This window comes from Asaia spathodeae NBRC 105894 (genome assembly GCF_025994195.1).
In the GTDB taxonomy this organism is placed as follows: domain Bacteria; phylum Pseudomonadota; class Alphaproteobacteria; order Acetobacterales; family Acetobacteraceae; genus Asaia; species Asaia siamensis.
In genome coordinates, this window is record NZ_BAPY01000074.1 from 1 (window position 1) to 57,671 (window position 57,671).

The 57,671-nt window shown below is 60.6% G+C and carries 51 protein-coding genes, 1 tRNA gene and 1 pseudogene (1 of these 53 running past the window's edge); 32 read left to right on the top strand and 21 right to left on the bottom strand.

Annotation, left to right across the window (positions count from 1 at the left end; all coding sequences use genetic code 11):
* Positions 1-64 precede the first annotated feature (64 nt).
* Positions 65-604 carry a hypothetical protein gene (locus tag AA105894_RS15135; RefSeq protein ID WP_267312470.1) on the bottom strand — a complete coding sequence of 180 codons (540 nt, stop codon included), beginning with the start codon at positions 602-604 and terminating at the stop codon, positions 65-67.
* A 251-nt stretch (positions 605-855) separates the two neighbouring features.
* On the opposite strand from AA105894_RS15135, the gene AA105894_RS15140 reads away from it, so the two are divergent.
* The 10 genes from AA105894_RS15140 to AA105894_RS15180 all read left to right on the top strand — a co-directional run bounded on the left by AA105894_RS15140 (position 856) and on the right by AA105894_RS15180 (position 9,926).
* Entirely contained in the window at positions 856-2,346 is a 1,491-nt protein-coding gene (locus tag AA105894_RS15140; RefSeq protein ID WP_267312586.1) for a glycoside hydrolase family 32 protein, read from the top strand.
* 345 nt (positions 2,347-2,691) lie between these two features.
* On the top strand, positions 2,692-3,006 hold the full coding sequence (locus AA105894_RS15145; protein WP_267312471.1) for a DMT family transporter: 315 nt from the start codon (positions 2,692-2,694) through the stop codon (positions 3,004-3,006).
* Between the two features lie 367 nt (positions 3,007-3,373).
* Entirely contained in the window at positions 3,374-3,991 is a 618-nt protein-coding gene (locus AA105894_RS15150; RefSeq protein ID WP_267312472.1) for a Csu type fimbrial protein, read from the top strand.
* Positions 3,992-4,030: 39 nt separating this feature from the next.
* Positions 4,031-4,522: a Csu type fimbrial protein gene (locus AA105894_RS15155; RefSeq protein WP_267312473.1), complete on the top strand. Its 492-nt coding sequence runs from the start codon at positions 4,031-4,033 to the stop codon at positions 4,520-4,522.
* Positions 4,523-4,551: 29 nt separating this feature from the next.
* Complete coding sequence (locus tag AA105894_RS15160; protein ID WP_267312474.1) at positions 4,552-5,277, top strand: fimbrial biogenesis chaperone; 726 nt, start codon at positions 4,552-4,554, stop codon at positions 5,275-5,277.
* A 145-nt stretch (positions 5,278-5,422) separates the two neighbouring features.
* Complete coding sequence (locus tag AA105894_RS15165; RefSeq protein WP_267312475.1) at positions 5,423-7,585, top strand: fimbria/pilus outer membrane usher protein; 2,163 nt, start codon at positions 5,423-5,425, stop codon at positions 7,583-7,585.
* Positions 7,522-7,713 (top strand): hypothetical protein, encoded by a 192-nt coding sequence (locus AA105894_RS16055; protein ID WP_373316790.1) that lies wholly within the window; start codon positions 7,522-7,524, stop codon positions 7,711-7,713. Before AA105894_RS15165 ends, AA105894_RS16055 begins: the two co-directional genes overlap by 64 nt.
* A complete protein-coding gene (locus AA105894_RS15170; RefSeq protein WP_267312476.1) occupies positions 7,695-8,678 on the top strand; it encodes a Csu type fimbrial protein in 984 nt (327 codons plus the stop codon). The genes AA105894_RS16055 and AA105894_RS15170 overlap by 19 nt, the downstream gene beginning before the upstream one ends.
* Positions 8,679-9,240: 562 nt before the next feature.
* Positions 9,241-9,450 carry a hypothetical protein gene (locus tag AA105894_RS15175; RefSeq protein ID WP_267312477.1) on the top strand — a complete coding sequence of 70 codons (210 nt, stop codon included), beginning with the start codon at positions 9,241-9,243 and terminating at the stop codon, positions 9,448-9,450.
* 101 nt (positions 9,451-9,551) lie between these two features.
* A complete protein-coding gene (locus AA105894_RS15180; protein ID WP_188426003.1) occupies positions 9,552-9,926 on the top strand; it encodes a GlcG/HbpS family heme-binding protein in 375 nt (124 codons plus the stop codon).
* Between the two features lie 196 nt (positions 9,927-10,122).
* Here the strand turns inward: AA105894_RS15180 and AA105894_RS15185 are convergent.
* A tRNA-Arg gene (locus AA105894_RS15185) sits at positions 10,123-10,199 on the bottom strand.
* Between the two features lie 136 nt (positions 10,200-10,335).
* Positions 10,336-11,319, bottom strand: coding sequence for a lysophospholipase (locus AA105894_RS15190; protein ID WP_267312478.1), 984 nt, complete (start codon positions 11,317-11,319; stop codon positions 10,336-10,338).
* 190 nt (positions 11,320-11,509) lie between these two features.
* Between AA105894_RS15190 and polA the strand changes: the two genes are divergently transcribed.
* Genes polA through AA105894_RS15205 form a run of 3 tightly spaced genes read left to right on the top strand, consistent with a single transcriptional unit; the run spans position 11,510 to position 16,576 of the window.
* Positions 11,510-14,245, top strand: a complete 2,736-nt coding sequence (gene polA / locus AA105894_RS15195; protein ID WP_267312479.1) for a DNA polymerase I — start codon at positions 11,510-11,512, stop codon at positions 14,243-14,245.
* 3 nt (positions 14,246-14,248) lie between these two features.
* On the top strand, positions 14,249-14,875 hold the full coding sequence (locus AA105894_RS15200; RefSeq protein WP_188426000.1) for an SCO family protein: 627 nt from the start codon (positions 14,249-14,251) through the stop codon (positions 14,873-14,875).
* Positions 14,876-16,576: an ABC transporter substrate-binding protein gene (locus tag AA105894_RS15205; RefSeq protein WP_267312480.1), complete on the top strand. Its 1,701-nt coding sequence runs from the start codon at positions 14,876-14,878 to the stop codon at positions 16,574-16,576.
* A 10-nt stretch (positions 16,577-16,586) separates the two neighbouring features.
* Here AA105894_RS15205 and AA105894_RS15210 read toward each other — a convergent pair whose 3' ends face one another.
* Positions 16,587-17,768 (bottom strand): acyltransferase family protein, encoded by a 1,182-nt coding sequence (locus AA105894_RS15210; protein ID WP_267312481.1) that lies wholly within the window; start codon positions 17,766-17,768, stop codon positions 16,587-16,589.
* 235 nt (positions 17,769-18,003) lie between these two features.
* Here AA105894_RS15210 and AA105894_RS15215 point away from each other — a divergent pair, with 235 nt between their 5' ends.
* On the top strand, positions 18,004-18,369 hold the full coding sequence (locus tag AA105894_RS15215; RefSeq protein ID WP_267312482.1) for a hypothetical protein: 366 nt from the start codon (positions 18,004-18,006) through the stop codon (positions 18,367-18,369).
* A gap of 279 nt (positions 18,370-18,648) precedes the next feature.
* Here the strand turns inward: AA105894_RS15215 and purD are convergent, their stop codons facing one another.
* Positions 18,649-19,905: a phosphoribosylamine--glycine ligase gene (gene purD, locus AA105894_RS15220; RefSeq protein WP_267312483.1), complete on the bottom strand. Its 1,257-nt coding sequence runs from the start codon at positions 19,903-19,905 to the stop codon at positions 18,649-18,651.
* A 58-nt stretch (positions 19,906-19,963) separates the two neighbouring features.
* Here purD and xseA point away from each other — a divergent pair, with 58 nt between their 5' ends.
* Together xseA and AA105894_RS15230 are read left to right on the top strand one after the other, a co-directional pair.
* On the top strand, positions 19,964-21,403 hold the full coding sequence (xseA, locus tag AA105894_RS15225) for an exodeoxyribonuclease VII large subunit (RefSeq protein ID WP_267312484.1): 1,440 nt from the start codon (positions 19,964-19,966) through the stop codon (positions 21,401-21,403).
* Positions 21,400-21,765, top strand: a complete 366-nt coding sequence (locus tag AA105894_RS15230) for a hypothetical protein (protein ID WP_188425994.1) — start codon at positions 21,400-21,402, stop codon at positions 21,763-21,765. The genes xseA and AA105894_RS15230 overlap by 4 nt, the downstream gene beginning before the upstream one ends.
* 8 nt (positions 21,766-21,773) lie before the next feature.
* Here AA105894_RS15230 and AA105894_RS15235 read toward each other — a convergent pair whose 3' ends face one another.
* Entirely contained in the window at positions 21,774-22,760 is a 987-nt protein-coding gene (locus AA105894_RS15235) for an alpha/beta hydrolase family protein (RefSeq protein WP_267312485.1), read from the bottom strand.
* 203 nt (positions 22,761-22,963) lie between these two features.
* Here AA105894_RS15235 and AA105894_RS15240 point away from each other — a divergent pair, with 203 nt between their 5' ends.
* Positions 22,964-23,806 (top strand): LytTR family DNA-binding domain-containing protein, encoded by an 843-nt coding sequence (locus tag AA105894_RS15240; protein WP_267312486.1) that lies wholly within the window; start codon positions 22,964-22,966, stop codon positions 23,804-23,806.
* Between the two features lie 405 nt (positions 23,807-24,211).
* On the opposite strand, the gene AA105894_RS15245 is transcribed toward AA105894_RS15240, so the two are convergent.
* Positions 24,212-27,067 carry an Rne/Rng family ribonuclease gene (locus AA105894_RS15245; RefSeq protein WP_267312487.1) on the bottom strand — a complete coding sequence of 952 codons (2,856 nt, stop codon included), beginning with the start codon at positions 27,065-27,067 and terminating at the stop codon, positions 24,212-24,214.
* A 554-nt stretch (positions 27,068-27,621) separates the two neighbouring features.
* On the opposite strand from AA105894_RS15245, the gene AA105894_RS15250 reads away from it, so the two are divergent.
* Positions 27,622-28,461 (top strand): N-acetylmuramoyl-L-alanine amidase family protein, encoded by an 840-nt coding sequence (locus tag AA105894_RS15250; protein ID WP_373316792.1) that lies wholly within the window; start codon positions 27,622-27,624, stop codon positions 28,459-28,461.
* Between the two features lie 239 nt (positions 28,462-28,700).
* The gene (locus AA105894_RS15255; RefSeq protein ID WP_188425990.1) at positions 28,701-30,272 is read left to right on the top strand and encodes a 2-isopropylmalate synthase; all 1,572 of its coding nucleotides are present in this window, start codon (positions 28,701-28,703) and stop codon (positions 30,270-30,272) included.
* 438 nt (positions 30,273-30,710) lie between these two features.
* On the opposite strand, the pseudogene AA105894_RS16060 reads toward AA105894_RS15255, so the two are convergent.
* Positions 30,711-30,941 (bottom strand): annotated as a pseudogene (locus AA105894_RS16060) (hypothetical protein); the annotation flags it as partial.
* A 57-nt stretch (positions 30,942-30,998) separates the two neighbouring features.
* A complete protein-coding gene (locus tag AA105894_RS15265) occupies positions 30,999-31,268 on the bottom strand; it encodes a hypothetical protein (RefSeq protein ID WP_188425988.1) in 270 nt (89 codons plus the stop codon).
* A gap of 409 nt (positions 31,269-31,677) precedes the next feature.
* Between AA105894_RS15265 and AA105894_RS15270 the strand changes: the two genes are divergently transcribed.
* The 6 genes from AA105894_RS15270 (at position 31,678) to AA105894_RS15295 (ending at position 37,847) form a co-directional block, all read left to right on the top strand.
* Complete coding sequence (locus AA105894_RS15270; protein ID WP_188425987.1) at positions 31,678-32,724, top strand: rod shape-determining protein; 1,047 nt, start codon at positions 31,678-31,680, stop codon at positions 32,722-32,724.
* A 21-nt stretch (positions 32,725-32,745) separates the two neighbouring features.
* Positions 32,746-33,690: a rod shape-determining protein MreC gene (gene mreC, locus AA105894_RS15275; RefSeq protein ID WP_267312490.1), complete on the top strand. Its 945-nt coding sequence runs from the start codon at positions 32,746-32,748 to the stop codon at positions 33,688-33,690.
* A 3-nt stretch (positions 33,691-33,693) separates the two neighbouring features.
* Positions 33,694-34,260, top strand: coding sequence for a hypothetical protein (locus AA105894_RS15280; RefSeq protein ID WP_188425985.1), 567 nt, complete (start codon positions 33,694-33,696; stop codon positions 34,258-34,260).
* A gap of 111 nt (positions 34,261-34,371) precedes the next feature.
* The gene (mrdA, locus tag AA105894_RS15285) at positions 34,372-36,294 is read left to right on the top strand and encodes a penicillin-binding protein 2 (RefSeq protein WP_267312491.1); all 1,923 of its coding nucleotides are present in this window, start codon (positions 34,372-34,374) and stop codon (positions 36,292-36,294) included.
* Positions 36,294-37,448 (top strand): rod shape-determining protein RodA, encoded by a 1,155-nt coding sequence (gene rodA, locus AA105894_RS15290; RefSeq protein WP_267312492.1) that lies wholly within the window; start codon positions 36,294-36,296, stop codon positions 37,446-37,448. The genes mrdA and rodA overlap by 1 nt, the downstream gene beginning before the upstream one ends.
* Positions 37,449-37,460: 12 nt before the next feature.
* The gene (locus AA105894_RS15295; protein WP_267312493.1) at positions 37,461-37,847 is read left to right on the top strand and encodes a DUF3293 domain-containing protein; all 387 of its coding nucleotides are present in this window, start codon (positions 37,461-37,463) and stop codon (positions 37,845-37,847) included.
* Positions 37,848-37,852: 5 nt separating this feature from the next.
* Here AA105894_RS15295 and AA105894_RS15300 read toward each other — a convergent pair whose 3' ends face one another.
* The 5 genes from AA105894_RS15300 to AA105894_RS15320 all read right to left on the bottom strand — a co-directional run bounded on the left by AA105894_RS15300 (position 37,853) and on the right by AA105894_RS15320 (position 42,290).
* A complete protein-coding gene (locus AA105894_RS15300) occupies positions 37,853-38,743 on the bottom strand; it encodes a LysR family transcriptional regulator (RefSeq protein ID WP_267312494.1) in 891 nt (296 codons plus the stop codon).
* A complete protein-coding gene (locus tag AA105894_RS15305; RefSeq protein WP_267312495.1) occupies positions 38,740-39,114 on the bottom strand; it encodes a YidH family protein in 375 nt (124 codons plus the stop codon). The genes AA105894_RS15300 and AA105894_RS15305 overlap by 4 nt, the downstream gene beginning before the upstream one ends.
* Complete coding sequence (locus AA105894_RS15310) at positions 39,111-40,484, bottom strand: FAD/NAD(P)-binding protein (RefSeq protein ID WP_267312496.1); 1,374 nt, start codon at positions 40,482-40,484, stop codon at positions 39,111-39,113. The genes AA105894_RS15305 and AA105894_RS15310 overlap by 4 nt, the downstream gene beginning before the upstream one ends.
* Before the next feature lie 243 nt (positions 40,485-40,727).
* A complete protein-coding gene (locus tag AA105894_RS15315) occupies positions 40,728-41,186 on the bottom strand; it encodes a YdcF family protein (RefSeq protein ID WP_267312497.1) in 459 nt (152 codons plus the stop codon).
* Between the two features lie 312 nt (positions 41,187-41,498).
* On the bottom strand, positions 41,499-42,290 hold the full coding sequence (locus tag AA105894_RS15320) for a DODA-type extradiol aromatic ring-opening family dioxygenase (protein WP_267312498.1): 792 nt from the start codon (positions 42,288-42,290) through the stop codon (positions 41,499-41,501).
* Between the two features lie 76 nt (positions 42,291-42,366).
* On the opposite strand from AA105894_RS15320, the gene AA105894_RS15325 reads away from it, so the two are divergent.
* Positions 42,367-43,305 carry a LysR family transcriptional regulator gene (locus AA105894_RS15325; protein WP_267312499.1) on the top strand — a complete coding sequence of 313 codons (939 nt, stop codon included), beginning with the start codon at positions 42,367-42,369 and terminating at the stop codon, positions 43,303-43,305.
* Between the two features lie 91 nt (positions 43,306-43,396).
* The gene (locus AA105894_RS15330) at positions 43,397-43,798 is read left to right on the top strand and encodes a hypothetical protein (protein WP_267312500.1); all 402 of its coding nucleotides are present in this window, start codon (positions 43,397-43,399) and stop codon (positions 43,796-43,798) included.
* A gap of 3 nt (positions 43,799-43,801) precedes the next feature.
* Here the strand turns inward: AA105894_RS15330 and glyS are convergent, their stop codons facing one another.
* The 7 genes from glyS to AA105894_RS15365 all read right to left on the bottom strand — a co-directional run bounded on the left by glyS (position 43,802) and on the right by AA105894_RS15365 (position 51,567).
* The gene (glyS, locus tag AA105894_RS15335) at positions 43,802-45,871 is read right to left on the bottom strand and encodes a glycine--tRNA ligase subunit beta (protein ID WP_267312501.1); all 2,070 of its coding nucleotides are present in this window, start codon (positions 45,869-45,871) and stop codon (positions 43,802-43,804) included.
* Positions 45,871-46,758 (bottom strand): glycine--tRNA ligase subunit alpha, encoded by an 888-nt coding sequence (locus AA105894_RS15340; RefSeq protein ID WP_031240773.1) that lies wholly within the window; start codon positions 46,756-46,758, stop codon positions 45,871-45,873. Before AA105894_RS15340 ends, glyS begins: the two co-directional genes overlap by 1 nt.
* A gap of 141 nt (positions 46,759-46,899) precedes the next feature.
* Positions 46,900-47,751 carry a methylenetetrahydrofolate reductase gene (locus tag AA105894_RS15345; protein ID WP_267312502.1) on the bottom strand — a complete coding sequence of 284 codons (852 nt, stop codon included), beginning with the start codon at positions 47,749-47,751 and terminating at the stop codon, positions 46,900-46,902.
* Between the two features lie 114 nt (positions 47,752-47,865).
* A complete protein-coding gene (locus tag AA105894_RS15350; RefSeq protein ID WP_267312503.1) occupies positions 47,866-48,390 on the bottom strand; it encodes a flavin reductase family protein in 525 nt (174 codons plus the stop codon).
* A 37-nt stretch (positions 48,391-48,427) separates the two neighbouring features.
* A complete protein-coding gene (locus AA105894_RS15355) occupies positions 48,428-49,459 on the bottom strand; it encodes a methionine synthase (RefSeq protein WP_188425970.1) in 1,032 nt (343 codons plus the stop codon).
* Between the two features lie 51 nt (positions 49,460-49,510).
* On the bottom strand, positions 49,511-50,488 hold the full coding sequence (locus AA105894_RS15360) for a DUF1852 domain-containing protein (RefSeq protein WP_267312504.1): 978 nt from the start codon (positions 50,486-50,488) through the stop codon (positions 49,511-49,513).
* 206 nt (positions 50,489-50,694) lie between these two features.
* Positions 50,695-51,567 (bottom strand): LysR family transcriptional regulator, encoded by an 873-nt coding sequence (locus AA105894_RS15365; RefSeq protein ID WP_188425968.1) that lies wholly within the window; start codon positions 51,565-51,567, stop codon positions 50,695-50,697.
* Between the two features lie 215 nt (positions 51,568-51,782).
* Between AA105894_RS15365 and AA105894_RS15370 the strand changes: the two genes are divergently transcribed.
* From AA105894_RS15370 to AA105894_RS15390, 5 genes are all read left to right on the top strand, one after another.
* A complete protein-coding gene (locus AA105894_RS15370) occupies positions 51,783-52,523 on the top strand; it encodes a DUF2076 domain-containing protein (protein ID WP_188425967.1) in 741 nt (246 codons plus the stop codon).
* A 130-nt stretch (positions 52,524-52,653) separates the two neighbouring features.
* Positions 52,654-53,436, top strand: coding sequence for a 5'/3'-nucleotidase SurE (surE, locus tag AA105894_RS15375; protein ID WP_267312505.1), 783 nt, complete (start codon positions 52,654-52,656; stop codon positions 53,434-53,436).
* Positions 53,437-53,556: 120 nt separating this feature from the next.
* The gene (locus tag AA105894_RS15380) at positions 53,557-55,077 is read left to right on the top strand and encodes an FAD-dependent oxidoreductase (protein WP_267312506.1); all 1,521 of its coding nucleotides are present in this window, start codon (positions 53,557-53,559) and stop codon (positions 55,075-55,077) included.
* An 86-nt stretch (positions 55,078-55,163) separates the two neighbouring features.
* A complete protein-coding gene (gene aspS, locus AA105894_RS15385; RefSeq protein ID WP_267312507.1) occupies positions 55,164-56,978 on the top strand; it encodes an aspartate--tRNA ligase in 1,815 nt (604 codons plus the stop codon).
* Positions 56,979-56,997: 19 nt separating this feature from the next.
* Positions 56,998-57,671, top strand: the 5' portion of a protein-coding gene (locus tag AA105894_RS15390) for a cell envelope integrity EipB family protein (RefSeq protein ID WP_267312508.1). 127 nt of this gene lie beyond the right edge of the window; 674 of the gene's 801 nt are visible here — the first part of the coding sequence; it begins with the start codon at positions 56,998-57,000; its stop codon lies beyond the right edge, outside the window.

Below are 57,671 nucleotides of genomic sequence, written 5' to 3' on the forward strand. Positions count from 1 at the left end.
AATCGAGAAAGGAAACCTGCCTGCTGCCCGGACGGAAAAACACTAGGCCTAAAAAGAGGGGCGTTCAGCGATGGTGAGGGGAAAGCACGATAAACGCGCCCATCAAGGGGATGAACAAACACAGGGCTGACACGACGAGGCAGAGAAGGGGCAGGAATATAACCTGGCGTTTCGTCCCGTTCAGGCGCCAGCTCATGGCCATCCAGGCGATCGACCCGGTCAAAGGGAAAAAGAGAAGTTTCACCGTGGGGCTGGGATCAACTTCATGGCCTAACTGCAGGATCTGGAGCGCATCTTCAGGGTGAAGCGCTGTCAAGAGCCAGGCATTACCTCTGCTAATGAGCTGGCCGATGACGCGTGCAAGCAGAAGGGGAAGCGTGACGAAATAAGCCAGATTATCGAGCGAAACGACCCGCATTGAGAGAATATTGAATCGACGCAGGAGCAACAGCAACGTAAGGGCGAGAACTGGCGACAGGATGATGATCGGTGTGATGCGAAAATCAAAATGCTCGCTTGTTCCGCTTATGAAGGCTGCCACGATGGCTTCAAGCAGGATGAACTTGCCGATGAATGTTTTGATGGGGTTTTTCTTTTTCTTCATCATACCTTCGGAATTTAAGAGCTGATTTTAGTATTGTCCCAGGGATTTAATTATTATTTTCTATTTCCTGGTTCAATGAAATGCGATTTTCCCCGCCACAAAAGCAGGCTCTGAGAAATTCTTGACATTTTGGCATTTTGCCAATATACAATAATTGCTTTGACACAAATTGAAGCAATTTTGACGAGAAAATTTCTACAAAATTCTGGAAAAAAATGACTGAAAAGAAGAACGACTGCGTTTTCTCCAAGATGAGCCGTCAGTATCGGCCCTCAGTCCATTTCACCCCTCCAGCGGGCTTCATGAATGATCCCAACGGCCTCATCTTCGATGGCGCGCACTATCATCTCTATTATCAGCACAACCCCGATGCCGCCTTTTCGGCCAATATCTGCTGGGGCCATGCAATCAGCACCGATTTGCTGAACTGGAAAGACCAGCCGATTGCCGTGCCGGCTACGATCGATGGCCAGGCCTATACGGGCTGTGCCGTTCTGGATCGCGACAACAGCTCGGGGCTTTTCCCAAATGCCCATGGCACAAATATCGCGGCGCTTTACACGCGTTCTCTCCCGACGAGGCAGAGCCAGTATCTCGCGGTCAGTACGAATAACGGTCAGAGCTTCGAAGAGTATCAGGGTAACCCCGTTCTGGATATCGGCAGCCCGAATTTTCGCGATCCACAGGTTTTCTTTCATGAGCCTACGCGCAAATGGGTCATGGCGCTTGCTGAGGTCGAGAAACACCAGATCGGCTTTTACGGCTCGACCGATCTGATTCACTGGACGCATCTCAGTAATTTCGGCCCGGCGGGTCTGCCGGCTGTCAATTACGAATGCCCTAATCTCATCCAGATTTGTGATGAGCATGGGGCATTGCGCTGGGTACTGTTCGTCTCGATCAATCCAGGCAGCCCGATGGGTGGCAGCGTCACGCAGTATTTCATCGGTGAGTTTGATGGCGCTGTGTTTACCCCCTCGGATGCCATTCTGCGCATGACCGATTTTGCGAAGGACGCCTACGCCATGCAGGTCTATAGCGGCTTGCAGCCTGGTGAGGCCGTGACTCTCGCCTGGATGGGCAATTGGCAATACTGCCAGGAACTGCCGACGCAGGACTGGCGCGGTGCCATGTCGCTGCCGCGTCGTCTGTCGATCCGTCAGGACCCCAATGGTTACCCGCGTCTGGTCCAGACGCCCATGAATATCGAGAAACTGCGTCGCACGCTGCTGTGCGAAAAAGCGGCCTACCTGCCAAAGGGCGCGCATCGTGACATCTCGCTACCCACAGGCAGGGCCATCGAGCTGGTAATTCGCCTCAAGGTCGATGAGTCTTACCAGACCGATCCTGCGATCAGCGGTCCTGAGATCAACCGCTTCGAGATAGCTTTCGCCAATGATGCGGGTGAAAAACTCTCTGTGGGCTATGATGTACCCAGTGCGCAGATCTGGCTTGATCGCAGCAAGCTGCGCGGCTTCGATCATCCTTTCTATACCGGGCGTTTTGCCACGCCGATCAACACGGCGCTCTATCCAGATGCTCGTATGCTCGACCTGCATCTTTTTCTCGATGGCTGCGCTTTCGAGATCTATGCCAATGAGCATCTCGAAACCGGTACGGCGCTCGTCTATCCAGGCAAGCCACTGGACATGCTTCGACTGAAGGCTGATGGAATTGGTGTCACGATCGACCATTTCGAGCTCTATACGCTCGATAAGACAATGTGCCGGGAAACGCTGTAACTGTACTCTTGCGATATGGTTGACCGATAAGGCGGCGCTCGCTGTAAGCGTCTAACTGTTCCGGGAGCTGGCGCCGTTTAGGGGCGTCAGCTTTTCCTAAGGAGAGCGCCAAGCGACATACCAGCTTGCGCAGGTATCCATTTAACGCGGCTTATACCGCGCGCAGTGCCTGTTTCTGGGTAGTTAGAAAAACCGATCCTTGCTCGATCTGCGTTCAGCAAAAGGGCAGGCGATTGCAGTCTGAAGCTTCACGCGCTATCTCAGGCGTGCAGAGACGACGTTCCTGCCTCCAATGGAGTTTCAAGACCGGGACGGCCCGGCGGAACCCGATTTATGGAGGCCGTCATGGCGTGGGTCGTGCTTTTTCTTGCAGGTTTGAGTGAAATCGTCTGGGCGTCTGCCATGAAGCAGTCGGCTGGATTTACCCGTCTTGTCCCGAGCGTGGTGACTCTATCAGGCATGGCTGTTAGTGTGGCGCTTCTCGCCTGGGCTATGAAAACCCTGCCGCTAGGCACAGCCTATATGATCTGGACCGGCATTGGTGCCCTGGGTGCCTTTCTGATTGGTGTTGCCTTTCTGGGCGAGGCGCTCAGTCCTGCGCGAGGCCTGGCGGCCCTGCTGATTGTCATGGGGCTAGCGCTGATGAAATTTGCAAGCTGAGGCCAGTCAGCGCCGGAACTTGCCTTGCCGGTCCTAGGTTTCAACGGCTTGCGTCATGCCGCATCTTTCTGGCGATCCGGGGGAATTTGGCACTGTTATTTCCAAGGATGTGGGAATTAACGAATAATAACTACTATAACATTAACTATCAGTAAATAACGATACACATTAACGTGTGTAACGATACACAACGAATCATTGACGGGAATTCGGTGCGGTGGAAAAGAAATGCGTGCTCTGAATTGCGGGTGCTTGTCTTTCTGTTCCCGGGATAACCGGGAGCAGCGGATTCGTTATTGACGATAGGACGTTTGTTAATCGTCGCCTGTCATGATGGAGCCTGATCTTTCATGACGGTGGAGAAAAAATGTCCCAGCGTGCTCAGGCAGATTACGAACCAGCCGCCCGTCCCGCACTGCGTCGCCTGGCCACCTGGCCGGTCCTCTGGAAATCCCTGACCCTTTCAGTCCTGACGCCGAGCCTCTGCTATCCTCTGGCGAGCCACGCACAGACCAGCATGACAGGCACGATCAAGGTATCGATGAATCTGACGGCGGCCTGCAGTATTGGTGAGACCATACTCGCGAGCGGGGCAAATTTCGGAAATCTCGATTTCGGCAGTGACACGACGCTCTTTGACACAAAAGATGCGCAGGTTCTCTCCGGCAATGCGGGCGGCATCTCCATGACGTGCTCGCCTGGGATCAGCCCGCAATTGACCGTCACGGGAGGGAGCCATGATATGCCGCAAAACAGCGGAGGCTATCTCCATGCCCTCGCAAACGGCGTGAACACCATTCCCTATAATCTCTATCTGGATGCCGGTCGCTCAACGGTATTGCAGAACAATACACCTGTGCCTCTCGTAGCGGCCAGCACTACCTATACAGCCAACATCTACGGTCGCGTCTTTGGCGGCAAGCAGGCAAGCACTTTACCGGCAGGGGAGTATAGCGACACGATCAATGTGACGCTTTCTTTCTGAAGCGGGATGAGGCGTGGTGTCATCTGTCTCGGTCTGTTCATGGCATGTGTCTTGCCTGCCCGGGCCGCAACCACAGCGACAATGACGGTAGGCGCCCAGATTATTGCCGGATGTGCTGTCAATGGCTCGGCGGTTTTGTCTGGAGCGGCTCAGGGAGCACTCGGTACGCTCGATTTCGGGTCGGCGCCCTCTCTGGCGGTCTCGGAATCCTATGCGCAGTTTCGTCTTGCCGATGCGATGGCCCTGACCTGCACGCCAGGGGTCGCCGTGTCGATGAGCGTTGATGGTGGCCTTCATTACAGGGACGGCACACGCAACATGCTGCGATCAGGCGGCTCGGAGAATGTCGCGTATGCGCTTTATCGCGATGACAGCCATAGCGTCGCTATGCTGCCGGGCAACGCTGTGGCTCTGGACACCAGCAAATCGCCCTCACCACTGACGATTATCCTTTATGGGGCGGCCACACCCACCGGGAAGCTTCCTCCAGGTGACTATCTGGATACGGTAACGGTAACGATACAATGGTAAAAACAAGACTCATATCTGGAGCATGCCTGTTGTCTCTGGCGGTCATCATGACGCCGACCAATGGTAAGGCGGCCTCGTCAGTCACGATCTGGCCGGTCAACCCGGTCATGGCGCATGATGCGCCTGCAACCGCATTATGGCTGGAAAATAACGACCACCACGATGTCCTGTTGCAGATCCGTGTTTTTCGCTGGACGCAAGGCGCCGATGGCGACCAGTTCGACGATCAGACTGACATTATCGCCAGTCCGCCAATGGCAACGGTTTCCCCCGGTTCGCGTCAACTCATCCGATTGATGCGCGGAACGAAAACGCCCTCTGCCAGGGAAGAGGCGTATCGTGTCATCATCGATGAAATTCCGCCCCCCGACTCCCGCCCGCATTCAGCAACCGGGGCGCCCCAGATCGGTATCCAGCTCCGTTATTCCGTGCCGCTTTTCGTGGAGGCGTCAGCAGGTTCCCCGGATCAGGAGTCGTCTGCCGAAATGGCCTCGCAGACGATGCAGCACTTACTCAGTGCGCGCGTTGTCACGCGTGGTGGAAAGGCGTTTCTCACCGTCCGGAATTCCGGGTCAGTGCATGTGCGGCTTACGAAGGTCAGCCTTGGTGGAGCCGTCATTACGAACGGCCTTCTCGGTTATGTCTTGCCACATTCCGAAATGGCGTGGCCCCTCGCAACGGGTAGGCTGAACGGTCCGCTGCAGGCCGCTCTGAACGGGGCGGCCACGACCGAGACAATTCCTCTCAGCCAGTAAGATGGTCGATCATTCGGAATGCAGGCCGCCATTCCGATGGGCGGCTTTATGGGCAGTCACCTTTCAGGCAGCAGGCGCGACCAATGCGTGGTCTGCCCTTCCACCGCCGCCCCGATCCTCAACCGCGTCGATGTTGTCGAATGGCATGACAACCTATCTGGAAATCATCCTGAATGGTGCTGATACAGGGCATGTCGAGCCGGTCATCATGCGTGAAGGTCATTTTTTCATGCAGGCGACCACGCTGCGCAGGCTGGGTCTGGGCACGCATATTCCGCAAGATATGACGGAACTGGTTGAGCTTTCCAGACTGGAAATCGAGCGTGTCCGCTATGAAAGCGCAACGCAGCAGCTTCTGCTCGATGTGCCCCCTGCATGGCTGCCCAAGCAGGTTATTGCGTCATCCGGCAGGATCGCAAAAGAAACAGCGCGTGCCAGTCTTGGTGCTATCGTCAATTACGACGCCTATGCCTCGCAGACAGGAAACACGACAAACCTGTCGCTCTGGAACGAAGCGCGCCTGTTCGGCCGGTTTGGGACCCTGTCGACGACCGGTGTTGCCCAGACAGGTGAGCTAGGGGGCGCGCGCGTTACGGTCAGGTCAAAGCCTTATCAGCGCTACGATACCAGCTGGAGCTACTCAGACCAGAAGCATGTTCTGACCGCGCAGGCTGGCGACCTGGTGACGAAGGCATTGTCATGGTCAAACACGGTCAGGCTGGGCGGCCTGCAGATATCGCGCGATTTTGCGGTGCGCCCCGACATCATCACCTATCCTCTGCCGCAATTTGCAGGGCAGGCCTCCGTGCCGACCAGCGTCGATCTGCTCATCAACGGCGTTCAGACGATGCATGAAAGCCTGCAGCCCGGCCCCTACAGCCTGACCAATTTTCCCTCGATCAACGGGGCAGGTGAGGCTACGGTTGTCACGACCGACGTGCTGGGGCGCAGAACAGAGGCCAGTGTGCCATTCTACGTCGCAAGCACCCTGCTTCATCCGGGTTATACTGACTACACGGTCTCGCTTGGTGCGCAGCGGCGGCGTTACGGTCTGGCAGATTTCGATTATGGCCCGCTGAATATCGATGCTTCGTATCGTCGCGGCATCTTCCCGTGGCTGACGGTCGAATCCCATGCCGAGGCTGCGCCGCACCTGGCTTTGGGCGGCCTCGGTGCGCTCACTCAGCTGGGGCAGAAATTCGGCCTTTTCGATATCGCAGCCACCACCAGCTATCGCCCCCGGAATTTCAGTCAGACAGGAGAGGAGCGGCTTCCCACCCAGGGGCGCCAGGCTGTGATCGGCTATCAGTACACACGCAAATATCTGACGCTTACGGCCCAGAAGATATGGCGTTCGAAAGGTTTTGCAGATCTTTCTACCTATGAACCCGGCTTTGTGAGGCTGTCTCGTCAAAGCCTCCAGGCCAGCGGCAGCCTGACGCTCCCGCATCTCGGTTCGGTCAGCCTCGGCTATTTCGATGTGACGCCGGCAACCGGCAGACGCACGCGCTTTGCCACCATTGGCGATACCCTTCCCCTATGGCGTGGTCTGTCGCTTTCACTGCTCGCCAATCGTCAGCTCGGAACCAGTTCAGGCCATGGTGACGGGTGGACGGGCTACGCGCAGCTGGTGATTCCCTTCGGTCGTCTCGGCACCGCGACAGCCGGGTGGAGCCGTCAGGCCGATGGAAGCAGTGTCGAGCAGGTTTCAGCCAGCCATTCCGTATCGCCCGGTGGCGGGATAGGCTGGGAGGCCAATTACCAACGGACCGGTGCAAAAACACCGGATTCCGTGCAGGCTTCTGTTACCTGGCGAGGTCGGGTCATCCAAATGCAGGGAGGCGTTTTCGGCCCGCTGAATAAAACCATACGCTGGGCGGAGGCTCAGGGCTCGATCGCGACGATGGATGGGGCCGTCTTTGCCGGAAACCGCGTGCCTGATGCCTTTGCTGTCATCAGCACCGATGGTGTTGCCGGTGTGCCTGTCCGTTATGAAAACCAGATTATCGGCAAGACAGGGGCGGGGGGCATCTGCTCATCCCCTATGCCACCTCCTATTACCCGGCAAAATACGAGATCGATACGCTGTCTCTGCCATCCGACCTGCAGGCCGGCGCGGTCGAGCAGCGCGTCGCCATTCAGTATGGCAGCGGCTATCTCGTGCATTTTCCTATGCGACATGCTGCTCCGGCCATCCTCTATCTGCGCGATGAGGGAGGGAAATCTCTGCCGGTGGGAACTGCAGTGCGCACTGGTGGGAATGTCGTCTATATCGGCTGGGGTGGCATGCTTTACCTTCCTGAATTGACGAAGGCACAACGTCTCTCTGCTACCCTGCCGTCAGGCATCCAGTGTTCTGCGGTGATTGATCGCCTTCCTCCGGCGACCAACGGACAGAGACTAGTTGGTGATCTGACATGTCGACAATCCCCATGAAAACACTGATCGCAGCCCTTCTGTTTTTGGTCGTGTGTGTGACAACAGGGCGTGCGAGTGCCCTATGCCTTGTGTCCCAGCCCAGCGTCACGTCGATGGGGTCGCTTTCGTCCCTTTCGCTTGGTGCGGCTGGCAATACCACCCAGATTCCGTCAGGTTTCATCTGCACGGGGGCCCTGCTTACGGTGGTCTATACGCAAAGCGTCAACGCACAGATCCAGTCGATTACGGCGCTGAGGAATGCAGCAGGCGATGTATTGCCTGTTCAGCTCTGCAATTCGGCAAATTGTGCGACGCCCTACACGGCTGGCCAGTCCATTCTCTGGCGGGCGACATCCCTCATCGGCCTTCTGGGATTTTTCAATGGTGCCGATGGCAGCCTGCCGCTCTACGTACGCATCCCGGCAGGCAGTTATAACGTCAGCCCCGGTGTCTATCGCGGCTCGATCACGATTGGCTGGACGTGGAATATCTGCTGGGGTCTTGGTCTGCTGGGCGTGTGTATTGGCCAGGATATCCAGAATACGCCTGTTCCTGTCACGCTGGCGCTCACCTTTACCGTGACGGCCGATTGTCGCCTTTCTGCACCCAACGTTGTTTTTGCCCCAGGCCCTCTCGTGACGGCTTTCAGGGATGTGCATCAATCCCTCGCTGTCGGGTGCAGCAAGGGGCAGAGCTATACGGTCGGTCTCAGTGGCGGCAATCAGGGGGATAGCGTCAGCCGGGTCATGAGCAGCAGCAGCGGAGGGCGGTTGCGCTATGAGATCTACAAGAAAGCGACAACCGAGCGCTGGGGCGATACGGGTACACAGCGCCGGGCCAGTGCGACAGCCGATACGAATGCAACGGCGCTGGATGGCGTTTCACAGCAGATTTTCAGCTATACGGCGCATATCCTGACCACGCAGGATACGCCCGCACCCGGCGCGTATAGCGATACAATCGTGATCGATATCCAGTTCTGAGAAAATCCGACCCGGATGCGGGGCCTTATCCGTCATCCTGTTCCGATACGACACGCTGGCGCGGTCTTTGTTACAGTCCCTTTCGCTTCGTTCCTCGTGCGGATCGAGCGTGCCTGTCATAGGGCGGTGTAGGAAACTTCAGAACGGGGTTGCGCCATTCAATGACACGCCGGATGACCTTGTCCGCTCTCTCCCTGCTTTTCGTGGCATTGCCCTCGGGAGCGGCCCGCGCGCAGAGCGGTACGGTATATAACGGGCAGGTCTATGCTGCTGCCCCTTCCGCTGGCGCTGTCGACGGAGCATCGCCCGACGGAGAGGATTCCAGCCAGCGCTGCCGTCGGCCGCCGCGAGGGCATCGCCCTCCGCCACCCCCGGGAAATGGATATGACGGGCCTCCTCCGGATGGTGATGACAGACGCGGTCCACCGCCTGGCGAAGGGCCTCATGGAAGACCTCCCCATGGCTGCCGTCCGCCGCCGCCCCCGCCAGGAGAAGGGCCGGGGGAACGATGAACATGGCTAGTGGAAAGAGGTTGCGGGTTCGTGCTTCAGGAAGCCGCTACGTGTCGCTGTGCCTTTGCCTGGCGCTCATCCTGCCGGGCTGTGCGCAGCGCACCCAGCCCGATATGGACGTCAACGGAACGTCTGATGAATCGGGGCAGAGTGACAGGATGCAGCAGGGCAGGGCGAGTGGTGGCCCTTCCGGTGGCAGCATCTGGCCTGAAATCGCCCGCACGGCCCTTCAGACGGGTATGGGTTTCCTTCATCACTGACCGGGTTGGGGGCGTATAAATAGTTTTAAACTCCCGCCAATCGCCCGGCTCGGATTTTCAGCGTTATACTCTTGGCGATCATTGCTGAGAGAGGTTTCCCCATGCAGCTCACCCTGGCTTTGGACTATATCGACAAGGCGCTTCATCTTGCCCGCGAGCGTGGCGTGCCTGTCGCTGTGGCGGTTGTCGACGCAGCCGGCCATCTGGTCGCTTTCAAGAAAGATGACGGCACCCAGCTTGGCAGCATCGAACTGGCGCTGCTCAAGGCCAGAACCTCTGCTTTGTTCCTGCGCCCAACCGAAGCCATGGAAACCGCGCTTCATGCAGGCAAGACAATGATCGCCACCCTGCCGAACATGCTCCCCGCAGGAGGCGGCGTTCCGATTGTCCTGAACGGCGCTGTCATTGGCGCTCTTGGCCTGAGCGGCGGCGAAGGCGAGACGGATGCCCGACTGGCTGAGGCGGCTGTTCGCTAGTTCCGACTACTTCCCGACAGAGCAGAACGGGCATGGAGTTTGCGGTGCCTTGCCCCTCTCGCCTGTTCTTTCCAGCCGCGCAGAGCAACAATCAGCGCGTGCCAACGCCCCGCAGGCTGCCGGTGACATGTCTCGCTTACGATGCAGAGTCACCCGGAAAGCCGCTGTCAGAGCTGGCACTGAATTTTCGAGGAAATGGCGGACCCGAAAGGATTCGAACCTTCGACCTTCGCCTTCGGAGGGCGACGCTCTATCCAGCTGAGCTACGGGTCCCGCTGGATCGCTTCATAGCCAGAATTCAGGAAACGCGCCAGTCCCAAAATCTGCATCGCCGATATTCCCCTTCAAGGGTTTCCGGAGGGCGGCGGCCCTGCGACGGGGGCGGGACAGCGTCCCGCATATCCGGGCGTCAGGGCATGAAATGTCCCGGATCGCCAGCCATCCATGCCGCTGCCGCCACGTCGCCGCCAGAAGGCAAAAGCCTGTCGGGTGTCAGCACCCAGGACGCGATATCCCCCGTGGCGTTGCGCCCGTTACGGTCGCGCAGAAGCAGATGATGCCCGCCCGCTATCAGATCGCGGCGGGCCGAATGCGGCAGTTGTTTCCAGAAATTGGCCATCGGCGGGGCAGGAATCATCTGGTCCTGATCGCCATAAAGCACGAGCAGGGGGAGGCGCACGCGCGGGGCGGCGTCCTGCCCGCTGGCCATCAGCTGCACGAGGCCGCGCAAGGTATCAAGCCGAAAGCCGTGCATGGTGAGCGGGTCGAAATAGAGGCGCCTCAGGGCCGCCAGATTATTGGTGGCGATATGCTCGCCCGGAACATGAGCGCCGGTGAAAATCCAGTCGGGCGCGATGATATCCAGCCCGCCGAGCACAAGCCGCGAAAGCGGATCGAAACGCCAGATAGCGGGAGAGATCAGAATGACACCGCTGATCGTGTCTGGTGGCGGGGCGGTGGCCAGCAGGGTCGCGACGGCACCCCCCATGCTCTCGCCCATGATGTAAAGCGGGATGCCGGGGTTTCGGGCATGCACCCATAACGCCTCTTCACGAGCATCCTGCACCATGCGTGCCGTGCTGCTCCAGGCGCCGCGGCTGCGCGTTTCGCCAAAGCCGCGCAGATCGGGAGCCATGGTTTCTATGCCCGCAGCAGCCAGCTGGGGGGCCGAAAATTCCCAGGCGTCGCGACTATCGCCAAAACCATGCAGGGCCAGAATGATGGCGCGGTGCCGACCGATTGCGGGCCAGACACGCATGGGCGCGCTATCCCCGTCAGAAAGGGCAAGATGCAGCGTGGCAGGAATGAGCGCTGCTTCTTGCAAGCGGGGCTGCGGTGCCCTCGCCGGTCCGGGAGAGGCGCAAGCGACGAGCAGCGACAGACCGAAAACCATCGCGAAGCTGCGCCATGAACTGGGCCTGAATGCGCGGCAGCGGTTTGAATGCGGACGGAACTCTCGTATCATCGGCAGAGTATTGCGTCCTCCGGGCGCGCTGGCCAGAGCGCGGTGACAAAGACTGCTTTCAGGCCAGACCCATTCAGGAGACGCGCTTTTTGTTGACCTCATTCCGATCGGTTGCCGCATGAGCACTACGCCCCATCTCGTTCTCGTCGATGGCTCGGGCTTCATTTTCCGTGCCTTTCATGCGCTGCCCCCCATGAGCAGCCCTGAAGGCGTGCCGGTCAATGCAGTGTTCGGCTTCACCAACATGCTCCAGCGCCTGCTGCGCGATCATGTCGGCACGCATCTGGCCGTGATTTTCGATGCAGGGCGTCATACCTTCCGCAACGAGATCTATCCGCAATACAAGGCTCACCGCCCCGAGGCGCCCGAAGACCTGCGCCCGCAGTTTTCGCTCATTCGCGACGCGACAAAAGCGTTCAACGTGCCCATGATCGAATTGCCGGGTTTCGAAGCCGATGACCTGATTGCGTCCTATGCCGACATCATCGAAAAAACAGGCGGGCGCTGCACCATCGTGTCGTCAGACAAGGATCTGATGCAGCTCGTGACGGAGCGTGTGTCCCTGCTCGATCCGATCAAGCAGAAGCCGATCAGGTCAGAAGAGGTTGAGGCCAAGTTCGGCGTGGCGCCTGATCGTGTGATCGATGTCCAGGCGCTTATGGGCGACCCCACCGATAACGTGCCTGGGGTACCCGGAATCGGCCCAAAGGGAGCTGCGCAACTCGTTCAGGAATTCGGCGATCTCGAAGCCATTCTGGCTGCTGCGCCGACCATGAAAAAATCCAAGCGCCAGCAATCGCTCATCGATCATGCCGAGGCTGCCCGTATCTCGCTCAAACTGGTCACCCTCGCGCGTGATGTCCCGCTGCCAGAGCCGGTCGAGGCTCTCGGGTGCCGTGAGCCTGAAGGCGCGGTGCTGCGCGATTTCCTAGAAAAGATGGGGTTCCATTCGGTTATCCAGCGCATGGGTCTCGGGGCGCTCGCCACACCGCGTGCCCAGGCCGCGCCAGAGCCGGTGGCTGAGGGTGACAAGCCCTATGGCCCCTATGAGACCATCCAGTCTCTCGAAACGCTCGAAACCTGGATCGCGCGTGCGCGCAAGACCGGCTATTTCGCGTTCGATACCGAAACGGACAGTCTGAATGCCCGTCAGGCCACGCTGATTGGTCTTTCTCTGGCAACGGCACCGGGCGAGGCGGCCTATGTGCCGCTGCGCCATGAGGGCACGCTGGAGCATCCTGCTGGCGGGCAGCTTGGAGTGGAAGCGGTCCTTGATGCCCTGCGTCCTCTTCTGGCTGATGAATCGGTGCTGAAGATCTTCCAGAACGCCAAATACGACCTGCTTGTTCTGGCTCATGCAGGCATCGACACCATCACCCCTGTCGATGACACGATGCTTATTTCCTATGCCCAGTCGGCAGGGGAACACGGTCAGGGCATGGATGAGCTGTCGCGGCTGCATCTGGCGCATGACCCGATCTCCTATGACAGCGTGACGGGCACAGGACGCAATCGCGTGCCTTTCGCCCAGGTGCCGATTGCCCGCGCCACGGAATATGCAGCCGAAGATGCCGATGTGACGCTGCGCCTGTGGCTCGCGCTCAAACCGGCCTTGCGTGAGCGTCAGGCTCTGGCGCTGTATGAGACGATGGAGCGCCCGCTTATCGCGATCCTGAAAGAGATGGAGCAGGCAGGTGTGAAGCTCGATGCCGCCGAACTGCGCCGCATGTCGGCGGATTTCGGCAGCCGCATGGCCGAGATGGAAATCGAGATCCATCAGCTTGCCGGGCGCAGCTTCAATCTCGGTTCGCCCAAGCAGCTTGGTGAAATCCTGTTCGACGAGATGAATCTGCCGGGCGGCAAGCGCACCAAGGCCGGTGCCTGGGGTACGGATTCCTCCGTGTTGCAGGAGCTTGCCGATGCCGGGCACGATCTGCCTGCACGCATTCTGTCCTGGCGTCAGCTGGCTAAGCTGAAATCGACCTATGCCGATGCGCTGGTGCAGCAGATGGATGCGCGCACCCATCGCGTTCATACCTCGTTTCAGATGGCCATCACCACGACCGGGCGCCTGTCATCGAACGACCCCAATCTGCAGAATATCCCCATCCGCACCGAGGAAGGTGGCCGCATCCGCCGCGCCTTCATTGCCGAGGAAGGCTATGTGCTGGTCTCTGCCGATTACTCCCAGATCGAGCTGCGCCTGCTCGCCGAGGTGGCCGATATCGGCCCGCTGAAGGAAGCCTTCACGCTGGGGCAGGATATTCATGCCCGTACGGCATCAGAAGTATTCAATCTGCCGCTTGAAGGCATGGACCCGCTGACCCGTCGCCGCGCAAAGGCCATCAATTTCGGCATCATCTATGGCATTTCCGCTTTCGGTCTGGCGCGTCAGCTCGGCATTCCGGCTGGAGAGGCCCGTCGTTACATCGACGCCTATTTCGCCCGTTATCCCGGTATCCGTGACTACATGGACCGCACCAAGGACGACGCCAAGCGCGACGGCTATGTCACAACACCGTTGGGGCGCCGCTGCTACGTGCCCGGCATCAACGAGAAGAATGGCGCCCGACGCGGCTATGCCGAGCGTCAGGCCATCAACGCGCCGCTTCAGGGCGGGGCGGCCGATATCATCAAACGCGCCATGGTGCGCCTGGGCGCGCGCTTGCCACAGACTGGGCTGGACGCCAGAATGCTGCTCCAGGTGCATGACGAGTTGCTGTTCGAGGTCCGTGCCGATCAGGCCGAAGCTCTGGCAGAATTCGTACGCACCGAAATGGAACAGGCCGCGACACTGAGTGTGCCGCTGGTTGTGGAAACAGGTATTGGCGCAAACTGGGCGGAAGCACATTAAACAATGAACAACAGCAAAACTTCCCGTACGAGATGGACTGCCCCGCGCATTGCCGTTGTCGTTCTCATTCTCGCGGCTGCCCTGAGCTGGAGCGGCTATCGTCTCTCCGTCAAATTCGGGGGAAGCGTCTCGACGCAGGGCAATGAGATCGGTGGCAGTTATCGCCTCGTGGCCCTGGGTGAGGGCAACGTCACCGAAGGCGACTTCAGGGGAAGCTGGGTCATGGTCTGGTTTTTCGACACGCATTGCCCGAAGACACTCTGCGGCCCCGTGCTGAAATCCATGAGCGATGCCAAGAAGGCGCTGGCGAGCGAGGGGATCAAGACGGCTCCTCTGGCGATCACACTAGACCCGCTGCATGACGAGTCTGAAGAACTCAAGAAATATGCCCTGACGCTGGGTGATCATGTGGTGCCGCTTACGGGCTCACCGAGCATGATCGAACAGGTGGCGAAAGAATTCCACGCCCCCAATGAGCTCGTGAAAGGCGATGACGGTACAAGCTATCACGTGCCCGCCCCGCGTATCGTGATAATGGACCCTCAGGGGCGTTATGCCGGGACCATTGAGTCTACGGCGGGCACAGAGGCGCTCGTGACAGGCATTCATCAGTTCGCGCATCGTGGCTGAATGAGCGCGCGGCGTTTCCGGTTTTCAGGCAGAAGCGGCGCGGTTTTTCTCGCCGCCTCGCTGTCGGTTGTCTCTGCCGGAAATGCGCTCGCCGAGCCTGACCCGGCGAACGGGCGCACGACTGGCAGCCCGCATCGTGGCGGCACTTTGCATCTGACCGCCGATGCGTCCGGGGGCACGCTTGACCCACAGATCAATTATACCAGCGAATATATCCAGCTTTTCGTGAATATGTATGACGGGCTGGTGACCTATCGCCAGGCCGATGGCGCGAAGGGGCTCGAGGTCGTGCCCGATCTGGCGGAGGCCCTGCCGGAAGTCAGCGCCGACGGGCTGGTCTGGGTGTTTACCCTGCGTGAAGGGCTGCGTTTTTCCAATGGTGCGCCCGTCACGGTCGATGATGTCGTCGCATCACTCAAACGCCTCTATCGCGTTGGCAGCCCGACAGCGTCTTCGTTTTATGGCGCGATCATCGGCGCCAAGGCCTGCCTGACCGATCCGGCCCATTGCGCGCTCGAAGGGGTCAGTGCCGATGCGGCGACACGCCGCATCACGATCCGTCTCAGCACGCCCGATGGTGAGTTTCTGCAAAAACTCGCTTTTCCCCATGCGGTCATTCTGCCCGCAGGGTCCCCATCAACCGAGTCAGCCCTTACGCCCTTGCCGGGTACTGGCCCCTATCGCATCACGCAGTACGATCCGTCGCACCAACTCGTGATCGAGCGCAATCCGCATTTCCATGTGTGGAATCCTCAGGCCCAGAGCGAGGGTTATGTCGATCGCGTGGTCTATGATTTCGGTCTGTCAGACGAGGCAGAGGTCACCGCGGTCGAGCAGGGGCAATATGATTCCATGCTCGATGCCAAACCTCAGGACAGGCTGGGCGAACTTGGCGCGCGCTATACCGATCAGGTGCATCTGCAACCACTGCTCGGTCTCTATTATCTCGCGCTCAATGTGCATGAAGCCCCTTTTGACTCACTGGAGGTGCGGCAGGCGATCAATCATGCGGTCGATCGCCATGCCATGGCCATTCTCTATGGCGGCAGTGCAATTGCCGAGCCGCTCTGCCAGATCGTGTCGCATGGTATCGCGGGCGCGGATATTCCCTGTCGGTTCGGTCAGATAGATCCGTCAGGCGCGTGGCAAGGGCCCGACATGGATCGTGCCCGCGCACTCATTCGCAAGAGCGGTCAGGCGGGGCGGCGCGTCACGCTGATCGTGCCCAATCAGGCAATCGGTCTGGGTATGGGGGTCTATCTGCGCAACATGCTGCAGAGCCTTGGCTTTGTCGCGAGCGTAAGGCCCATGACGCCGGAAACGGCAGAAGGCTATGCGCGCAATTCGGATAATCATGTCCAGATCAGTCTGGCCTATTGGTACGCCGATTATCCGTCGCCCTCGACCTTTCTCGACGCGCTTTTGGGCTGTGACAATGCCCGGCCGCACACCGAAAGCGCGACCAATGCCAGCGGCTTCTGCTACCCGCCTCTGCAATCGCTGATGGAGCGCGCGCGCAAAAGCCTCGATCCTGAACTGACCAGATCACTGTGGGAGCAGGCTGGAATCATGGCGATGGACCAGAGCGCGCTCGTTCCGCTCATCCAGATGCGCTATGTCGATTTCGTTTCGAGGCGCCTCGGCAATTACCATTATTCGCTGCTCAACCACATGCTGCTCTCACAGATCTGGGTGCGATGAAAAAGCCGCTTCAAGACCCCGCAGGAGAGGCGCGCCACCGGGCGAAACCAGCGAGCAGCAGCTGGTCGAGCGAACGCGAATAGACGCGCTCGACAATGCTGCCCAGCGCGAAAGCCATAAGCAGAGCCGGCAGGAACAGCACCCAGCCCCAGCGGGCGGATAGCGCCAGACCATGCGCCATCCCCACAACCGGCAAAATGACAAACATATGGGTCAGGTAGATCTCATAGCTGCGTTGCCCCCAGCGACGTAACCACAGCGTCCCCTTTTGCGTTGTCCGGGCGCCCCAGCCACGGGCAAAAGCCCAGACGGCAAGGGCGATGGCGCTGTTGAAGAAAAGCGCTGTTCCCCAGGAAAGAACTGGCCAGATCAGCCCGCCCCAGAACAGATAGGCAGTTATTCCTGCCAGCCCGGCCCATCCGGCCAGAGCCGTGAGGAGGCCGTGCTCATTGCGCGGCGCATGGTGCAGGAGAAGGGCTGCAACGATGCCTGTTGCAATGGCACAGACACCCGGCCCATAGGCTTTTTCCTGCCAGATTTCGGATGCGTTGCGCAAAGACCAGTCGCACCAGGGGGCAGCGAGCGCGAGCGCAATGGCGCAGAGCAGCAGACTGTGGCGTTGCCTGCCCAACGCAAGGCAGAGAAGCGGAAACACGACATAAAAGGCTTCCTCTACCGAAAGCGACCAGAGCACGTCCCAGCATGCCGGCAGATAGCCCAGCTTGGCCTCATAGACATTCAGATGCATGAACAGCGCAGATATGAGGGCAGCAGGAAGCCTCTGCTCTGGCGTTTGCGGTGTAAAGCCCGGCACGCCCAGCTCCCACAGAAGGGAGGCAATTATGATCAACCCAAGCAGGCAGGGCAGAATTCGTGCGGCGCGACGGCACATGAAGCTCGCCAGATCGAGGCGCGCTGGGCCTCCCCAGCGCAACATCATGCTGCGCGTAATGAGAAAACCGGAGATGACGAAAAACACCGTCACCCCTTTGGGTCCATCCCAGGTAAGCGCCCGGAGGAAACGCTCGGGCAGAACACGAGACAGATCGGTGTGATACAACGGAAAACGCAGTGCCAGATGGTGAATCACCACCAGAAGAATGGCCATGCCGCGCAGACAATCGATACCGTCATTGCGCCGGATGACTTTGCTTGGCGCATCGCGACCAGTGGCAACAATACTGGAACTCATGGAAATGCAGGTGCCTTGACCGGAAAGAACCAGTCATTTCTTGCGCGCAATCATGGCTTCAGCATGGCTGGGCGGCACATCATCCGTCGTCAGGAGGGGGCACGGGGACGCATGAGCACTGGAAGGTGAATCTGTTTTTAGTAACATCAAAACAACGTGAAAAATGATTTATATAACAGACGTGGTGTTACTGTGATGATGTCGTCGATTCCATAGCGACGACATGGAGAACAGGATGATGCAGCCAACGCTCATGGCGGTGTTCGACACCGCCCGTCATGCCCAGATCGCTGTCGATGACCTTCTGGTGTGCGACATTCCGTCAGAATCAATTCATCAATACCGGCTGGCCATGGGGGTCGAACCGGATTCTGCCATAAGGCTCGAAAACGAGGTCCATCGACCTTTCGGGACTTGGGCATGGCTTATCAATGACCACCCCCCACCGGCAGCGCTTCGTCGACAGCAGGCAGCGCTCTACCGTGAGAGCCAGAGCCGCAACGAACCAATGGTCGTGACGATTGCCGTTTCGACGCTGACAGAAAGCCGGATCAGGAAAATTCTTGGAGATCACGCCCCCCTTCGCGTGACCATGCATTAACGCCTTGCCGGGCCGTAAGAAAACCTCGAGCGGCCTGAACTTGTCGGACCATTCAAGCAGGTTCCCGCTGATTGTGAGGCGAGAACAACCCCTCTGAGGAGAAGTCACATGCGGACACGTCGCCTGAGAAAGAAAGTCAAATGGACTCGTCGCAATCTGAGCCCCAGGGCATTGTCCAAATAACTGGCGCGCTCGTTTTCCTGCGGGCGATCCTGACAAGAGAGTGCCTTTGCCGCGCCTGTCCTGCCACAGGCGCGGCTTTTGGTTGTTGGCCTAAGATCAGAGGCCGATATCGCGCCTGAAAATACCGTCTTCCCATTCGATAGCCGCAACGCCTTCATAGGCACGCGCGCGGGCCTGTACTGCGGTTTCGGCCTTCGCGCATACGGTCAGAACGCGTCCGCCAGAGGCGACGAGCACGCCGTCGCGCAAGGCTGTGCCTGCCTGAAAGACCGAGACGCCGGGCACGGCTTCGGCGCGCTCGATGCCCCGAATGGCGCCGCCCTTGACCGGTGTGCCCGGATAGCCGCGTGCGGCAAGAACGATCGATATCGAGGCCTCGTCGGTAAAGCGGATCGACGCATTATCGAGCCGTCCTTCGGCTAGCGCCTTGAGAACCGGCAGAAGGTCGGAGTCGAGGCGGATCAGCAGCGCTTGCGCCTCTGGATCGCCGAAACGCACATTATATTCGATCAGCTTCGGACCTGCGTCGGTCAGCATCAGCCCGGCAAAAATGATTCCGCGAAATGGCGTGCCGCGACGGACCATCTCGGCCAGCATCGGGCGTACCATGATATCGAGCGCCTGTTCCTGCGCCTCGCGGTCGAAATGCGGCGGCGGCGAAATCGCGCCCATACCTCCGGTATTCGGCCCGGTATCTCCTTCACCGATACGCTTGTGATCGCGCGCCGCACCGATCAGCACGGCCTCGCTATCCGAGCAGAACGCGAAGAGCGAGACTTCCTGACCGACAAGACATTCCTCGATCACGATGCTCGCGCCAGCTTCGCCAAAGCTGCGATCGGTCAGAATATCAATGATCGCAGCCTCGGCCTCTTCGAGCGTCTGGGCCACAATCACCCCTTTGCCCGCAGCCAGACCATCGGCCTTGATCACGATGGGCGCACCGCGGCGTCGAACGAAAGCGAGGGCAGGCTCGGCTTCCTCAAACCGTTCCCAGCGCGCGGTCGGGATGCCCGCGGCGTCGGCAACATCCTTGGTAAAGCTCTTGCTGCCTTCAAGCGCACTGGCAGCCTGGCTCGGGCCAGCGCAGGCAATACCTGATTCGATGCAAAGATCGGTCAGCCCGGCGACGAGCGGCGCTTCCGGGCCGGGCACGACGAGATCGATTCGCTGCTCTTTTGCAAAGGCGACGAGGGCCGCGACATCATCGGCGGCAATCGGCACCAGCGTACCGAGGGGCGCCATGCCCGGATTACCGGGGGCGATGAACAGCGCCTCAAGCTCGGGAGAGCGGGAGAGGCAGGCCGCCAGAGCATGTTCGCGTCCGCCTGATCCGACAAGTAACACCCGCATCGTCATTCTTCCTGTTCTGACTGGTCGTAGCCCGCGTTCCGTAGCATAGACTGCGCTCATGAGCGAAAACGATCAGAGCGCGAGCGGCAACGTTCCCGAATATTCGGTCAGTGAAATCTCGGGAGCGATCAAGCGCACCCTCGAGGGCAGCTTTGGCCGTGTGCGCGTGCGTGGCGAGATAACCGAGCTCAAACGCTATCCGTCGGGCCATGTCTATCTTTCCCTGAAAGATCAGGGCGGCAAGATTTCCGGCGTGATCTGGCGCGGGTCAGTCTCGCGTCTAGGCATCGTGCCGGAGAATGGCATCGAGGTGATCGCCACCGGGCGTGTCTCGGCTTATGGCGATCGGTCAAGCTACCAGCTCGTCATCGACCAGATGAGCTTTGCCGGTGAGGGCGCACTTCTCGCAAAGATTGAGAAACTGCGCCAGAAACTTCTGGCAGAGGGGCTCTTCGACCCCGAGCGCAAAAAGAAAATTCCGTTCCTCCCGGAGCTGATCGGCCTCGTGACGTCGAGCCGTGGCGCCGTGCTGCATGACATCCTGACCACGCTGTCGCGTCGTTTCCCGCGTTCGGTTCTGGTCTGGCCCGTCGCGGTGCAGGGTGAGGGAGCAGCGGCCCAGATTGCCTCCGCCATTGCCGGGTTTTCGACCCTGCCGCAAAGACCCGATCTGCTGATCGTGGCGCGTGGTGGCGGCTCCCTTGAAGATCTGATGGCCTTCAATGAGGAAAATGTGCTGCGCGCCGTCGCAGCCTGCCCCATACCGCTCATCTCTGCGGTGGGTCATGAAACCGATACGACCCTCATCGACTATGTTTCCGACCAGCGTGCGCCCACGCCCACAGCGGCCGCCGAAATGGCGGTGCCATTGCGCTCCGAGATGATTGCCGATCTTGCGCATCGTGGTGCGCGTTTGGCCGGGGGGCTGTCGCGCCATCTGCAACTGGCCCGGGCGCGTACCGAGCAGGTGACAGCAAGACTACCCGATCTGCCGAGCCTGCTCGACACCGCCCGTTTCAGACTCGATGAACGCGGCCAGCGTCTTGAGCTCGCCTTGCCCATGGTGGCTTCGCGCGCACGACAGAAACTGATGGGGCTCGAAGCACGGATGCCCTCTGCTGCTCATTTCCTGGGGCAGAAACAGGCCGGGCTCGGTCTGGCCAGCGCTGCCCTCGCGGCGGGAATACGGCACAGAATGCAGCAGGAGCGGGCTGGCTTTGTGCATGCAAGGCTCGGCACCGAGACGCTCATCGCCCGTATCGGGCTCGATCGCGCAAGATTAACCGGCATTGCCGGTCGGCTTGAGGCGGTTTCACCAGAGGCCGTCTTGGCGCGAGGCTATGCCCTGGTGCAGGATGCTCGCGGAAAACCGGTGACGACAGCCTCTGGGCGACCACGCGGCGGCGCAATTACCCTGCGCTTTGCCGATGGCACCCGTCAGGGACGGCTCGACCCTCTGGGTACGGAAAAGGAAGAACAGGGGGATCTCGGGTTATGAACCGTTTCTATCGCACCGGCCTTGGCGCCGGATTTCTGGGCCTTGCCCTGCTTTCAGGCTGCGCCGAACCCAGCCAGCCACAGCCTGTGGCACAGGTGCCCACCCGCCAGCCCCCGCAGGATTTTGCGCCGGGCATGACGACTGAGACGCCGCCCGCCAATGAGGCGCAACTGACCAATGATCCTTCCGCGCCGACCAACACGCCCCTTTGTGGCGCGGTGCAGCAGGAAACCAACCGCATGGGCGGACAGGTCTTTCCTGACGGGATCAGCTCTGGCAGCACCTGCCCGCAAAATGCCTGTTTCAACCCTCTGACAGGCACCTATATCGCGGCAACCGGCGCGCCGAGCGTCTGCCGCTAGGGCGTCTGTCATTCGCCTGATCGGGGCGAGGCAAGCAGCGTCTTGTTGAAGAATGCCACTAGTGCCGCGTTGAACCGCTCATGAAAGCGGGCCCGGTCGAATGAGGCTGCGCTCTGACAGATCGGAAGCGTCTCAAGGCCGGGGCGACAGGGTGCGAGAAAATCGAAATGTCCTGCCCCTTCCACGAGATGGATTGCGGGATGGCTAGGCAGGGCATTCCGCACCGGTTCGAGCGAGCCGGGTTCGGGCAGAATACGATCATTCTGTGCCTGCCATAACTGGATCGGCTGACGCAATCCGGCCAATGCCTGAGGGCTCATCGTGAAGCCGAGAGCGGGTGCTGCGATGACGGCAGCCCTGATGCGTTGATCGGTCAGATTGGGCAGACGGCCATTTATCGGTGCTTTCTGATGGGCAATCATCATGCATGTAAAACTGTCTGGATGCGCCGCACACCATGGCGTCAGGCGTGAAAATTCCGGCTTCGCGCCCAGCGCAAGCAACACTGTCAATCCGCCCGCCGAAAAGCCGAAAGCCCCGATCCTGTTGCTGTCCAGCTTCGCGGCCCCAGGCCATTGCGACAGCATATAATCGAGCGCTGCACGGAGAGCACGCGTTCTGCCGGACAGGTCGGTGACACGTGACTGATCGCGCCAGTTATCACCCGGTTCAGTGAGTGCTACCACCACATAGCCGGAAGTAGCCAGTTGCGCGGCGGTATCGAGATGGCTCGTCCAGGACCCACCTGTGCCGTGAGAAATGACGATCAGCGGCCTGTGTTGTCCCGTGAGGGGGCCGTCAGCGATGCAGTCCTGCTCATAGGGGCCGAGGTTCTGGTGCGTGACTGTGCCCTCACTCGGATACCATAGGCCAAGCTCAAGCCCGCCGGGTGTCACGATATGCTGGCAACCGACTGGAGCGCCCAGAGCCTGATCCGAGATGATGGGTATGGCAAGAAGCGAGAGACTTAAAACGAGGCGGGACAAGAGCGACATGGTGGCTGGACTCCTGAGAAGGGAATGCCCAGAAAACCTCTGGAGACGCTGATACCCAGCGTCATTTCGCGAATGGGCGAATGGGCGAATGGGCGAATGGGCGAATGGGCGAATGGGCGAATGGGCGAGTGGGCAGAGCCGTATGCGGCATAGCGGCATCTCCCTGCAGGCGCATGACATCCATTTCGTAAGAGGGCGTTGATTTGCATCAGGCTGCGCAGAATGAGACAGCTCACTCGCAGGAAGCGTTCAGGCGCTGGCCCGGGCGTGGCTTTGTGCTCAGGAGCGCCCTGATCGTCGTGGCGGTCGGTATCTTTCTGGGGCTGCTCGGCCCCTATGGCAGCTATCTCAATCCGGGTCTGGTCGCGCGTATCCTTTACTGGTCTTGCTGCGCGCTTATCGGCCTTGGTCTTTACGCCGGTCCGGTTTTGCTGATGCGTCGCCTTGGGGTCGCATGGCATGGCCCGAAATTCTGGGTCGGCGTGACCGGACTCGTGATGGTGTTGAGCCTGCTTCAGACACTGATCACGCGTGATCTGGCTCTGTCGGTCTGGCCGGATCTGACGTCCCGTTTGCCGGGATGGGGGCAGTGGTACGGGCAGGTCCTGCTGATCGCCTGGCCGTCTGTTGTGCTCGTGACGCTTGCCCTTCGCTATCGAAACAGGCCAGCTGCTATCGCGGAGGAGACTGTGGGGCAGGGCCTCCCGGCGTTGGTCGGGAATGAGACACCACCCATCAGGCTTGCCGACGACTATCCGCGGCCGGAGACGATTTTTGCCCTGCAGATGGAAGACCATTACATACGCTGCCATCAGCGCGAGGGGTCACGTCTGGTACACGGCGTATTTCGCGAGGCGCTGTTGCGGCAGTCGGGCTGCGCTGGTCTGCAGGTCCATCGTTCATGGTGGGTGGCCCGCAAGGCCGTTGCTGGATGGGAAGGAACACCACGGGCGCTCCGTCTCATCCTGATCAATGGCGATCGCGTTCCTGTCTCACGCGCTCATGTGGCGAAACTGCGCGAAGCTGGCTGGCTCGACACGCCCTGAACGCTGGGCGGTAAGGCTCTCTGGTTCGCTGGAGTCGAAGCCCTGTAGGCACCCGATCGATCTGATCGCCCGTCAGTCAGGGAGACCTCCTGAGGCAACGCCAGATGATGATTCTGACCGCGTGACAACGATGATGACGTGCATCGCTTCAGTGATGAGAGAAACGGGCTGCCTTGGGAAAAGCTTTCATAAAATCGGGTCAGGCGCTTGCGGAGATTTCGTTCTTGCGCGGAAAAAACAGCCCGGCAGCGCAGATCGCATTCCTGAAGCAAGGGGCAGGCGGCTAGTCACGTTTGACAGGCACAAGGCAGCGTACTCTGTCTGTCTCGGCGGTAATCGGGCATAAAAAAACGGGGCGGTGTGAGCCGCCCCGTTTTTCATGCACTTAGATGAGCCGCATTGGGATCAACGCTTCCACCAGCCTGTGCGCGGCTTGGCCGGAGCAACGTCATCGACATTGATCGGCTGCACCACAGGCTCTTCAGCCTTCGGCTTGGCCTTCGCTGCGCGCGTTCTGGCAGCAGGGGCCTTGACTTCGGTTGCGGGAGCAACTGCGGCCTCTTCTGCCTTGCGCGACGTGCGGCCACGACGGGGCTTCGGGGCTTCCGGCTCGCTCACCACGGCGGTCGGGGCAACCAGAGCGGCTGCCGACTCACCTGCTGATTCGGCGATCTCGGCTGCTACCGGCGTCTTGCGCGGGCGACCGCGACGACGGGGAGCTGGCTTGTCCTGATCGGCCTCGGCAACAGCAACCGGTTCCGGCACAGGGGCTGCGTCGATAGCGGTCGGCTCAGTGGGAGCAGGTTCCGCGATTTCGGCGGCCACAGGCTTGCGACGCGGGCGCGAACGGCTCTTGCGACCCTCATTCTCGACGCCATGACGCGAGGTTTCTGCCTGTGCAGCGACCGGTGCTGCAACGGCGGAGCCTTCTGCCTCGTCTGTGGGCTCGACCGCGAGGGTCGGCTTCGGCTCGTTGTTGAGGGCAGATGGCGCACCCAGACGCGATTCAGCCTGTTCGATCATGTCGAAAATGTCGAACGACCCGCCACCGAACGGATTGGCAGGTGTCGGTCCCACCCAGCGGTTTTCATGCCGCTCGGCAGGCGCACGACGCTCGTCATTATGACGCGCCTCGCGAGCCGGCTCTGCCTGGGGGCGTTCAGCCTGAGCGCGCTCGTTCTGGCCGCGCTCATCACGCGATACGCGACGTGTGCGCATCCGGCGGCGTCCGGGAACGATCAGGGCTTCAGCATCGCTGCTTCCCTGCGCTTCCCAGGTGCTTTCTTCAGCGGCGGCCTCGCGCGGTGCTTCTTCACCCTCATCATTGGCACCGTTATCCGACGCATTCTGGGTGTCGCGTGTGTCCTCCGAACGACGACCATTGCGGCGACGACGGCGACGGCGACGACGGCCACCATCTTCCCTCGTTCCCTCTTCACGCGGTGCGGCGTCGCGGGTTTCTTCTGCCTCTATGGCATTGTCGAAACCCTGTTCGATCTCGTCATACTGCGTGACGGTCTCAACCGAAGGCGCCGGGGCTTCGATTTCGTGTCTCTGGGCAGGGCGTGCTTCGGCAGGAACCTGCGGACGCAGGCGCTCGATACGCAGATCGGCAGGCGTCAGGCTGTCATCCGGCTGGAATGACACATGCATGCGATGACGCTGTTCGATTTCGCCCAGCCACTCGCGCTTGTTGTTGAGGATATAAAGTGCGGTGCCCGAGGTGATGTGAACGCAGATCTCGGCAGCCTTCTGCTTCAGACCCTCTTCGTCAACCGCACGCAGAACGTGCAGGGCAGCGCTCTCGACGCCGCGCACATGGCCAGTGCCCTGGCAATGCGGGCAGGGAACCAGAACGGCTTCGGCAATCGACGGACGCAGACGCTGGCGCGACATTTCCAGCAGGCCGAAATGCGAGATCTGGCCGATCTGGATGCGGGCGCGATCGCTGCGCAGCGCATCCTTGAGGCGCTTCTCGACCATGGAATTATGCTTGCGGCTTTCCATGTCGATGAAGTCAATGACGACCAGACCGGCAAGGTCACGCAGGCGCAGCTGACGGGCAACTTCTTCAGCAGCTTCGAGGTTGGTCCGGACTGCCGTATCCTCGATATTGCGCTGGCCCGTCGAGCGGCCGGAGTTCACATCGATGGAGACAAGCGCTTCGGTCTGGTTGATGACCAGATAACCGCCGGATTTGAGCTGGGCCGTGGGCGAGGCGATTGCGTCGAGATGACCCTCGACATGATAACGACCAAACAGGCTCTGGCTCTGGTCGCGCCAGAGTTTCACCTTGCTGGCGTTATGCGGCATCAGAAGACGCATGAATTCACGCGCGTTCTTCCAGGCCGGCTCGCCATCGATGATAATTTCTTCGATATCCTTGCTGAACAGGTCGCGAATAGCGCGCTTGATCAGATTGGCTTCTTCGTAAATCAGCGTGGGGGCGACAGAAGACAGCGTGTGGTTGCGGATATCGTCCCAGAGCTGCAGCAGATATTCGCAGTCGCGGGTGATTTCCGGCCCCGGGCGCTGGGCGCCAGCGGTACGCACGATCATGGCCATGCCACGCGGCAGGTCGAGCTCGGCGATGATGTCGCGCAGGCGCTTGCGATCGCTGTCCGACGTGATCTTGCGCGATACGCCGCCGCCACGCAGGGCGTTGGGCATCAGCACGCAATAGCGGCCTGCGAGCGATACATAGGTGGTGAGCGCCGCACCCTTGTTGCCGCGCTCTTCCTTGACGACCTGAACGAGCAGGATCTGGCGGCGGCGGATGACTTCCTGAATTTTGTAATTGCGCAGGAAGCGGGCCGTGCGACGGGCGGCTGCGCCTTCATCGCCCGTATCATGCTCACCGCCGACTGTTTCGGGGCGCGCTTCGAACTCGGCCTGATCGCCGGCTTCTGCCGTCTCGGTCTCGTCGCCGCTCTGGCTGTCGCTTTCGCTCTCGACGCGCTCATCGGCGCGGAGATCCTCGTCCTGAAGAGCGAGCAGCTTTTCACGATCGGCGACCGGGATCTGGAAGTAATCCGGATGGATTTCGCTGAAGGCCAGGAAGCCATGGCGATTGCCGCCGTAATCGACGAAAGCGGCCTGAAGGCTCGGCTCGACGCGGATTACCTTGGCGAGGTAGATATTGCCCTTGATCTGCTTCTTGGACGATGTTTCGATATCATAATCTTCGAGACGATCACCATCCATGACCACCACGCGGGTTTCTTCCGCGTGAGTGGTGTCGATCAGCATACGCTTGTTCATTTAAAGGAAAACTCCGGTCGGCCCTTGTCACGCCCGGTCTCAGGCCCTGTGCAGACACAGTGGCTGTTCCGGCGCGCGCGGCAGAATGTCGAGGACGTTTGAAAAAAAAGGAACCATCAGACCAGCGCTCGCGGAACAGCGTCGGAACCCGGGCATCACCCGATCCGGTAGTTTTCCACAAAACGAGACTGGCAGATTTCATGCGGCCCCAGCGAGTTGTCATCTGCGTCACTGGCTCGAAGACTGACCTCTCTTGCAGTCCTGCGGCATGGGCCAGCGGAAGGGAGGGGGCTCTTGCAAACCATGATGACACGTGAAGCACGGCATAAAACGGGAGCGGCGGGTTGAAGAGCTAAGCCCTGTCACTGATGCCGGATCGACCGTTTCGCAATTCTTCTCCCGCAGGATGACCGAAAAACCCGCCTCGTGCAAGACTCGCAGCCCTGCCATGTTGACACCGCATTGTGATGCCAGAAAATGGCCAGTCTCCGCAGTTTCCCTGCTCTCCTTGCAAGGCCGCCGTCATGTCCATCTCTCAACCGACACGCCGCCAGATGAGTCATCTGATTGGCAGCGCTGTAGCGACGGCCACGCTTCTGCCCTGTTCGTCTGCCCTGGCGACGTCCAGGCATAAAAAGGGACATGCCTTGGCGCCCGGCAAGGCGCCGGCGATCACAGGCAAGGCGGCACCGGCCAGGCCTGTCATCATGCTCGACCCCGGACATGGCGGTAAGGACCCCGGTGCCATCGGGGTGAGCGGTACCTATGAAAAGCATATTGCGGCGGCAGCAGCGAAAGAACTCTATCGCCAGATCAAGTCTGCCGGGCGCTATGATGTGGTCATGACGCGCGCGGATGATCATTTCATTCCGCTCGAGGGGCGTGTCGATCTTGCCCATCGGCACAAGGCACAGCTCTTCATATCCATGCATGCCGACGCGCTGCATGATCCTGATGTGCGTGGCGCAAGCGTTTACACCCTCTCCAACGGGGCTTCCGATGCCCAGACGGCCTCACTTGCCCAGACGGAAAACAGTGCCGACCGTTTCGCCGGGCCTGCCTTTCACGGCATGTCGTCAGAGGTTCAGGATATTCTCGCAAGTCTTGTGCATGAAGAAACACGTCGTGGCTCCGCCCATATGGCGGCCAGTGTTGTCTCTGCCTTTCAGCCTCGTATCGGCCTGCTGCGTCATCCCGCCAGGCACGCAGCATTCGTGGTGCTGAAATCGGCTGACATCCCTTCGGTGCTTGTCGAGATGGGTTTCATGTCCAATCGTCATGATGAGGCCGCCTTGCGTCAGGGGGCGTATCGGCAACAGGTCGCCAGCGCCATGAATGCTGCAATCGATCGTTATTTTCAAGGTGCAGGCACGAATATTGCGCGATCGGGCTAGAAAATCGCCCAGTTCCGCTAGGCAAGGGGCTGGTTTGTGCAGTAAGATGGGTCCCATGATTATCTCGGCCCCCTCTTTTGGCATTTCGCGTCGTGCATCAGCACGCGCTTCGCTGTGCCCGGGCCTCCTTCTTCGCACGCTTCGACTTATCAGCCCCTGAGCGCATTTCGCCGCCAGCCGGTCTGGCGCGTTCAGGGGGTTCATGATTGTGTTGTTCAAAGCGTTGAGAAGAAAAAACCATGACCATTACCCATCCTTCTTTCGGCACGGTTGCTGACGACCGGGTCATTATTTTCGACACCACCTTGCGTGACGGTGAGCAGTCACCCGGCTTTTCGATGAATCTCGAAGAGAAGATCCGCATGGCCAAGGCGCTTGAAGAGCTGGGTGTGGATGTGATCGAGGCGGGTTTTCCCGTCGCGTCTCCGGGCGATTTCGAAAGCGTGCAGAAAATTGCGGAAACCGTGCGCGAAGCCGTGGTTTGCGGACTCGCCCGTAGTGGCGGCAAGCGCGATATCGAGGCCGCGGGAGAGGCGATTGCCAGGGCGCCGCGTCGTCGTATCCATAATTTCATCTCCACTTCGCCGCTTCACATGAAATACAAGCTGCGTATGGAGCCGGAAACGGTGCTGGACCTGATTGCCGAGGGCAACAAGGCCTCGCGTCATTTCACCGATGACGTTCAGTGGTCGGCAGAAGACGGATCACGCACCGAGCCCGATTTCCTGTGCCGCTGTGTCGAGACTGCCATCCGCCATGGCGCAACAACCATCAATATTCCCGACACGGTCGGCTTCACCACGCCTGACGAATTGCAGGCAATTTTCACCATGCTGCGCGAGCGCGTGCCGGGTGCGGAAAAGGTGATTTTCTCGACGCATAACCATAACGATCTGGGTCTGGGCGTCGCCAACACCCTTGCGGCTGTTGCTGGCGGTGCGCGTCAGATCGAATGCACCATCAACGGTATCGGTGAGCGCGCAGGCAATGCCGCGCTTGAGGAAATCGTGATGGCCATCCGCACCCGTCGCGACAAGATCCCGTTCCAGAACCGCATCGAGACACCACGCCTGCTTGGTATCTCGCGCCTGCTGGCCAATATCACCGGTTTCGATGTGCAGCCGAACAAGGCCATCGTCGGGCGTAATGCCTTTGCACATGAAAGTGGTATCCATCAGGACGGTATCCTGAAGAACGCCGCCACCTACGAGATCATGACCCCCGAGAGCGTGGGCTGGAGCAAGACCTCGCTGGTTCTGGGCAAGCATTCAGGTCGCGCTGCCTTCCGCGACAAGCTGAAGGCGCTGGGTTACGACCTGCCTGACGACAAGATCCAGGATGCTTTCGAGCGTTTCAAGGTTCTGGCTGACCAGAAAAAGACGGTATTCGATGATGATATCCGTGCTTTGGTCGATGACGAAACACGCGATCACGATCGTATCCGCTTCGTGTCTCTCGAGCTGCTGGCAGGGTCCAAGCGCCCGGCGCAGGCCGAGCTGGAACTGCTTGTCGATGGTGTCGTGAAGTCGGCCAAGGTATCGGGCAATGGTCCGGTCGATGCCGCCTTCAAGGCAATCGGCGAGATATTCCCGCATGAGGCCGCGCTTGAGCTGTTCTCTGTCGGTGCTGTAACCGAGGGCACCGATGCCCAGGCCAAGACCACCGTCCGCCTTCAGGAAGGGGGCAAGATGGTCGACGGGCAGGGCGCCGATGCGGATACCATTGTTTCTGCCGTGCGTGCCTATGTGCATGCCCTGAACAAGCTGGTGGTCAAGCGCACCCGTGCCGAGCCTGAGGCCTTGTCGGTCTGATCAATCGCGAGGGGCTGAACAGGCGCGCTGTGTGATTTCGGCGCGCCGCTTCGGGCTGATCATCAAAGTGTTCTATAGTTATAAAAAACCTCCCGACCGTCAGAGACGGCGGGAGGTTTTTTTATTGGATTTACGCGGTTTCTGGGCCGAAAATCACGCCACTCGAAGGCGCCTGCTGCGGTAAAAGCGTCAGCTCTCCTACGTCAGGCCCCGGTCAGGTGGCAGGAGGGGTCAGTAACCGTTCTGATAGCCCTGATAACCCTGCTGGGTCGGGTAGGTCTGCTGCGGGTACGCCTGTTGCGGATAGGCCTGCTGGGGATAAGCCTGTTGGGCAGGATAGGCAGGCTGGGCGTAGCCGGTCGGATATTGCTGCGGGTAGGCCTGCTGGGGCGCCTGATTATAATACCCGCCCTGATTATAGTAGCTGCTCTGCCCGCTTGGGCGGTTCGGCGTCGTCGCGGCACCACCTGCCGCCCCGAGAAGTCCGCCCGCCAGCGCGCCGATGGCGGCACCACGCCCTCCGCCTGCCACCGCACCGATCGCGGCACCAGCGCCACCGCCGATCAATGCCCCGGACCCGGCGCGTGCGCCCGGGTCATAGGGACTGCCACAGCCATTCAACATGAGGCACAGCCCGCAGAGGCTGGCTCCGGCGGCAAGGCGCCGCATGGGTGCAGGAGAGAAAAGGGTGGGTGCGCTCATCATGGTCTCGTAGGCTCGAACAGATCAGTAGCCGGAACGCGGACGGTTGGGTGTGGTTGCGGCGCCACCGGCTGCGCCGAGTGCACCACCGGCAAGGGCCCCAATCGCGGCACCACGACCGCCACCGGCCAGAGCACCGATAGCGGCGCCGCCACCTGCACCGATCAGCGCACCCGAGCCGGCGCGTGCGCCGGGGTCATACGGATTGCCACAGGCGCTCAGCCCCAGCATGCCAACGCAGGCCGCAAGTGCTGCGAAATTGCGCGGACGAAGGATGAATGCACGCTTGGTCATGATGTCTACTATCCTAAAAATTCGTTCTACTCTGGCTCAACGGGGCGGTATTTCGCGAGTTTCCTGTCGCCACTGCCTCGTGATCAGCTTGGGGAGATCATTCCTGTCGGGCCGCGTTCGAAGCGTGGCGCGACCATGGCCAGTTTGGGATGGTTTGTAACCAAAAGTAACCGCACTTCACCCCGGCGTGACGCATGCTTCCGTGCGGGGCATTTTTGGTCATTAAACTGCAATTTCTCCTGATCGGGACTTGCCCCCCAATCGCGGCCCCGGTAATCCCTCCGCCAGAATATCTCGCGTCATGCTCCCATCTGTCATGTGGTTCCCTGAAATCTGACCGGGGGTGCCATCGCGCAGGGCGGGGCGGAATGCGACCCGTGCGCGCACATCTTTCGGCCAGGAGGCTTGAATGTTCTCACGTCTGCTGGGTCTCATGTCGGCAGACATGGCTATCGACCTCGGCACCGCCAACACGCTCGTTTACGTCAAGGGACGCGGCATCGTTCTTGATGAACCCTCTGTCGTCGCCATCGCTGAAGTGCGTGGCAAGAAGCAGGTTCTGGCGGTCGGCGATGAAGCCAAGCTGATGGTCGGGCGCACGCCAGGCAACATCACGGCCATCCGCCCTCTGCGTGACGGCGTGATTGCCGATTTCGAGGTGGCGGAGGAAATGATCAAGCATTTCATCCGCAAGGTGCATAACCGCCGCGCCTTCGCGAGCCCGCAGATCATCGTCTGTGTTCCGTCGGGATCCACGGCAGTCGAGCGTCGCGCCATTCAGGAAAGCGCCGAGAGCGCAGGCGCCCGCAAGGTGATGCTGATCGAAGAACCCATGGCAGCCGCCATCGGCGCCGGTCTTCCTGTCACCGAGCCTTCGGGCAGCATGATCGTCGATATCGGCGGCGGCACGACAGAAGTCGCGGTCATTTCTCTTGGTGGTATCGTCTATGCGCGCTCGGTGCGTGTTGGCGGCGACAAGATGGATGACGCGATCATTTCCTACATCCGCAAGACGTTCAACCTGCTGATCGGCGAAAGCTCGGCAGAGCGCGTGAAGATGGAAATCGGTTCGGCCTGCCTGCCTGATGATCCGCGTGATCCCGGTCCGATCAAGGAAGTGAAGGGGCGCGATCTCATCAATGGCGTGCCGCGCGAGGTTCTGGTGAGCCAGGCCCAGGTGGCGGAAAGCCTTGCCGAGCCGGTGCAGCAGATTGTCGATGCCGTGGCGACAGCGCTTGAGAACACCCCGCCCGAACTGGCGGCGGATATCGTCGACAAGGGGATCGTGCTGACCGGTGGTGGCGCGCTGCTCTATCGTCTTGACGATGTGCTGCGCAGTGCCACGGGTCTGCCGGTGACTGTCGGTGAATCACCTCTCTCCTGCGTGGCACTGGGCACTGGGCGCGCGCTCGAAGAGATGCGTCGTCTGCGGAATGTCCTGATCTCGATGTACTGATAACCAGGGAGCATCCGGTCGATGCTGTCGATTCAGGGGCGACACGCACTCGCAAAGCTGATGCTGCCGTTCTTCTTCGTTCTGGCAATCGGCCTGATCATGCTCGGTCTGACCCGTCGTCAGGCCGTCGACTCCCTGCGTATGAGGCTGGCTGACGGCCTTACGCCAGCCTATCAGCTCCTGACGGCCCCAGAGACGGCTTTCGCGCATCTGCGCCAGACCGTCACGGGGCTGACCGATATTGCCGGTGAAAATGCCCGGCTGCGTGCCGAAAACCAGAAGCTGCGTCGCTGGTATAATGTGGCGGTCGCGCTGGCTGACGAAAATGCCCAGCTCAAGGCGAGCCTGCACTGGATTCCCGATAATGCCCCGAATTTCGTCAGCGGCCATGCGCTGCGCGATGCAGGCGGGCTGTATGGGCGCTCCGTTCTTCTGGCGGTGGGCGAGAACCATAATATCGTGCCGGGTGACGTCGCGCTTGACGCGTCAGGCCTGCTTGGCCGCGTGACGGAGACAGGCGCACGCACAGTGCGTATCCTGATGATCAATGACGATGCGAGCCGTATTCCGGTCATGCTCACTGCATCACGCGGCAATGCCATCATGGCGGGTGACGGATCGCCCTATCCGAGGCTGATCTATTACGCCCAGGATAATAGGCCAGTAGAAGGTGAGCGCGTGGTTACGGGCGAGCAGCCAGCGCCGGACGGTCATGAACACGGCGCATTTGCCGGTATGCCGGGCGGGCTGGTCGTGGGTACGGTGCATTATCTGCGCCCCGGTACGCCTGTGGTGGTGCCTGAGGCCTCGCTCGATCATCCCGACATCATCCGGGTGTTCAATTATACGAGCGCTGATCACGCTGGCCCCGAGGCGCCTGGCCGCGTGAGATTGATGCCGCCCATGCCGGTTGCTCCCGAACTGCCTTTCGTGCCGTTCCAGAAACCGACGAAAGGGCAGGGCTAGACCATGGTTGGCCATCGCCACGCTCCCGAGATCCACCCCGGCATCGCGCCACGCCCGACCCTGCGTCGCCGTATCGACCAGCTCATGCGAGCGCTGCTGCCGTCTTTGTTCATCGTGTTCTGCGCGCTTGTTCTCTCCGCAGGGCTTGGTATTCCGGGGCAGAACGAGCTGTGTTTCGGTATCGCGGCGAGTACGGTCTTCTTCTGGTCGGCGCACAGGCCGCAATCCATGACGCCGCTCATGACCTTCTGCGTGGGGCTGGTCTGCGAAGTGCTGAGCTTCGGCCCCCCGGGCGTGTTTGTGTTTTCGTTGCTCGTCTTCCACGGCGTGGCGCATCTGTGGCGCTACGGGCTCAGCCGTATCAGCTTCCTGTTCGGCTGGGCTCTGCTGGGTGGGCTCGCCCTTGTTTTGTCGTTGTTTGGATGGATCATCGCGTGTATCGGGACGTTGGCAATGATGTCTCCGGTGCCGAGTCTCTTTCAGGCAGCGGTGACAATTGGTATCTATCCGACATTGAGCGCCCTGTTTGCCTGGGCGCGTCGCACGGTGGCAGACCCTGAACAAGCCTGAAGGCCCGGTTTTGAGCATGATGTTCCGTCGCAGCGCAGCGCTTCCTGATGGACGCCCGACAGGCGAACGCGTCGCCATGGCCGGAATGCAATGCGGGATTGTCATCGCACAATGAAGTTCCGACGCGACAAATCCTCCCGGTCCCGTAATCCGTCTCGCCTGCGGGCCAAGCGCGAAGAGGTGACGCCCTCACGCGGTGTCTTCACCCGCCGTGCGCTGCTGGTGCTGGCCACCCAGGCGGGTGTGCTTGGTGTGCTGGGCAAGAAGCTCTACGATCTTCAGGTGCATGAAGGCGATCATCTGCGCGATCTCGCGGCCCGAAACCGCACGAGCAAGCGTCTTCTGGCGCCTGCCCGCGGCCAGATTGTCGATCGTTTTGGCCTGCAGCTTGCAGGCAACAAGGTAAACTGGCGCGCCCTCCTCATGCCCGAGGAGACGACCGATATCCATGCCACCATCGCGCGTTTCGGCCAGATCATCGCGCTCGATGAGCGCGATCAGGCCCGTATCGAGCGTGATCTGCGTCATATACGCAAATATGTGCCCGTTGCCCTGAAGGACTTCCTGAGCTGGGATGACATGGCGCGTATCGAGCTGAACGCGCCGAGCCTGCCCGGTGTGCTCATCGATGTCGGCACGACGCGACTCTACCCCTATGGGCCGCAACTGGCCCATATCGTCGGATATGTCGCGCCACCCAATGAGCGCGATGTCGCCTCCACGCCCATGATGGCATTGCCCGGCATGCGCGCGGGTCGCGCCGGTATCGAGCAGACCCAGGATCTGCTGCTGCGTGGCGAACCGGGCTCGGTCGAGATGGAGGTCAATTCCAAGGGCCGCGTCATGGGCGAGATGGACCGCATCGACGGCCAGCAGGGCGACGAGGTTGTCCTGACCATCGATGCCGGTCTGCAGCAGATGGTGCTCAATCGCATTGGCGATCAGGCAGCGAGCGTCGTGGTGATGGATTGCCGCAATGGCGAGGTGCTGGCCATGGTCAGCACGCCGTCTTTCGATCCGTCCCTGTTCGATTCAGGTGTGAGCCACGCCCAGTGGATCGAGTGGACCAATAACGTCCGTACGCCGCTCATCAACAAGACGGTTGCAGGTGTCTACCCGCCGGGCTCGACCTTCAAGCCTGCCGTGGCGCTGGCTGCGCTGCAATCCGGTCTTGTCAGCCCACAGGACCGCTTTACCTGCCCCGGCTATTATGACATGGGCGGTGTGCGTTTCCATTGCTGGTCGCGCTGGGGGCATGGCAGTATCACCATGCAGCAGGCGCTCATGTATAGCTGCGACGTCTACTTCTATCTGGCGGCGCGCAAGATCGGCATGGAGCCCATCAAGGCGATGGCCAACGGCTTCGGTCTCGGCACCAAGCTGGATATCGAGCTGCCCCATACCCGCGCCGGTGTCATCCCCACGCCCGAATGGCGTCAGAAACACGGCTTTCACTGGAATGGCGGTGATACGGTCAATGCCGGTATCGGGCAGGGCTTCGTTCAGGTCACGCCACTCGAGCTTGCCACCTATGTGTCGCGCATCGCCTCGGGTCGTAACGTCACGCCGCATCTGGTGCGGAAGATCAACGAGCATGATTCCGAGCATACGCCGCTCGATGCCGCACCGGTGCTCGACATCCCGGATGCGCATCTTGCCGTCATCCGTCAGGGTATGTTCGACGTGGTCAACGCGCCACGTGGCACGGCGCCAAAGGCAAAGCTGAGCATTCCCGATGTCGCCATGGCGGGCAAGACGGGCTCTGCCCAGGTGCGACGCGTTTCACGCGCCCTGCGTGAGAGCGGTCACTTCAACTCGATGAACCTGCCCTGGGAAGAGCGCCCCCATGCACTTTTCATCTGCTTTGCGCCCTATGATGCGCCGCGCTACGCGATAGCGGTGGTCATCGAGCATGGCAATGGCGGTGCCGATGCCGCGGCCCCTCTGGCACGCGATATCATGACGGACACGCTTTTGCGCGACCCGGTCAATCATGACCACGCCCCCGGTCAGGCCGTCGCGGACGCCGAATAGTGAACTGGCAAAAACGCCTCTGGCGCCCTGAGCCAAGTTTCCGGCTTCTGGGCAAGCTGCTTCAGATCAACTGGCTCTATGTTCTGCTGATCTGCGTTCTGGCTGGTGTGGGCTATCTCGCGCTCTACTCTGCCGGCGGCGGCTCGGCCAAACCCTTTGCCCGCCCGCAGATGGTGCGCTTCGGTTTCGGTCTGGTGATGATGATCACCGTGGCCCTTACCAGCCCGCGCCTGCTGCGGCTGCTTTCCATCCCGGTCTATCTGGTGGCCGTCACATTGCTCGCTCTGGTTCTGCATATGGGCCATGTGGGCAAAGGGGCGGAACGCTGGATCAATCTGGCCGGGTTGCAGTTCCAGCCCTCTGAGTTTGCCAAGATCGCCCTGGTGCTGGCGCTGGCAAGCTGGTTTCATCGCATCGACAACAAGCGCATGGGCAATCCGCTGCGCCTGATACCCCCAGCCTTGCTGACGCTTCTTCCTGTCGGGCTTGTGCTGAAGGAACCCAATCTCGGCACGGCGGTCATTATCGGTCTGATCGGTGCGACGATGTTCTTTGCCGCCGGTATGCGTCTGTGGCAGATCGCCCTGCTTGTCGCCCCCGTGCCGTTTCTGGGCAAGTTCATCTACGCCCATCTGCATGACTACCAGAAAGCGCGCATCGACACCTTTCTGCATCCCGAGCATGACCCGTTGGGGGCGGGGTATAACATCATCCAGTCCAAGATCGCCCTTGGTTCGGGCGGGATGTGGGGTGAGGGATATCTGCGTGGAACGCAGGGCCAGCTGAACTTCCTGCCTGAGAAACAGACCGACTTCATCTTCACCATGATTGGTGAGGAATGGGGATATGCAGGCGCGGTGTCGGTCATAGGGCTTCTGGCATTGCTGGTCGTGGGTGGCATGCTCATGTCCATGCGCAGCCGCAACCAGTTCGGGCGGCTTCTCGCCCTCGGCATCTCGGTCGATTTCTTCCTCTACTGCGCGGTCAATCTTTCCATGGTCATGGGGGTGATACCGGTCGGGGGCGTGCCGCTGCCGCTCATTTCCTATGGCGGGTCAGCCATGCTGACCATGATGTTCGGTTTTGGTCTGCTGCTCTCCTCCTGGGTGCATCGCAATGATCGTGATCTGCCAGCAGCGCGTGACGATCACTGATCCGGCAGCAGGATGAGCCGCGTCAGGCCGCCAACCCAGGCTGCCAGAGCGGCCTATCATCGCACCCGCTACGCCATTGGCCCGGTTGTCCTTCATATCGGGCAGCGGCCATCAGACTGGCCCTTTGACGCCAGAAGCCTCGTTCTGATTGGCGCCTGCAACCCCAGCGGGCTGCGCCTGCCTGATGGGGTCAATACCCGTCTCATGCGACAATTGCGGGCGCGACTGGGTCGAGCCCCCTTTTGGCGCGGCGAAGGAAGCTGGCGCGCGTGGTCTGAGCCCTTTTTCGCGGTGGCCTGTCCACTCCCCAAAGCGCGTGTTCTGGCGCGCCTCTTCGGGCAGAATGCCGTGGTGCTTGCCCAGCCCCATCGTCGCGTCCGTCTCGTCTGGCTGGCCTGAGCGTTTCAGGGGGTACGCGATGCGTCACCGCGCAGAAGCGTGCAGAAAGCCTGCTCTGCCGGGGACAAACTGCGCGCGCCGCAGGCGAGGGCAAAATGCCGATCCGGAAAGGGCATGGAAACGGAGCAGAGCAGCCCGTTCTCGATCAATCCTGAAACCACGCTCGCCGAAAGCACCGTGGCGGCGCGGCCAGTGCTGACCATGGTGGCGATGGCCTCGTTGGAGGGCAACTCCATGACGATATCGAGGCGGTCCGTGGCAAGGCCCCAGCCCTGCAGGGCGTTCTCGAAGCTCGCCCTGGTGCCTGAGCCTTTCTCACGCAGCACCCATGGCGTCTGGTCGAGTGCCGATATTTCGGGTGGGAATTCTGCCCAGGGGTGATCGGGGCCCACCACGAGCAGAAGCTGGTCGCGTGCGAGGGTTTCGGTTCTGACAGACGGGCCAATGGGAGCCCCTTCGATCAGGCCAAAGCTTATGGTGCCAGCGCTGATCTGAGCGCAGATCTCTTCCGTATTGCTGATGGTCATGCCCAGCGTCACTTCGGGATAGAGTGCCGCAAAACGGTTGAGGCGCGCAGGCAGCCAGTAGCTTGCCAAGGTCTGGCTGGCCCAGACATGCAGCCTGCCCGCACGCAGCCCGCCAAGATCTTCCAGACAGGCGCGGGCGGCGAGGGCCCGCGCCTGTACGGCGCGCGCCTCGTGCAGAAAGACTTTTCCGGCATCTGTCAGCAGAATGCGTCGACCGACCCGGTCGAACAGGCGCAGCCCGAAGCTGTTTTCGAGCGTCATGATGGCATGGCTCACGGCCGACTGCGTCAGGGCGAGCGCTTCGGCAGCACGCGTCATGTGCTGCCGCTCGGCAACGGCGATGAAGATGCGCAGTTGCTCGAGAGTCACGAGGGCAGAACCCCGAGAAGCGAGAGCAGAATGGCGCCGACCAGCAGGGAGAGAAGCAGGCAGAACAGGCCTTCCAGCCCGTTAAGGGCGATCTCTCTTGGCTCATCGGCAGAGAGTGCGGCCTTCACCTTGCGAAAACGCCACCAGCTTGCCGGCAGAAGCATCAGCCCGGCGCAGATCGTCAGCACCCCGACCCAGGCAGAAGATCCCGACCCGGTCGGCATGGCATCGGGATGCTCGGAACTGATCAGCCGAAGGAAGATGGTGAATTTTGCCAGCATGCAGCCAATCGCCACCATGGCAAGCGCCGTGCGGACCCAGGCAAGAAATGTGCGCTCATTGGCAGCGTGATCGGTATATCGGCTTATCATGCGCACAGATCCTGAGGTGAGGCCCCGCTCAGGAGCCCGTCGAGTGTCAGGGCAAGATCATAGGCCTGACCGCGTATTTCCGGAATGGCGATGGATTCGAACAACGTGCCCTGTCGCGCAGGCCCTAGCGTATGAAGCGGCAGCCGCGCCGTGCCATCGGCCGCGATAACCTGCCCGTCGCGTGTTGTGTCCAGTCCGATGCCACCCTGACCGGAGCGGGCCAGTTTTCTGTCGAGCAGGTCGCGCAGGAGCGGCGAGTCCACCCTGTCATAACGCAGGTTCGGTCCGGTGCAGTTGAGCACATGGGCAACAGTGACGTGTTCGAGCTGTGCACCGCGGCGAAGTGTCACGCATAACCCGTCTGCGACAGTCGTGATTTTCTGCAGGTGCCCTGCACGCAGCGAAAGGGTGCCGCTTGCCAGCTCGACATCAAGCGCTTCGGCGATGCGGGGGGCCATGCGATGGCGCACGACATCCCAGCGCCTTTGCAGGTGGCGACGAAAACGTGCCCGCTCGTCAGGCGGCAGGGCGGCCCAGAGATCATTGGTAACCGGGCGCAGGCTGTCGATACAGGCGCGCCAGGGAATGCCCTGTTTCAACGCGGCATTGAGGCGATGCAGATAGGCGGTGCAGCGTGGCGCACACTGGCCGGGCTCAATGACAGGGGCTGAAAGAACCGGCGCGGGGGCGTGGCGCTGTGGAAAACGGGCATGGCGCGAAATGACCGTTATCTTGCCGCTATGCCCTGCGGCCCGAAGCTGCATGATCTGGTCGATGGCGGTCAGTCCGCTTCCGATGAGCAGCACCGGGTCTTCCGGTGCAATTGCCTCGAGTGCGTTCTGCGCCCAGACCTGATGATGATAGCGTCCGCTGCCCGCCAGTTCTGTCGGGATACCGGGCAGGAGAGGGGGCGCAAAATGCCCAAGCGCCAGAACGACATGGCGCGCACGCAGACAACGTCCTGCGCAGGAATTCCCGGCATCGAGATGCAGTGTCGTGATGTCGGCGTCACCTGTCAGCCTCGCGACCCGTGCGCGCAGATGAAGCGGCCGCGCCTGACGAAACAGATCCTGCAGATAGAGCCCGTAGATCGCCCGTGGAATGAAAGCCTGTGAGTCGATCTGCGGGTCGATCTTCTGTCTCAGCCAGTCAAGAAAATGGCCCGGCTTATCCGCGAGCGCGCTCATGCCGCTGGCAGGGACGTTCAGCAGATTTTCGACGCTGCGTGTGCCATAGGCCAGACCGAGGGCTGGCTGGTCGGTGGGATCGATCACGACGCAGGACCTGCCATGGTGCTGTCGCAAATTCCACGCCAGGAGAGTAGCACTCGCGCCCCCGCCAATGATCGCGATATCGTGGATCTCTGTCATGATCTGCCTCACTGCTTTCTGTAAGGCCGAATATCCGGCAGCACTTTAAATCAATCCAATTGATTGATTCGGTGGAAATGTTCGAAAAATTCGATTTTTCGATGCCCTGTGCTGACCGATAGTATCCTATGTGGTCGCTCAGCGAGGGAATCGAGTAGCCGTCCAGCATCCACCGCGACCGCTTGTGGTTTGACGCCTGCCTAAAACCATCGAGAAAATGTCGTTCCGGCTTAACTCGAGGCGTCAACAGCCCTTATGGGTGACTGCGTAATAGGGTAGGGCGAGTGTTTCCCGCAAAAGAGAATAAATATCTCTGGCATCGAGATAATGCGGTGCTGCACCGGATATCTTGGTGAAGTGACATTGACGCATCGCCAATCTGGTTCGCGCTATGTGGAACCATTGGCTCACTACGATGATGGGCGTCTCTCGGCTGAGCATTTTCGATAGCGCTACGGCGGACAGATGCGTGTTGCGTCCCGTATCGTCCATGGCAATTACGTCCGACGGAACGCCATGCGCCGACAAATAGCCAGCCATGACCTGAGCCTCGCTCAGACCATTCTCCTCAACACCCCCACTGACAATGATCCGTTTGATCTTCCCAGTCTGATAAAGAAGCACCCCTTCATCCAGTCGCGCCTGAAGGCGGGGAAAGGGGGTGCCATCGGCATAAACCTTATTGCCAAGAATGACTGCCACGGATGCCTCCTCAGAGGGCGTGCTGAATCCGTTGATAAAGATGACGCCTATATCGGCGACAAGAGCGACCAGGACGAACGCCAGAATTATAAGTGCAAATCTCGCCATGACCGTTTCCAATGCGTACAGGAGCAAATTGAAACGATGAGGAACGTCATTGCCCGTCTTTCGGATGGCGCCATTCGTCTCTCGGTCATCATAAGCGACAATGACGCCCGGTAAAAACCAGACCGCACTGTTGTCGATGCCTCAGAGCGATATGGCCCACCCCGCTTAAGGTGAGGGCGCCAGAGCAGCCATGGAAGGCTGGTCTTATCCAAAGCGGAAGCCTGAAAGAGGTTTGCCAAGTACGGTTGCGGCGAAATCGAGATGGGTTGCCTCGCCCGGGGCGGCCCCGGCGGCAACCATCAGGGGGAGAAGATGCTCTTCGCGCGGGTGGGCAGCACGCGCACCCGGTGCATCGCGCCAGGCGCAGAGCGCCTGTTCCCGCGTGGCAGGGTCTTGCATTGCCGCCTGAAGCCAGTGGTCAAAGGCTTCAGCCGCCGGGTCTGACGTCGTTCCTGAAAAGAAGCCATTGATGTTATGATAGGACTGGCCGCTCCCGATAATCAGCACATTCTCCGCCCTAAGCGGCGCCAACGCGTGGCCAAGAGCGAGATGTGCCCTTGGGTCGAGATCCTGCCGTAGCGAGAGCTGTACCACGGGGATCTCCGCGTTGGGGAAGGCAATCTTGAGAGGCACGAACACGCCATGATCCCAGCCGCGTGCCGTTTCGCGTGCGGTCTCGATACCGGCATCGTCGAGCAGGGTTGCGATACGAGCGGCGAGGGGGGGGCTCCCCGGCGCGGGCCATTCCAACGCATAGGTGTGAGGCGGAAACCCTCCATAATCGTAAAGCAGCGATGGCGACCCGCCGAAATGAATGCGCGGCACCCTGTCTTCCCAATGGCCCGAAATCACCACCAGCGCATCCGGTCGCTTCGGTAATCTGGCAGCAAAGCCTGCGAGATAGTCTTCCAGCGGAGCCCAGGCGCGGCGCATGGGACCGGGTTCGAGAAAGAAGCACGGACCACCGCCGTGATTGATGAAGAAACTGGGTTGCATGAGGGAAAGCCTATCCTGTCTTCTCTCTCACTATCAGTGATAAAAAACCGATCGATTCTATCGTGTGGGGTGATGGATGCTGGGAACGCTTTCCCTCGACCAGCTGCGTGTGCTGGTCACGATCGACGAGACGGGCAGTTTCTCGGCTGCCGGTCGCAGGCTCAACCGGGCACAATCTGCCATCAGCCAGGCCGTCGCCACGCTTGAAGCGACACAGGGTGTTGTCGTGTTCGACCGGTCGGGCCATCGCCCCGTTCTGACCGAAATGGGGCGGGTTCTGGTGGCGCAGGCACGTCGCGTCCTGTCCGGTGCTGCCCAGTTCGAGGCGCTTGCTGCAGCAATCAGGGAAGGGGTGGAGCCGGAACTTGCCGTTGCCATCGACCCCCTCGTGCCGACCGGGGCCTTCATCGAAAGCCTGCATGCCCTCGAAGAGCAGTTTCCCCATTTGCCCGTCAGCTTTTCGACCGAGGGGCTGGGCGGCGCCGAGCGGCGTCTGCGCCAGGGCGATGCCTCGCTGGCGCTCTGTGTGCTGCTGTTCGGCGTACCCGAAGATCTGATTGCCGTGCCGGTATGCGATGTTGTTCTGGTGCCCGTCGTGTCTGCTGATCATGATCTGGCCCGTCTGAACCGGGCTGTGACACGGGCCGATCTGGCAGAGCATGTTCAACTCGTTCTGTCTGACCCCTCCGCGCCCGGTGGCCCCCATTACGGGGTTCTGAGCCCCAGACGCTGGCGCTTTGTCGAACTGGGCCGACGCTTCGATTTTCTTCTGGGCGGGCTCGGCTGGTGTCGTATGCCCGATTATCTCGTCGAGGCCCCTCTGCGCGATGGCAGGCTGGTCAGGCTCGAGATCGTCGATGATGACCCCGATGCCCCGGCCCCAAGGCGTATCTTTGCTGCGACCATGCGCGATCGTGCCCTGGGTCGCGCGGGCAGCTGGCTGCTCGATGATCTCAGAACACGATTTTCAACACGTGCGGAGAAGAGAGGGAGGGCTCTTTCGGAGGGCTCCTGACGAGACGAGCCCGCCATCCTTTGCTTTTTCTGGTTGCGTCGGGCTCCAGAGTAACGGCTCAATCACACTTCCGGCAGAAAGGGGTCCCGAAATGAGGAACAGGAACCTGTGCCTGACACTTGTGACCGTGACACTCGGCGGTATGCCAGCCAGCAGCGCTCTGTGCGTGGCGCGCGGCTTTTCCACCGTCTTGCCGTTTCATGTCGAGGTGCCGTCGACTGTCTCTCCGGCGCCGAGGGGGTCGCCGTCGGGGGCAGGGGCGGCCCAGTGGGAACCCGCACCATTGCCCCGTGCCATGGCAGCCCCGCCGATAAGGCGCACCACCGCGGGTAAAGCCGTCGATTTCGTGAAACAATTCCTTCCCAGCGGGGAAGGCACCCCCGGCCACGATCCCGTAACGGGCGCGGCCATAGGGGTTTTTGGACCGGCCTATCAAAACGCCAGTCTGGTAGGGCATGGCCTTGCCCCACCGGGTGAAACGGTGGGGCGGTAACGCTCAGCCTTCGATCTGGCTGAAATCGGCAATTTCAGCCAGGGTTTCGCCAATCTGCGCCAGCAGGCGCAGGCGGTTGAGGCGACGGGCGGGATCGGGGTCATTGACCGTCACGACCTCGAAGAACCGATCCAGCACAGGGCGGAGTGACGCCGCCTCGATCATGGCCTCTGCAAAACGCTCCTGAGCGAGGGCCGCGTGAATGGCCGTCTGCGCTGAGGCAAGAGCCTCACCGAGGGCGCGTTCCTCATCCTGAACATAAAGCGCGCTGTCTGGTGCACCCTGATGCGGGCCGTCCTTGCGGTTTTCGATACGCAGGATATTGGCCGCGCGCTTGCCCGCCGCGAGCAGATTGCGCCCGTCATCAGTGCCGACCATTTCTGCAAGGGCTGCAGTACGGGCAAGCAGCCGTACCAGATCGCCATCGAGACCACCGGCCAGAACAGCGGCCAGCACGTCGTAACGCTCACCTTCGCTGCGCAGCTGCACACGCAGACGCTCGGCCAGAAAGCCGGGCAGGCTTGCGAGTTCGCCACCGTCGCGCAGCCCTTCAGGCAGGTTCTGTGCAGCCTGGGCGATGAGCGCCGTCAGGTCGAGGCGCAGCCCGTTATCGCGAATGATGCGAATAATGCCGAGTGCGGCGCGTCGCAGCGCATAGGGATCGCCCGAACCACTTGGCGTTTCCCCCATGGCAAAAAAGGCCGTCAGCAGATCGAGACGATCGGCCAGCGCCACAGCAATGGAGACGGGGGCGCGTGGTGTGTCGTCATTCAGGCCGCGTGGCATGTAATGCTCGGCCACAGCATCGGAAACCGCATCGCCCTCATTGTCGTGACGGGCGTAATAGCCGCCCATCACACCCTGCAATTCGGGGAATTCGCCGACCATGCCGGTCGTCAGATCGGCTTTTGCCAGAAGGGCCGCGCGCTGGGCCTGCTTTTGCGCCGTTTCATCCAGCCCCATCGCCTGAGCGACGATACCGGCCAGCGCCACGATACGCTGCACGCGCGCGCCCTGGCTGCCAAGCCTTGCATGGAAGGTCACCCCATCCAGCGCGGCCACGCGTTCGGCCAGTTTCGTCTTGCGGTCGAGATCCCAGAAATGGCGGGCATCGGCAAAGCGGGCGCGCAGCACGCGCTCATTACCGGCGATCGTCAGGGCGCCGCCATCGGCAAAATCCATATTCGCGATGAAAGCGAAATGCGGTGCTGCCTTGCCGTCTGCATTGCGCAGGGCGAAATAGCGCTGGTTGATGCGCATCGAGACCTGCATCACTTCAGGCGGCAGATCCATATAGGCGTCGTCGATACGGCCAAGAAGCGCGACCGGCCATTCGGCCAGACCCGACACTTCCTCAACCAGCTTGTCATCCTGCACGAGTGTCAGACCGGCGTTGTCTGCCTGGGCCTGCAACCCGTCGCGGATGATCGACAGGCGCTGCGCGGGGTCAAGCACGATCTTGCGCGCAAACAGCTCGTCTCTGAGCTGTTCGAACGACGTCACGGTAAAGGGTTCGGGCGCCATGAAGCGATGGCCAACGGTCTGCGTGCCAGCCACCAGACCATGGGCATCGTCATTTTCCGTCGCCAGGCTAAACGGCACGAGCGCACCGTCCAGCAGGCAGATCACGCGGCGCAGCGGGCGCACCCAGGTAAAGGCGCTGCCATGGCCCCAGCGCATGGATTTCGGCCAGGGAAAGCGCCAGAGCAAAGCCGGAATGGTCTCGGCAATCTGCTGTGCGGCACCGATGGCAGGCAGGGTGCGGTTGAGCACCCAGAAACCGTTTTCCAGAATCAGAGCGTCGCGTTCGGCGCCATGCTTGCGCAGGAAGCCGGCGAGTGCCTGTTCGGGCGCGCTCTCACGGGGGCCACGTTCCGATTGGGTGGATTCTGCGATCTGCTCGTCGATCTGCAGGCTGACACCGATCCGTCTGGCGCCCCAGAACGGTGTGACATCGCGCGGTGAAAGCGGTGCCAGTGCCTCGGAAACGAGACGTGCCAGATCCTGACCGGCGCTTTCCTGCATACGGGCAGGAATTTCCTCGCAATCGAGAACGAGAAGGAATTCGGCCATTATTTCGACTCCTCGTCGCCAGCAAGCCAGGTTTCGCAGCAGAGCTTTGCGAGATTGCGCACGCGCCCGATATAGGAGGCGCGCTCGGACACCGAAATGACACCGCGTGAGTCAAGCAGGTTGAACAGATGGCTGGCCTTGACGCACTGGTCATAGGCAGGCTGGGCTACGCCAGCTTCTGCCAGACGCACGGATTCCGCTTCGGCGTCGCGGAAATGGCGCATCAGCATTTCGGTATCGGCCAGCTCGAAATTATGGCGCGAATAATCCTGCTCGGCGCGCAGGAAGACATCGCCGTATTTCAGACCCTGACCATTGAAGTCGAGGTCATAGACATTCTCGACGCCCTGCACATACATGGCCAGACGCTCAAGCCCGTATGTCAGTTCGGTCGAGGGAACGACGGTCGGAATGCCGCCAACCTGCTGGAAATAGGTGAACTGCGTCACTTCCATACCGTCGCACCAGACTTCCCAGCCCAGCCCCCAGGCGCCGATGGTCGGGTTTTCCCAGTCATCCTCGACAAAGCGGATATCGTGTTTTTCCGGGTCGATGCCGATGGCACGATAGCTGTCGAGCAGCAGGCGCTGGCTGTCTTCCGGCGTCGGCTTGAGCAGCACCTGATACTGGTAATAATGCTGGAGCCGGTTCGGGTTTTCACCATAGCGCCCGTCTGACGGCCGGCGGCAGGGCTGCACATAGGCGGCCTTCCACGGCTTGCGCCCCAATGCCCGCAGCGTCGTATGCGGCGAGAGCGTACCCGCACCCAGTTCGGTATCATAGGGCTGGAGCAGGGCGCAGCCCTGTGCCGACCAGAACTGATGCAGGCGCAGGATCAGATCCTGAAAGGAAAGGGGGCGTCCGCCGTTTTCGGGCAAGGGGGTCAAGGATCGAGGCTCCGGTCTTGTTCAGTCGATCCGTTCTAGCCTGATGAGGGGAACAAGCCAATCTCAGGTCATTTGCCTAACTTTGTCTGGGAAGTTTCCTCCGGGAGCAGGTGCAGACAAAACCGCAAGGAGGCGTTTTACTCAGCGATACTGTTCGAGCCAGTCGATCAGGCGCGCAAGGCCACCGAAAGGATGAAAATGCAGGCTCACCCTGCCATGCGCGTCACCAAGCCCCTCCGCGAGATCGTCGACAAGCCTGTTCGGCCCGGCGCTTGAGAGGAGCTTGCTGGCAGAAATGCCATAATGAGTAAGCACGGAGGCCGAGGCGCCCACCCCGCAACTTGCGGCAAAGCGCAGAAGCGATGCAATGGTGGCCGGGCCGGGAATGCCAAGCCTGACCGGGCAATCGATCCCGCGTGTTCTGAGGGCGGCAAGCCAGGTGAGTATGGTCGGCGCATCGAAACAGAACTGAGTCACGATTTCGGGCTGCATGCCCCGTGCCGCGATATCCCGGCACTTGGCTTCGAGAACATGCCATGCCTCGGCAGGCGCCATGTGTTTATGACCCTCGGGGTAGCCCGCAACGCCAAGAACTTTGATACCGGCGCGTTCGAACAGGCCTGTCCCGATCAGGGTCGCGCTATCGGCAAAGGGACCGGCGGGCACTGCCGGATCGCCCGCCACGACAAAGCAGTGATCGACCCCGGCCTCCGCCACCAATTGTGCCAGAAAATGCGCGCAGTTTTCTTCTGAGGCGATGCGCCGCGCCGAAAAATGGGGCACAGGGCTCAGCCCCAGCTGTCTGATGGCGCAGGCAGCAGCCAGACGCGACTGATCCGGGATTTTCGCCAGATGAGGCACCATCATCAGGGTTGACGGAGGAAGGGCCGCCGCAATGTCATGGGCGGCAGAAAGCTCTTTCGCGGTGATTTCCAGCGAATAGCCGCGAAGCAGCGTCATTGAGGCCTGTGTGTCAGTCAATGATGTCGTCATGGCTTTCCTCCGGCCTGGCATGGCCTTCATAGCTCAAGTCATGAGCCCCTGAACCGAAAGAATTTACCGGGCAAAACGCCCAGACGCCCCGCCATGAGTGCAAAAGCGGTGGGCTCACCAGGCCATGCCATAGGGTATACACGCGCCCAACGAGCAGGATATGGCGCCCTGCCTCTGTCTGCTACCGGAGATCGGTGACGAGAACGGCTCAGGCGTCACACATAGCGCTGGCAGACCGCCGTGTTCAGCAGAGAACTCTGTGAAATTTTCATCGAAGCGGCACACAAAATGCAGCGCATGCGCGTTCATTCCCTTAGGGGAAATGCTGACAAAAAAAGGTCCGGCTCCGCGTGCTCTCTCGAGAAAAACAGACTGCCTTCCAACCCAGACTGCAACCAATTGAGGGGCGAGGTAAACCTGCATGAAGGCGCTGATTGTCATGCCCTGATCGTTACTCGCGTTAGGCGTTGTCACGATCGTTACCCATATCGCAAAACGACCGCAGCAATCGCGCAGGGTGCGCGGGTGGACGATGTCAGTGATCAGGCTGTCAGTATATGGTCTATTCTCGCGATAAGCTTTCGGCTCATGCAAGGCAGCCTGAAAAACGTCGGCAGATATTTCCGTGCAAACAAACACGGGCTGTCTTACGAGCCCGTCTTCGCAACTGTATTGATCAGGAACAGGTCAGTTCCCGGCGGACGATCTCGGCGCCGGCGGCCAGCGCCTTGAGCTTGCCTCTGGCCACATTGCGCGAGAGCGGTGCCATGCCGCAATTGGTGCAGGGGCAGAGGTTTTCCGCATCGACGAATTGCAGCGCCTTGCGCAGCGTTGCGGCGACTTCTTCCGGTGTTTCGATCCGGTTGCTGGCTACATCGATGGCGCCCACCATCACCTTCTTGCCTCGCAGCAATTCGATCAGTTCCATCGGTACATGCGAGTTCTGGCATTCCAGCGAGACCATATTGATCGCCGAGGCCTGAAGCTTGGGGAAGGTGCGCTCATACTGGCGCCACTCATGGCCGAGCGTCTTTTTCCAGTCCGTATTGGCCTTGATGCCGTAACCGTAGCAGATATGCACGGCGGTCTGGCATTTGAGCCCTTCAATGGCACGTTCGAGTGTGGCGATGCCCCAGTCATTCACCTCATCGAAAAACACATTGAACGCAGGCTCGTCGAACTGGATGATATCGACGCCGGCCTGTTCCAGCTCCTTCGCCTCTGCGTTGAGAATGGCAGCGAATTCCCAAGCCAGTTTCTCGCGGCTCTTGTAATGGGCATCATAGAGCGTATCGATCATCGTCATGGGGCCGGGGAGCGCCCATTTGATGGGGGCCTTTGTCTGCTGGCGCAGGAATTTTGCGTCTTCGACAAAAACAGGCTTTTCGCGAGCAACGGCACTCACAACCGTCGGCACACTGGCCTCGTAACGGTTGCGGATCGTGACTGTCTCGCGCTTTTCAAAATCCACACCGGCAAGATGCTCGATGAAGGTCGTCACGAAATGCTGGCGTGTCTGCTCGCCATCGCTGACGATATCGACCCCGGCAACCTGCTGTTCGAGCAGTGAGACGCGCAGCGCGTCCTGCTTTGCCTCGACAAGGGCATCGCCTTCCATTTTCCAGGGAGACCAGAGTTTTTCCGGCTCGGCGAGCCATGATGGTTTGGGCAGGCTGCCAGCGGTCGCGGTTGGGAGAAGCTTGGTCATGAGGCGTGGTTTTCCAGAATGGTCAGATCAGAAATGCAGAAAGAATGGCGCTCAGGCAGCGTGCCTTGTCGCCCATTCGTCGAGAAAGGATTTGTGAGGCGCAATGAAATGCTCGCCCGCGAATTTTCCCTGCTCGGTGGCAAGACGCGTGCGCTCCTCGCGGTCGTAAACGACGCGGGTGTTGGAGAAATCGCTCTGTTTGAGGCTGGGCTTGTAGACCGCAGCGGCGCCGGAATTCGCATTGTAGATTTCGGGGCGGTAGATGCGCTGGAACGTCTCCATCGTGCTGATCGTGCTGATCAGTTCAAGCGGGGAGTAGTCGTTCAGCAGATCGCCGAAGAAATAGAATGCCAGAGGCGCCTTCACGCCAGACGGCATGAAATAGCGCACCTGCATGCCCATCTTGCCGAAATAGCTTTCCGTCAGCGATGTCTCGTTGGGCACATATTCGACACCCAGCACAGGGTGCTGGTTGGTGGTGCGGGTATAAATCTTGTTCTCGGACACGCTCAGGCAGATCACCGGAAGCTTGGCAAAACGGCTGCTGTAGCTTTCTGAGGCGATGAATTCCTGAAAGATCCGGCCATGCAGCACGCCGAAATCATCAGGCACGGCAAAGCCGTCACGTCCGCGATTATGCTCAGGCAGACGCACGCTGAAGTCGTAATCGCGAACATAGGACGAGAAATTATTGCCTATGATTCCCTCAAGGCGCTTGCCGGTCGACAGATCGCAGATGGTCGTCTGAAGCAGTTCGATAGCCGGAAAGCTCTCTCCCGATCCGGAGATATCCATATCGATCGAGATGATATCGAGTTCGAGCCTGTAGCGATTGCCCTCCGGATTGTCCCAACGGGCAAGGTCGTTGAAACGATGATCGATCATGCGCAGGGCTGCACGCAGATTTTCCTGACGGGCGGCGCCTCGCGCGAGATTGGCGAAATTGGTCGTCAGCCTCGTGCCAGCGGCGGGAGCGTAATTCTCGTCAAAGCGCAGGCTTTTGATCGTGAAGGCAAAATCATTGGTCATGATGGGCGGGTATCCTCTTCTGGATCCAGAATCTCCGCGCCACGCTCTTCATGCCGCCGCGCGGTGCGAGCGAGGCCCGTTTATTCCGCAGAGGAAGGCATGAAAACAAATGATTATATTTCGCTATAACATGACTTGTTGTCATGTTGTGGGCTGGGTCCCTTTTCGGGAGGAACGCACCCGTCTTCGAAGAGGTCTGATCTGGTTCAGATCTCGACGCTGGAGGCGAGGCTGATGAAACCTTCCAGATAAGGTGGCGCCGTACCTGTTCGGTGCCCGAGATGGATGGATTTGAGAATACCGTCCCCGATCCTCACGCCTTTCACGCCCTTCACCTTACGCAGCAGCCAGTCAGGCGTCGCGCTGACGGCGCGACCCGAGGCGACAAGGCGTAGCATGAGGTCCGTCGTCTCGACCGTTCGATGTCGGCGCGGCTGGGTGTGTGACGGCACCAAAAACCGGGTGTAGATATCGAGCCGCTCACGGGAGACCGGGTAGGTGATCAGGGTCTCGGTCGTGAGATCCTTCGGCTCGACATGATGTTTGCGTGCCAGAGGGTGCGTTTCAGAAACGGCCAGCACGAGTTCGTAATCGAAGACGGGCGTGAATTCGAGTTCAGGCCGTTCAATAGGGTCAGGGGTGACGAGAATATCGATCTCATGCCCCAGAAGCGCGGTCAGCCCGCCAAACTGGAAGGCCGTTGTGACATCCAGTTCAACGTCGGGCCAGGCAGCCAGAAATGGATCGACCACCTGCATCAGCCAGTCCTGACAGGGGTGACATTCCATTCCGATCCTGATCGAGCCACGCCGCCCGCGTGCGTAGTCCTCAAGCACGCCTGCGCCGTGTTCGAGCTGCGGCAGAACACGATGCGCCAGACCCAGAAGATACTCGCCCGCCAGTGTGAACCGCAGCTTGTGCCCCTCGCGTTCAAGCAGCTTGACGCTGTGACGATCCTCGAACCGGCGGATGGCATGGCTGACGGCTGACTGTGTCAGGCAGAGTTGCTCGGCTGCCTGTGTCAAACTTCCGGTGCGGTGAATTTCTCTCAATATCGCCAGAGGCTGAATGTCGATCATGGTTCATGAATTCCCGTCATACAGACGGATCATAATCGTTCCGCCCGTCTCGCTCCAGCGCCCGCATGCCTGCTGCACTGCCCTGATTGACGCGACATCGCTGGCAGGGGGGTGCAACGGGGGAGCCCGAGCGCAGGGCCCGCCTCTTGCAACTCAGACGCCCTCCGACCACATTATAGGGCGTTATCATTTTGACCGGATGGAGAGTCATCCCCATGAACCAGCAAGAGCGTGATCTCATTTCGCAGTTCGTCGCCCGCGTCGGCGGTGCGCCCAATAGCGGGTTTGGTGGCTCTCAGGCCCCGGCCAATCTGCCCCCCATCGATCCTGAGGCTGATCGCTGGATTGCGGATAATTTCCAGAGATATCCCGAGGCCCGCTACCGCGTGACGCAGATGGCTGTCGTGCAGGAAGTGGCTCTGGCCGAGGCGCAGAACCGCATTCGCCAGCTCGAATTCCAGCTTCAGCAGGCCCAGTCGCAGCTTCAGCAGGCGCAGCAGCAGCGCCCGCAGGGTGGTGGCGGTCTGTTTGGCGGCCTGTTCGGTGGTGGCGCCAATCGTCAGCAGCAGGCTGGTCCGCCGCCGGGCTGGGGTGGTCAGCCGCAGCAGGGTTATGGTCAGGGCTATGCCCCGCCGCCGCAGGCCAATCTGCCGCCTGGCTATTCTACCGGCATGTTCCAGCAGCGCGGTTCAGGCTTTCTGGGCTCGGCCCTGACAACAGCGACGGGCGTCGCTGGCGGTATGCTGGCAGCCAACGCAATTGAGAGCCTCTTCTCCGGCCATCACGACTCAGGCGCTGGCGGGTTTGGCGGTGGTGAGACCATCATCAACAATAATTACGGCGACGCTGGCGGCAATGATCCCTTCGCGGGTGGCGGGCAGGATGCCGGTCAGAGCTACGACGCTGGTGACTGGGGCGGCGATAGTGGCGGCGGCTGGGGCGACGATTCCTTCTGATCGCCCGATGCGCCCCTCTGGCAGTATCTCTCTGTCAGGCTTGTGATGTGCATGATCGAAAACCCGGCCCTCGTGCCGGGTTTTTGTTTGTCATCTTGCCTTGCCATAATCGCATGAAGGAAATCCCTGAATGAGCGGATCCCTGTTTCAGCGTGTTCTGCTGACCAATGATGACGGTATCGATGCGCCAGGCCTCGCCGTGCTGCATGACGTCGCATCGCAACTCAGCGATGATGTGTGGGTCGTCGCGCCCGCTCAGGATCAGAGCGGCATTTCCCATGCGCTCAGCCTGCATGACCCGCTGCGCGTCCATCAGCATGGCCCCAAGCGCTTTGCCGTCACTGGCACGCCGGGCGATTGCGTGGCGATCGCTGCCCGCCATATCCTGCGCGATGCCCTGCCAACCCTCGTGCTGTCAGGCATCAATCGCGGCGCCAATCTCGGTGTGGAGACTGTCTTCTCAGGCACGGTAGGCGCGGCCATGACCGCCATGCTGCTCGATCTGCCGTCCATCGCCCTGAGCCAGACCTTTACCGCAGGCAAGGCCGTTCCCTGGGAGACCGCCCGGGCGCTTGCGCCGGATATTCTCAGGCTTCTTGCCCGCAGGCCCATGCCAGAGCAGGCCTGTCTCAATGTCAATTTTCCCGCCTGCACAGTCGAGGAAGCCAGACCGCTGAAAACCACCACACAGGGGCGTGGCTTCCTGCGCGATATCGAGGTGGTGTCGCGTGATGACATGCGTCGTCTCGCCTATCACTGGCTGCATCTCAAACGCGATCATGCGGGAGACGAGGATGGCACTGAAACTGCAGCCATTGCGGCCAATCATGTCAGTGTCACCCCGCTCTCCTTCGGGCGCACCAACATGAAGATGCATGACTGGCTGCTGAAGCAGGAGATCGGTCTCGCCTGATAGCGGGTGAGGTTCACCCGCCGGTTGCACGGTGAAAAGAAAATATAGGTTTCAACCGTAACCCGTTCCTCACGTTGCATTCGAAGATAACGAGCCAATTTCGAGTGAACGGACCGGGAAATGAGCGCTGAACTTCTGGACTGGACAGATGTCCTTCCGCTGAACGATCTCGAAGAGGGTGTCATCACGCCTGTCACTATCGGTGAGAAGGCCCTTGTCCTTTACCGATCGGGCGATGAAGTGCGGGCTTTCGACGGCAAATGCCCGCATAAAGGCGCCCCGATGGAGCAGGGTGTGGCGTGCAAATCGCGTCATGGCGATGTTCAGCTTGTCTGCCCCTGGCACAAGGCGAGTTTTTCGGCAGAAAGCGGTCGGCTGATCGAGCCACCGGCGCTCGACCCGCTCGCCCGTTACCCGGTCGAGGTTCATGATGGCCGTATTCTCGTCGGCAAGGTGGCCATGCGCCGTGACGCACCTGCGCCCATGCGCGAGCACGAGGTCGTCGCCATTATCGGTGCCGGTGCGGCTGCAATCACGGCAGCCGTCACGCTGCGCGACGAGGGATATGCCGGGCGCATTCTCCTGATCGGACCCGAGGAAGATCTGCCCTATGATCGCACCGCGCTCAGCAAGATGACCCTCGCCAATCCGGATCCTGAGGCGTCACCCCCGCCCTTGCGTCCGGAATCCTGGTATATCGAGCAGCGTATTGAGCGCGTGATGGATCGTGTGGTGAAGCTCGATACAGAGACGCGCAAGATCACTCTTGAAGAAGGGGTGAGCCTCACGCCCGATCATGTGCTTCTGGCGAGCGGCTCCCGCGCAAAAGAACTCGATATTCCCGGAAGCGCCCTTGCCGGGGTGCATACGCTGCGAAGCGCGCATGACGTGCGTGAAATCGCCTCGAAAGTAGGCGAGAACACGACGGTCGTGGTGATCGGCTCCGGCTTTATCGGCATGGAGGCGGCGGCGGCTCTGCGCAAGCGCGGGGCAGGGGTGACCGTCCTGTCCAACTCGGCCCTGCCGTTCCAGAAGCAGCTCGGGCGCGAAATCGCCACCGAAATGCGCAATCTGCATGAGAGCAAGGGCGTGGCGTTCATTTCGTCCTGCAGCGTCAAGGCCATCAATGGCGAGACGCAGGTCGAGTCCGTTACCCTGGAAGATGACAGCCAGATCACTGCCGACCTCGTGATCATCGGCGTCGGGGCGGTGCCAGCGCTTGATTATCTGCCATCCCACGCGCTCAGCGAGAATGGTGGCATAGAAGTCGATCAGGCCATGCGTGTCGCGCCGCATATCTATGCGGCGGGCGATATCGCGAGTGTCACGCATGAGGGCAGGCAATATCGTATCGAACACTGGCGCACCGCGCAGAGTCAGGCGCGCATCGCGGCGCGTACCATGCTCGGTCTTCCGGGTGGCGCCCTTACGACGCCCTGGTTCTGGACGCAGCAATATGATCGCAAAATCGAATATCTAGGCTGGCCGCGTGGTTTCGAGCGTGTCGAGATCGACGGCGATGTCGACCGCTTCGATTTCACCGCGCGCTATATCGATGAAGAGGGCAAAATCGTCGGTCTGGCCACCGCAGGGCGGCCAAAAGAGATGGGTGAAGCCGCCGTTACCTTCGACGATGCTTGACAGGGAAGGGGTGGAGCGGCTTCCTGCGCTCCATTGGCAGGGGTTCGCCCCCTGCGCCCCCGCTGTTTCGAATCAGGAAGACGCCCATGCATCCCTATCGCACTCATAGCTGCAGCGCCCTGCGCGAGAGCGACGCCGGTCAGACCGTGCGTCTGTCCGGCTGGGTTCACAGCAAGCGCGATCATGGCGGGCTTCTGTTTATCGATCTGCGCGACCAGACCGGCATGACGCAGATCGTCATCCCCTCGGGTACCGATCTGCTTGATATCGTCGAGCGTCTGCGTGTCGAGAGCGTGATCACGGTCACGGGTGACGTGGTGGCGCGTGAGGAAGGCCAGCGTAACCCGCATTTGCCGACCGGTGCCATCGAGCTGCGTGCCCGCGAGATCGAAGTGCGTTCTCATGCTGCTGTCCTGCCTTTCCAGGTCGCTGGCAGCGAGAACTATCCCGAAGATCTGCGCCTCAAATATCGCTATCTCGACCTGCGTCGCGAGAAGATGGCCGCCAATATCCGCCTGCGTTCGGCGGTCATTGCCTCCATGCGCTCGCGCATGATCGGCCATGGCTTCACCGAGTTCCAGACGCCTATCCTCACAGCCTCATCGCCGGAAGGCGCACGTGACTTCCTCGTCCCGGCGCGTCTGCATCCCGGCAAGTTCTACGCGCTGCCCCAGGCACCGCAGCAGTTCAAGCAGCTCGCCATGGTGGCGGGTTTTGACCGCTACTTCCAGATCGCCCCCTGCTTCCGCGATGAAGCCTCACGCGCTGACCGCAGCCCGGGCGAGTTCTATCAGCTCGATTTCGAGATGGCCTTCGCGACCCAGGAAGACGTGTTTGCGGTTCTGGAAGACGTGCTGAGCGGTCTGTTTGCCGAGTTCGGTAAAGGCCGCAAGGTCGATACAGCGCCGTTCCGTCGTATTCCCTATGACGAGGCGATGCGTCTTTACGGCTCCGACAAGCCCGATCTGCGCAACCCGCTGCTGATCAGCACGGTCACCGAAGCGTTCGCCAATTCCGGTTTCGGCCTGTTTGCCCGTATCGCTGCCAATGGCGGCGAAGTACGCGCCATTCCGGCCCCCGGTGCCGGGACGCGTCCGCGCGGCTTCTTCGACAAGCTCAACAGCTGGGCGCGTGATGCTGGTGCGGGCGGTCTGGGCTACATCATCTTCGAGGAAGATGGCGGCAAGGGCCCGATTGCCAAGAACCTCGAAGCCGATCGCGTCGAAGCCATTCGCGAAGCCTGCGGTCTCAAGGCGGGTGACGCCGTGTTCTTTGCCGCGGGCGAAGGCGATGCCGTGGCCAAGTTCTCGGGGCAGGTGCGCACGCGCATTGCCCAGGAACTCGATCTGATCGAGCAGGATGCCTTCCGCTTCTGCTGGATCGTCGATTTCCCGATGTTCGAGCGCAATGAGGAAACGGGCCAGGTCGATTTCTCGCATAACCCGTTCTCCATGCCGCAGGGCGGGCTTGAGGCGCTGAACTCGCAGGATCCGCTGACCATCAAGGCCTATCAGTACGATATCGTCTGCAACGGCATCGAGCTTTCCTCGGGCGCCATCCGTAACCATCTGCCGGAAGTCATGATCCGCGCCTTCGCCATTGCCGGCTATGGCGAGGATGTGGTCGAGGCCCGCTTCGGCGGCATGCTCAACGCGTTCCGCTACGGCGCCCCGCCGCATGGCGGTTCGGCACCGGGTGTGGACCGTATCGTGATGCTGCTGGCCGATGAGCCGAATATCCGTGAGGTCATTCTCTTCCCGCTCAACCAGAGCGGCGAAGACCTGATGATGGAAGCCCCGGCTCCGGTCGAGCCTGTCCGTCTGAAGGAGCTTTCCCTGGCCATTCTGCCGCCCAAGCCCAAGGCAGGCGTTCAGCCTGCGGCGACCGCCCAGAAGGACTGAGTCGGAAAGGCGGTGTTGCGTGAGACGGCTTTTATCCGGGCTGATGACAGGGCTGATGGCAGGGGGAGTCTCCCTGCCATTTCCTGCGCTGGCAGACAGTCTGCAGCCCCACAAGGCCGTCTATAGCCTGAGCCTGTCGCGCCTCAAGGCAGGCGCGCTGGCTGGTGCCAGCGGAACAGCGACCTATCAGATACGCGACCTCTGCACCGCCTGGTCTGTCAGCCAGAAGCTCGATATTGACATCATCAACGGCGATGGCGGTTCGAGCGCAATCGGTTTTCAGTCAGCGACCCTGGAAGACAAGAACACCCACCGCTTCGTTTTCCGCACCATCATGAGTCAGGATGGCCAGGTCACGAGCGAGACATCAGGCGAGGCGACACGCAACCGTCGGGGCGAGGTCGTGGTGCATTACACCAGACCGCAGACAAGCAGCGTGACGCTTCCCGCCAGAACGGTTTTCCCGTTGCAGCAGGCCCAGGCCCTGCTGAAGGCCGCTCGTGAAAAGAAACTGCATCTCGCCACCGACCTCTTCGACGGCAGTGTCGAGACAGGCAGTATCCCCACCTATGCCACACTGGGCAGGCTGGCCCCGCAGGCCGCAAGCCTCTCAAGCCCGCTTCTGAAAGGGCAGGAGGCCGTGCCGGTCTCGATCGCCAGTTTCGGGGCGGGCACAGGCGCGCTTCTGCCCGA

Excerpts from the sequence above, each read along its gene's own strand:
- AA105894_RS15180 (WP_188426003.1), top strand. The coding sequence starts at position 9,552 with ATGCAGCTCACCCTGGCTTTGGACTATATCGACAAGGCGCTTCATCTT.
- AA105894_RS15255 (WP_188425990.1), top strand. The coding sequence starts at position 28,701 with ATGACCATTACCCATCCTTCTTTCGGCACGGTTGCTGACGACCGGGTC.
- mrdA (WP_267312491.1), top strand. The coding sequence starts at position 34,372 with ATGAAGTTCCGACGCGACAAATCCTCCCGGTCCCGTAATCCGTCTCGC.
- AA105894_RS15270 (WP_188425987.1), top strand. The coding sequence starts at position 31,678 with ATGTTCTCACGTCTGCTGGGTCTCATGTCGGCAGACATGGCTATCGAC.
- AA105894_RS15380 (WP_267312506.1), top strand. The coding sequence starts at position 53,557 with ATGAGCGCTGAACTTCTGGACTGGACAGATGTCCTTCCGCTGAACGAT.
- surE (WP_267312505.1), top strand. The coding sequence starts at position 52,654 with ATGAGCGGATCCCTGTTTCAGCGTGTTCTGCTGACCAATGATGACGGT.
- AA105894_RS15345 (WP_267312502.1), bottom strand. The coding sequence starts at position 47,751 with ATGACGACATCATTGACTGACACACAGGCCTCAATGACGCTGCTTCGC.
- mreC (WP_267312490.1), top strand. The coding sequence starts at position 32,746 with ATGCTGTCGATTCAGGGGCGACACGCACTCGCAAAGCTGATGCTGCCG.
- AA105894_RS15190 (WP_267312478.1), bottom strand. The coding sequence starts at position 11,319 with ATGGTTTTCGGTCTGTCGCTGCTCGTCGCTTGCGCCTCTCCCGGACCG.
- AA105894_RS15210 (WP_267312481.1), bottom strand. The coding sequence starts at position 17,768 with ATGAGTTCCAGTATTGTTGCCACTGGTCGCGATGCGCCAAGCAAAGTC.
- AA105894_RS15150 (WP_267312472.1), top strand. The coding sequence starts at position 3,374 with ATGTCCCAGCGTGCTCAGGCAGATTACGAACCAGCCGCCCGTCCCGCA.
- AA105894_RS15165 (WP_267312475.1), top strand. The coding sequence starts at position 5,423 with ATGACAACCTATCTGGAAATCATCCTGAATGGTGCTGATACAGGGCAT.
- AA105894_RS15200 (WP_188426000.1), top strand. The coding sequence starts at position 14,249 with ATGAACAACAGCAAAACTTCCCGTACGAGATGGACTGCCCCGCGCATT.
- AA105894_RS15215 (WP_267312482.1), top strand. The coding sequence starts at position 18,004 with ATGATGCAGCCAACGCTCATGGCGGTGTTCGACACCGCCCGTCATGCC.
- AA105894_RS15230 (WP_188425994.1), top strand. The coding sequence starts at position 21,400 with ATGAACCGTTTCTATCGCACCGGCCTTGGCGCCGGATTTCTGGGCCTT.
- AA105894_RS15265 (WP_188425988.1), bottom strand. The coding sequence starts at position 31,268 with ATGACCAAGCGTGCATTCATCCTTCGTCCGCGCAATTTCGCAGCACTT.
- aspS (WP_267312507.1), top strand. The coding sequence starts at position 55,164 with ATGCATCCCTATCGCACTCATAGCTGCAGCGCCCTGCGCGAGAGCGAC.
- glyS (WP_267312501.1), bottom strand. The coding sequence starts at position 45,871 with ATGGCCGAATTCCTTCTCGTTCTCGATTGCGAGGAAATTCCTGCCCGT.
- AA105894_RS15325 (WP_267312499.1), top strand. The coding sequence starts at position 42,367 with ATGCTGGGAACGCTTTCCCTCGACCAGCTGCGTGTGCTGGTCACGATC.
- AA105894_RS15305 (WP_267312495.1), bottom strand. The coding sequence starts at position 39,114 with ATGATAAGCCGATATACCGATCACGCTGCCAATGAGCGCACATTTCTT.
- AA105894_RS15310 (WP_267312496.1), bottom strand. The coding sequence starts at position 40,484 with ATGACAGAGATCCACGATATCGCGATCATTGGCGGGGGCGCGAGTGCT.
- xseA (WP_267312484.1), top strand. The coding sequence starts at position 19,964 with ATGAGCGAAAACGATCAGAGCGCGAGCGGCAACGTTCCCGAATATTCG.
- AA105894_RS15140 (WP_267312586.1), top strand. The coding sequence starts at position 856 with ATGAGCCGTCAGTATCGGCCCTCAGTCCATTTCACCCCTCCAGCGGGC.
- AA105894_RS15280 (WP_188425985.1), top strand. The coding sequence starts at position 33,694 with ATGGTTGGCCATCGCCACGCTCCCGAGATCCACCCCGGCATCGCGCCA.
- AA105894_RS15245 (WP_267312487.1), bottom strand. The coding sequence starts at position 27,067 with ATGAACAAGCGTATGCTGATCGACACCACTCACGCGGAAGAAACCCGC.
- AA105894_RS15155 (WP_267312473.1), top strand. The coding sequence starts at position 4,031 with ATGGCATGTGTCTTGCCTGCCCGGGCCGCAACCACAGCGACAATGACG.
- AA105894_RS15135 (WP_267312470.1), bottom strand. The coding sequence starts at position 604 with ATGAAGAAAAAGAAAAACCCCATCAAAACATTCATCGGCAAGTTCATC.
- AA105894_RS15170 (WP_267312476.1), top strand. The coding sequence starts at position 7,695 with ATGTCGACAATCCCCATGAAAACACTGATCGCAGCCCTTCTGTTTTTG.
- AA105894_RS15330 (WP_267312500.1), top strand. The coding sequence starts at position 43,397 with ATGAGGAACAGGAACCTGTGCCTGACACTTGTGACCGTGACACTCGGC.
- polA (WP_267312479.1), top strand. The coding sequence starts at position 11,510 with ATGAGCACTACGCCCCATCTCGTTCTCGTCGATGGCTCGGGCTTCATT.
- AA105894_RS15355 (WP_188425970.1), bottom strand. The coding sequence starts at position 49,459 with ATGACCAAGCTTCTCCCAACCGCGACCGCTGGCAGCCTGCCCAAACCA.
- AA105894_RS15365 (WP_188425968.1), bottom strand. The coding sequence starts at position 51,567 with ATGATCGACATTCAGCCTCTGGCGATATTGAGAGAAATTCACCGCACC.
- AA105894_RS15235 (WP_267312485.1), bottom strand. The coding sequence starts at position 22,760 with ATGTCGCTCTTGTCCCGCCTCGTTTTAAGTCTCTCGCTTCTTGCCATA.
- AA105894_RS15295 (WP_267312493.1), top strand. The coding sequence starts at position 37,461 with ATGAGCCGCGTCAGGCCGCCAACCCAGGCTGCCAGAGCGGCCTATCAT.
- AA105894_RS15205 (WP_267312480.1), top strand. The coding sequence starts at position 14,876 with ATGAGCGCGCGGCGTTTCCGGTTTTCAGGCAGAAGCGGCGCGGTTTTT.
- AA105894_RS15320 (WP_267312498.1), bottom strand. The coding sequence starts at position 42,290 with ATGCAACCCAGTTTCTTCATCAATCACGGCGGTGGTCCGTGCTTCTTT.
- AA105894_RS15145 (WP_267312471.1), top strand. The coding sequence starts at position 2,692 with ATGGCGTGGGTCGTGCTTTTTCTTGCAGGTTTGAGTGAAATCGTCTGG.
- purD (WP_267312483.1), bottom strand. The coding sequence starts at position 19,905 with ATGCGGGTGTTACTTGTCGGATCAGGCGGACGCGAACATGCTCTGGCG.
- AA105894_RS15370 (WP_188425967.1), top strand. The coding sequence starts at position 51,783 with ATGAACCAGCAAGAGCGTGATCTCATTTCGCAGTTCGTCGCCCGCGTC.
- AA105894_RS15250 (WP_373316792.1), top strand. The coding sequence starts at position 27,622 with ATGAGTCATCTGATTGGCAGCGCTGTAGCGACGGCCACGCTTCTGCCC.
- AA105894_RS15360 (WP_267312504.1), bottom strand. The coding sequence starts at position 50,488 with ATGACCAATGATTTTGCCTTCACGATCAAAAGCCTGCGCTTTGACGAG.